53 protein-coding genes and 1 tRNA gene (2 of these 54 cut by a window edge) are annotated in these 56,540 nt (G+C 66.6%); 20 read left to right on the forward strand and 34 right to left on the reverse strand.

All coding sequences use genetic code 11. The features are described 5' to 3' along the window. Both QE379_RS13420 and QE379_RS13425 read right to left on the reverse strand, forming a co-directional pair. On the reverse strand, window positions 1–1,113 hold the 5' portion of the coding sequence (locus QE379_RS13420) for a hypothetical protein (RefSeq protein ID WP_307001173.1). 6 nt of this gene lie to the left of the window's left edge; 1,113 of the gene's 1,119 nt are visible here — the first part of the coding sequence; its start codon is at window positions 1,111–1,113; its stop codon lies off the left edge, out of view. Further along, window positions 1,107–3,869, reverse strand: a complete 2,763-nt coding sequence (locus QE379_RS13425) for a TonB-dependent receptor (protein ID WP_307001175.1) — start codon at window positions 3,867–3,869, stop codon at window positions 1,107–1,109. The genes QE379_RS13420 and QE379_RS13425 overlap by 7 nt, the downstream gene beginning before the upstream one ends. Window positions 3,870–3,991: 122 nt before the next feature. Between QE379_RS13425 and QE379_RS13430 the strand changes: the two genes are divergently transcribed. After that, window positions 3,992–5,107: an ROK family transcriptional regulator gene (locus QE379_RS13430; protein WP_307001176.1), complete on the forward strand. Its 1,116-nt coding sequence runs from the start codon at window positions 3,992–3,994 to the stop codon at window positions 5,105–5,107. Here QE379_RS13430 and QE379_RS13435 read toward each other — a convergent pair. The 7 genes from QE379_RS13435 to QE379_RS13465 all read right to left on the reverse strand — a co-directional run bounded on the left by QE379_RS13435 (window position 5,034) and on the right by QE379_RS13465 (window position 10,922). Continuing rightward, a complete protein-coding gene (locus QE379_RS13435; RefSeq protein ID WP_307001178.1) occupies window positions 5,034–6,278 on the reverse strand; it encodes an MFS transporter in 1,245 nt (414 codons plus the stop codon). The two genes, QE379_RS13430 and QE379_RS13435, sit on opposite strands and share 74 nt — an antisense overlap. Window positions 6,279–6,687: 409 nt before the next feature. Beyond that, window positions 6,688–7,722, reverse strand: a complete 1,035-nt coding sequence (locus QE379_RS13440) for a PIN domain-containing protein (protein ID WP_307001180.1) — start codon at window positions 7,720–7,722, stop codon at window positions 6,688–6,690. 194 nt (window positions 7,723–7,916) lie between these two features. Further along, window positions 7,917–8,318 carry a thiol-disulfide oxidoreductase DCC family protein gene (locus tag QE379_RS13445; protein WP_307001182.1) on the reverse strand — a complete coding sequence of 134 codons (402 nt, stop codon included), beginning with the start codon at window positions 8,316–8,318 and terminating at the stop codon, window positions 7,917–7,919. Continuing rightward, a complete protein-coding gene (locus tag QE379_RS13450) occupies window positions 8,311–8,847 on the reverse strand; it encodes a DUF4166 domain-containing protein (RefSeq protein WP_307001185.1) in 537 nt (178 codons plus the stop codon). Before QE379_RS13450 ends, QE379_RS13445 begins: the two co-directional genes overlap by 8 nt. Further along, window positions 8,841–9,314, reverse strand: a complete 474-nt coding sequence (locus QE379_RS13455; RefSeq protein WP_307001186.1) for a DUF2269 domain-containing protein — start codon at window positions 9,312–9,314, stop codon at window positions 8,841–8,843. The genes QE379_RS13450 and QE379_RS13455 overlap by 7 nt, the downstream gene beginning before the upstream one ends. Further along, a complete protein-coding gene (locus QE379_RS13460) occupies window positions 9,307–10,584 on the reverse strand; it encodes an SDR family oxidoreductase (RefSeq protein ID WP_307001188.1) in 1,278 nt (425 codons plus the stop codon). The genes QE379_RS13455 and QE379_RS13460 overlap by 8 nt, the downstream gene beginning before the upstream one ends. A 14-nt stretch (window positions 10,585–10,598) precedes the next feature. Further along, window positions 10,599–10,922 carry a hypothetical protein gene (locus QE379_RS13465; RefSeq protein WP_307001190.1) on the reverse strand — a complete coding sequence of 108 codons (324 nt, stop codon included), beginning with the start codon at window positions 10,920–10,922 and terminating at the stop codon, window positions 10,599–10,601. 163 nt (window positions 10,923–11,085) lie between these two features. Here QE379_RS13465 and QE379_RS13470 point away from each other — a divergent pair, with 163 nt between their 5' ends. The 3 genes from QE379_RS13470 to QE379_RS13480 are packed head-to-tail and all read left to right on the forward strand — an operon-like array spanning window position 11,086 to window position 14,169. After that, entirely contained in the window at window positions 11,086–11,982 is an 897-nt protein-coding gene (locus QE379_RS13470) for a histidine kinase N-terminal 7TM domain-containing protein (RefSeq protein ID WP_307001192.1), read from the forward strand. A gap of 7 nt (window positions 11,983–11,989) precedes the next feature. Continuing rightward, window positions 11,990–12,829: a sensor histidine kinase KdpD gene (locus QE379_RS13475; protein ID WP_307001194.1), complete on the forward strand. Its 840-nt coding sequence runs from the start codon at window positions 11,990–11,992 to the stop codon at window positions 12,827–12,829. Continuing rightward, window positions 12,826–14,169, forward strand: a complete 1,344-nt coding sequence (locus QE379_RS13480; protein ID WP_307001196.1) for a sigma-54 dependent transcriptional regulator — start codon at window positions 12,826–12,828, stop codon at window positions 14,167–14,169. Before QE379_RS13475 ends, QE379_RS13480 begins: the two co-directional genes overlap by 4 nt. A gap of 22 nt (window positions 14,170–14,191) precedes the next feature. Here QE379_RS13480 and QE379_RS13485 read toward each other — a convergent pair whose 3' ends face one another. From QE379_RS13485 to QE379_RS13495, 3 genes are all read right to left on the reverse strand, one after another. Then, entirely contained in the window at window positions 14,192–16,282 is a 2,091-nt protein-coding gene (locus QE379_RS13485; protein ID WP_307001198.1) for an integrase, read from the reverse strand. A 112-nt stretch (window positions 16,283–16,394) separates the two neighbouring features. Beyond that, window positions 16,395–16,469 (reverse strand) — tRNA-Gln (locus tag QE379_RS13490). A 63-nt stretch (window positions 16,470–16,532) separates the two neighbouring features. After that, window positions 16,533–17,630, reverse strand: a complete 1,098-nt coding sequence (locus tag QE379_RS13495; RefSeq protein ID WP_307001200.1) for a branched-chain amino acid aminotransferase — start codon at window positions 17,628–17,630, stop codon at window positions 16,533–16,535. Window positions 17,631–17,687: 57 nt separating this feature from the next. Between QE379_RS13495 and QE379_RS13500 the strand changes: the two genes are divergently transcribed. Continuing rightward, window positions 17,688–18,185 (forward strand): helix-turn-helix domain-containing protein, encoded by a 498-nt coding sequence (locus tag QE379_RS13500; RefSeq protein WP_267435189.1) that lies wholly within the window; start codon window positions 17,688–17,690, stop codon window positions 18,183–18,185. A gap of 124 nt (window positions 18,186–18,309) precedes the next feature. Here QE379_RS13500 and QE379_RS13505 read toward each other — a convergent pair whose 3' ends face one another. The 5 genes from QE379_RS13505 to QE379_RS13525 form a co-directional block, all read right to left on the reverse strand. Beyond that, the gene (locus QE379_RS13505) at window positions 18,310–19,110 is read right to left on the reverse strand and encodes a pyrroline-5-carboxylate reductase family protein (RefSeq protein ID WP_373461787.1); all 801 of its coding nucleotides are present in this window, start codon (window positions 19,108–19,110) and stop codon (window positions 18,310–18,312) included. A gap of 10 nt (window positions 19,111–19,120) precedes the next feature. Further along, entirely contained in the window at window positions 19,121–19,624 is a 504-nt protein-coding gene (locus QE379_RS13510) for a YbjN domain-containing protein (RefSeq protein ID WP_267435190.1), read from the reverse strand. 138 nt (window positions 19,625–19,762) lie between these two features. Next, window positions 19,763–20,041 carry an accessory factor UbiK family protein gene (locus QE379_RS13515; RefSeq protein WP_307001204.1) on the reverse strand — a complete coding sequence of 93 codons (279 nt, stop codon included), beginning with the start codon at window positions 20,039–20,041 and terminating at the stop codon, window positions 19,763–19,765. Window positions 20,042–20,063: 22 nt separating this feature from the next. After that, on the reverse strand, window positions 20,064–20,633 hold the full coding sequence (locus QE379_RS13520) for a TspO/MBR family protein (protein WP_307001206.1): 570 nt from the start codon (window positions 20,631–20,633) through the stop codon (window positions 20,064–20,066). Between the two features lie 72 nt (window positions 20,634–20,705). Next, entirely contained in the window at window positions 20,706–21,440 is a 735-nt protein-coding gene (locus QE379_RS13525; protein ID WP_307001209.1) for a TlyA family RNA methyltransferase, read from the reverse strand. Window positions 21,441–21,579: 139 nt separating this feature from the next. Between QE379_RS13525 and QE379_RS13530 the strand changes: the two genes are divergently transcribed. Beyond that, window positions 21,580–22,260, forward strand: a complete 681-nt coding sequence (locus QE379_RS13530) for an alpha/beta hydrolase (RefSeq protein ID WP_307001211.1) — start codon at window positions 21,580–21,582, stop codon at window positions 22,258–22,260. A 203-nt stretch (window positions 22,261–22,463) separates the two neighbouring features. Here QE379_RS13530 and QE379_RS13535 read toward each other — a convergent pair whose 3' ends face one another. The 6 genes from QE379_RS13535 to QE379_RS13560 all read right to left on the reverse strand — a co-directional run bounded on the left by QE379_RS13535 (window position 22,464) and on the right by QE379_RS13560 (window position 28,455). Next, window positions 22,464–22,640, reverse strand: coding sequence for a hypothetical protein (locus QE379_RS13535; protein WP_307001216.1), 177 nt, complete (start codon window positions 22,638–22,640; stop codon window positions 22,464–22,466). Further along, window positions 22,637–24,562, reverse strand: a complete 1,926-nt coding sequence (gene dxs, locus QE379_RS13540) for a 1-deoxy-D-xylulose-5-phosphate synthase (protein WP_307001217.1) — start codon at window positions 24,560–24,562, stop codon at window positions 22,637–22,639. The genes QE379_RS13535 and dxs overlap by 4 nt, the downstream gene beginning before the upstream one ends. A 157-nt stretch (window positions 24,563–24,719) precedes the next feature. After that, entirely contained in the window at window positions 24,720–25,418 is a 699-nt protein-coding gene (locus QE379_RS13545) for a hypothetical protein (protein WP_307003220.1), read from the reverse strand. Between the two features lie 111 nt (window positions 25,419–25,529). Continuing rightward, window positions 25,530–25,841 (reverse strand): hypothetical protein, encoded by a 312-nt coding sequence (locus tag QE379_RS13550; RefSeq protein WP_267435198.1) that lies wholly within the window; start codon window positions 25,839–25,841, stop codon window positions 25,530–25,532. A gap of 164 nt (window positions 25,842–26,005) precedes the next feature. Then, the gene (locus QE379_RS13555; protein WP_307001218.1) at window positions 26,006–26,596 is read right to left on the reverse strand and encodes a hypothetical protein; all 591 of its coding nucleotides are present in this window, start codon (window positions 26,594–26,596) and stop codon (window positions 26,006–26,008) included. Between the two features lie 53 nt (window positions 26,597–26,649). Then, window positions 26,650–28,455 (reverse strand): DUF885 family protein, encoded by a 1,806-nt coding sequence (locus QE379_RS13560; RefSeq protein WP_307001219.1) that lies wholly within the window; start codon window positions 28,453–28,455, stop codon window positions 26,650–26,652. A 205-nt stretch (window positions 28,456–28,660) separates the two neighbouring features. Here QE379_RS13560 and QE379_RS13565 point away from each other — a divergent pair, with 205 nt between their 5' ends. The 3 genes from QE379_RS13565 to QE379_RS13575 are packed head-to-tail and all read left to right on the forward strand — an operon-like array spanning window position 28,661 to window position 32,474. Further along, the gene (locus QE379_RS13565; RefSeq protein ID WP_307001220.1) at window positions 28,661–30,178 is read left to right on the forward strand and encodes a DUF4173 domain-containing protein; all 1,518 of its coding nucleotides are present in this window, start codon (window positions 28,661–28,663) and stop codon (window positions 30,176–30,178) included. An 11-nt stretch (window positions 30,179–30,189) separates the two neighbouring features. After that, the gene (locus tag QE379_RS13570) at window positions 30,190–30,897 is read left to right on the forward strand and encodes a response regulator transcription factor (RefSeq protein WP_307001221.1); all 708 of its coding nucleotides are present in this window, start codon (window positions 30,190–30,192) and stop codon (window positions 30,895–30,897) included. Continuing rightward, window positions 30,894–32,474 carry a HAMP domain-containing sensor histidine kinase gene (locus QE379_RS13575; protein ID WP_307001222.1) on the forward strand — a complete coding sequence of 527 codons (1,581 nt, stop codon included), beginning with the start codon at window positions 30,894–30,896 and terminating at the stop codon, window positions 32,472–32,474. Before QE379_RS13570 ends, QE379_RS13575 begins: the two co-directional genes overlap by 4 nt. 36 nt (window positions 32,475–32,510) lie before the next feature. On the opposite strand, the gene QE379_RS13580 is transcribed toward QE379_RS13575, so the two are convergent. The 4 genes from QE379_RS13580 to QE379_RS13595 form a co-directional block, all read right to left on the reverse strand. Continuing rightward, entirely contained in the window at window positions 32,511–34,127 is a 1,617-nt protein-coding gene (locus QE379_RS13580; RefSeq protein WP_373461788.1) for a DUF5597 domain-containing protein, read from the reverse strand. A gap of 133 nt (window positions 34,128–34,260) precedes the next feature. Further along, window positions 34,261–34,455 carry a hypothetical protein gene (locus QE379_RS13585; protein WP_307001225.1) on the reverse strand — a complete coding sequence of 65 codons (195 nt, stop codon included), beginning with the start codon at window positions 34,453–34,455 and terminating at the stop codon, window positions 34,261–34,263. 84 nt (window positions 34,456–34,539) lie between these two features. Next, window positions 34,540–34,752 carry a cold-shock protein gene (locus tag QE379_RS13590; RefSeq protein ID WP_267435206.1) on the reverse strand — a complete coding sequence of 71 codons (213 nt, stop codon included), beginning with the start codon at window positions 34,750–34,752 and terminating at the stop codon, window positions 34,540–34,542. A 132-nt stretch (window positions 34,753–34,884) separates the two neighbouring features. Then, window positions 34,885–35,259, reverse strand: a complete 375-nt coding sequence (locus QE379_RS13595) for a hypothetical protein (protein ID WP_307001227.1) — start codon at window positions 35,257–35,259, stop codon at window positions 34,885–34,887. Between the two features lie 466 nt (window positions 35,260–35,725). On the opposite strand from QE379_RS13595, the gene paoA reads away from it, so the two are divergent. Genes paoA through paoC form a run of 3 tightly spaced genes read left to right on the forward strand, consistent with a single transcriptional unit; the run spans window position 35,726 to window position 39,503 of the window. Continuing rightward, entirely contained in the window at window positions 35,726–36,340 is a 615-nt protein-coding gene (gene paoA / locus QE379_RS13600; RefSeq protein WP_307001229.1) for an aldehyde dehydrogenase iron-sulfur subunit PaoA, read from the forward strand. Continuing rightward, window positions 36,337–37,287 carry a xanthine dehydrogenase family protein subunit M gene (locus QE379_RS13605; RefSeq protein ID WP_307001231.1) on the forward strand — a complete coding sequence of 317 codons (951 nt, stop codon included), beginning with the start codon at window positions 36,337–36,339 and terminating at the stop codon, window positions 37,285–37,287. Before paoA ends, QE379_RS13605 begins: the two co-directional genes overlap by 4 nt. Further along, window positions 37,284–39,503 carry an aldehyde oxidoreductase molybdenum-binding subunit PaoC gene (paoC, locus tag QE379_RS13610; protein ID WP_307001233.1) on the forward strand — a complete coding sequence of 740 codons (2,220 nt, stop codon included), beginning with the start codon at window positions 37,284–37,286 and terminating at the stop codon, window positions 39,501–39,503. The genes QE379_RS13605 and paoC overlap by 4 nt, the downstream gene beginning before the upstream one ends. Before the next feature lie 63 nt (window positions 39,504–39,566). Here the strand turns inward: paoC and QE379_RS13615 are convergent, their stop codons facing one another. Genes QE379_RS13615 through QE379_RS13625 form a run of 3 tightly spaced genes read right to left on the reverse strand, consistent with a single transcriptional unit; the run spans window position 39,567 to window position 41,826 of the window. Then, complete coding sequence (locus QE379_RS13615) at window positions 39,567–41,102, reverse strand: tryptophan halogenase family protein (protein WP_307003222.1); 1,536 nt, start codon at window positions 41,100–41,102, stop codon at window positions 39,567–39,569. A 5-nt stretch (window positions 41,103–41,107) separates the two neighbouring features. Then, a complete protein-coding gene (locus QE379_RS13620) occupies window positions 41,108–41,590 on the reverse strand; it encodes a VapC toxin family PIN domain ribonuclease (RefSeq protein ID WP_307001235.1) in 483 nt (160 codons plus the stop codon). Then, window positions 41,590–41,826, reverse strand: a complete 237-nt coding sequence (locus QE379_RS13625) for a type II toxin-antitoxin system Phd/YefM family antitoxin (RefSeq protein ID WP_307001237.1) — start codon at window positions 41,824–41,826, stop codon at window positions 41,590–41,592. Before QE379_RS13625 ends, QE379_RS13620 begins: the two co-directional genes overlap by 1 nt. A 199-nt stretch (window positions 41,827–42,025) precedes the next feature. Between QE379_RS13625 and QE379_RS13630 the strand changes: the two genes are divergently transcribed. After that, window positions 42,026–43,387 (forward strand): cation:proton antiporter, encoded by a 1,362-nt coding sequence (locus tag QE379_RS13630; protein ID WP_307001240.1) that lies wholly within the window; start codon window positions 42,026–42,028, stop codon window positions 43,385–43,387. A gap of 316 nt (window positions 43,388–43,703) precedes the next feature. On the opposite strand, the gene QE379_RS19615 is transcribed toward QE379_RS13630, so the two are convergent. From QE379_RS19615 to QE379_RS13640, 3 genes are all read right to left on the reverse strand, one after another. After that, window positions 43,704–43,775 (reverse strand): hypothetical protein, encoded by a 72-nt coding sequence (locus QE379_RS19615; protein WP_373461861.1) that lies wholly within the window; start codon window positions 43,773–43,775, stop codon window positions 43,704–43,706. Further along, a complete protein-coding gene (locus tag QE379_RS13635) occupies window positions 43,772–44,236 on the reverse strand; it encodes a hypothetical protein (RefSeq protein ID WP_307001242.1) in 465 nt (154 codons plus the stop codon). Before QE379_RS13635 ends, QE379_RS19615 begins: the two co-directional genes overlap by 4 nt. Window positions 44,237–44,368: 132 nt before the next feature. Further along, complete coding sequence (locus tag QE379_RS13640; protein WP_307003224.1) at window positions 44,369–45,028, reverse strand: PEP-CTERM sorting domain-containing protein; 660 nt, start codon at window positions 45,026–45,028, stop codon at window positions 44,369–44,371. 255 nt (window positions 45,029–45,283) lie between these two features. On the opposite strand from QE379_RS13640, the gene QE379_RS13645 reads away from it, so the two are divergent. Both QE379_RS13645 and QE379_RS13650 read left to right on the forward strand, forming a co-directional pair. Further along, window positions 45,284–45,919 (forward strand): tetratricopeptide repeat protein, encoded by a 636-nt coding sequence (locus tag QE379_RS13645; RefSeq protein WP_307001244.1) that lies wholly within the window; start codon window positions 45,284–45,286, stop codon window positions 45,917–45,919. A gap of 320 nt (window positions 45,920–46,239) precedes the next feature. Then, window positions 46,240–48,729, forward strand: coding sequence for a glycoside hydrolase family 9 protein (locus QE379_RS13650; RefSeq protein WP_307001246.1), 2,490 nt, complete (start codon window positions 46,240–46,242; stop codon window positions 48,727–48,729). A 53-nt stretch (window positions 48,730–48,782) separates the two neighbouring features. Here QE379_RS13650 and QE379_RS13655 read toward each other — a convergent pair whose 3' ends face one another. Continuing rightward, a complete protein-coding gene (locus QE379_RS13655) occupies window positions 48,783–50,921 on the reverse strand; it encodes a TonB-dependent siderophore receptor (protein WP_307001249.1) in 2,139 nt (712 codons plus the stop codon). 171 nt (window positions 50,922–51,092) lie between these two features. On the opposite strand from QE379_RS13655, the gene QE379_RS13660 reads away from it, so the two are divergent. From QE379_RS13660 to QE379_RS13680, 5 genes are all read left to right on the forward strand, one after another. Beyond that, the gene (locus tag QE379_RS13660; RefSeq protein ID WP_307001252.1) at window positions 51,093–51,545 is read left to right on the forward strand and encodes a MarR family winged helix-turn-helix transcriptional regulator; all 453 of its coding nucleotides are present in this window, start codon (window positions 51,093–51,095) and stop codon (window positions 51,543–51,545) included. Continuing rightward, complete coding sequence (locus tag QE379_RS13665; protein ID WP_307001254.1) at window positions 51,542–52,945, forward strand: efflux transporter outer membrane subunit; 1,404 nt, start codon at window positions 51,542–51,544, stop codon at window positions 52,943–52,945. The genes QE379_RS13660 and QE379_RS13665 overlap by 4 nt, the downstream gene beginning before the upstream one ends. Then, on the forward strand, window positions 52,942–54,135 hold the full coding sequence (locus tag QE379_RS13670; RefSeq protein ID WP_307001257.1) for an efflux RND transporter periplasmic adaptor subunit: 1,194 nt from the start codon (window positions 52,942–52,944) through the stop codon (window positions 54,133–54,135). The genes QE379_RS13665 and QE379_RS13670 overlap by 4 nt, the downstream gene beginning before the upstream one ends. Then, a complete protein-coding gene (locus QE379_RS13675; protein WP_307001260.1) occupies window positions 54,135–55,694 on the forward strand; it encodes a DHA2 family efflux MFS transporter permease subunit in 1,560 nt (519 codons plus the stop codon). The genes QE379_RS13670 and QE379_RS13675 overlap by 1 nt, the downstream gene beginning before the upstream one ends. Window positions 55,695–55,780: 86 nt before the next feature. Beyond that, a protein-coding gene (locus QE379_RS13680; RefSeq protein ID WP_307001262.1) for a ThuA domain-containing protein crosses the window boundary here: on the forward strand, window positions 55,781–56,540 show its 5' portion. The gene runs 35 nt beyond the window's last position; the window shows 760 of its 795 coding nt (coding positions 1–760); it begins with the start codon at window positions 55,781–55,783; its stop codon lies off the right edge, out of view.

A 56,540-nucleotide genomic window follows, 5' to 3' on the forward strand; every position in this document is an offset into this window, starting at 1 on the left:
CGGTGACACGGACACAGAGGGTGCGCTGGCCGGTACGGCGGCCGGCGATAACAGCAAACCGCTGTCGGTCGCGTAGCGGAAGGTTTCGACGATATCGCCCGTCGTCACCGTCAGCACGCCTTCGGTCAGGTCGTCGGCGACGCTGATGCGCTGTTCCCCCATATCCGGGCACTGGATGATCGCGCCATCGGCAAAGCCTCCCGCCGCCGCAGGGCGCATCAGGCAGGTGCGGCCCCGCCCGTCGGCGATCTCCAGCCATCCGCGTTCGGTAATACGGTGCGTATAGGCGGTCGCGCCGTCCGGGGCGATGGTCGTGAAGGTCTCACCGCGACCGAACCGCCGATCGGGCGCGTTCAGCCCCTTCACCCCGACCATGTTGTGCGACAGCAACCCGTCGGCGCCGATATAGTAATGGCCGATCTGGGTGCCGGTATTGCCCGGCCAGCGCAGGTGCATGTGAACATGGGGCGGGGCATCGACATGGCCGTGCGGGGCATTGATGTCGAAGCCCATGATCTGGATGGTCCCCCATCCCCGCTTTACCGCCTCCTCGCCCAGGCCAAGCGTCCGCACGACCTGTCGCTGCGCGAACTCCAGCACGTTCGCCGCGCGCCGCTGAAGGTCGGGAAAGGCGCCGGTGGCATAGGCACCGGCACGCCGCGCAGGATCGGCATGTTCGAAACGCAGCACCAAGCCCGGCTCGACGATATGGGTTGCGACCTCCGCGGCGGTGATCGCATCCTGCGCGAGCGGGGGGAGCGCCACGACGATGCGGTCGCCGGTCGTCCGAAAGGGCAGTTCCCCGGATTCGAGCAAGACCCGCCGAACGGTGGCGGGACGCGCGTCGAACGCGAGTTCGATGGTGCGCTGCCGCGGCACCCGCAACGCGATGGCCGTTTCGCGCGCATTGTCGGCGTTGAACAGAGGTTCGTCGACGACGCGGCACGCCCTGCACGATGCGGGATCGAAGCGGACGGGCGCGCTCACCGCCCCGTCACTCTTGACGAATTTCAGGACGATACGGACATCGTCGCGATTGCCGGTCCCCGCCGCCGAAGCGACGGCGGGGACCATTGCGAGCGTGGCGCTGGCCAAGGCCAGTCGCTTCACCATTGCGGCTTCCACGACAGACCGAGCCAGAAGGTGCGGCCTACGGGGAAGAAGTAGTTCACATAGGCCTGATCGACGCCCTGCCGAACGATGAAGGGCGACTTGGTGAGGTTCTGCACCTGCCCGACCAGCTCCACGCCCTCGCGAACGGTCCAGCGCGCCTGCACGTCGATCTGCTGGCGCGGTTCCTGATAGAGGTCGCGGGTCGGGGTATCGCCATCCGCCGATTGCAGCGCACGACCGATGCGGTTGTAGGAGCCGCGCAGTTCTACCGGCCCGATCGCGTAAAAGGCGGTCAGGTTGGCGATGTAGGCGGGTTGCTGGATCAGACCGCTCGTCTTGCGCGTCGCGGGCAGGCCCGATGCAATGCCCGCGGCACTGACGGGCTGGCGATAGGAGCCGTCAAGCAGCGTGAAGTTCGCGTTGAAGCCCAGCCCCGGCAGCGCGGTGATGCGATCCATCGTGTAGCCGACCTCCAGCCCCTTCACGTTCGCCCCCACCGCGTTGCGCGGCGTGCTGACGACGACGTTCTGATAGGTCACGCCCTGAAAGGTCGTGGCCGGTCCCATCTGACTGCTGGTGAAGATCTCGTTGCGGATGTCCTTCACGAACCCGGCGACCGAGATCATGCCCGCGGGCATGTACCATTCGTACGACAGGTCGTAATTCCACGCCTCGCGCGGCTTCAGGTCGGGGTTGCCGGTGTTGACAGTCAGCGTGCCGTCCGTGCCGATCCCGAACGAGGTGCGCGCGGCATATTGGCTGTAGTCGGGCCGTCCGATCGTCTTCGACACGCCCGCGCGAACGCGCATTCCATCGCCGAGCTGATAGGTTGCCAGTGCTGAGGGCAGCCAATAGCCATAATCGGTCGTGCGCCGCACCGGCTCATAGGCGGTCGCACCGCGAACGGTCGGCGCCTGGTTGGTGTCCACGACAAGATGCGTGCTGTCGTAGCGGACGCCGATCTGCGCGTCGAAGCGGTCGGCGCGGAACAGGCCCTGCGCATAGACCGCCTTGGTCGTCTCCACATCGCGGAAGTCGTCGGCGGCGTTGTTCGCGATCTGGTTGGTAGTGGTGAACGAGGCGCGGTTGGCGTCGAACCGCTGCCATGCGGCCGGGCGGTTGATGAGCAGATAGGCCACCGCCGGAGTCAGATACGCCGCCGGCCGCTTGTCGTAGAGAATGCCCGACAGCGTGCCAACCGTGGTTTGGTCGGTGGTCGTGGCGGGGACGTATTCGAGATAGCGCTGGTCGTAGGACAGATCGGTCCGCGTGACCGCCGCCCCGATGTTCGCACCCAAGCCGCGATCATCAGCCGTGGCGTTGAACCCCAGATTGAGCTTGCCGAAGTCGACGGTGGAATCGAGGTCGCGGTTGATGTTACGGAAATAAAGCGCACGGTAGCTGTCGGGATTGGTCGCAGCGGCCGTGTCGTTGATCGTCAGCCGTGGCCGTCCATCGATGATGGTGTAGCCATAGCCATAGGCAGGCAGGAACCCGGCCGACGACGTTCCGGCGCGCGGGTTGGTATCGTATTTGATCATCTCGCGCAGTTCGCGATACTGCGCCTTCGACCGCGCAAGCGTGGTGTCGAGAACGATACCGCCGCCGAAATCATGCCGGCCCTTGGCATCGATCAGCCAGGTGTCGCGCGTTACCGGCTGATAGGTCAGTCCCTGCTGGAGGTCGCCCTGCGCGAACGCGCCGCTGGTTGCGGTGACTGCGGTCGGCGCGCCGGTCGGCAGCGTCAGGATCTCGTAACGGGTCTCGACATCCTTGTCGTGGTAATAGCCGCCGAACAGCGACACTTCGGTCGCGTCGTCGGGCCGCCATTCCAGCTTCAGGTTCCCGCTGAGACGGGTGCGCATATTCTCGAAGAAATAATCCTGGTTGCGAACCGGCACCAGCAAGCCGGTCGACAGGTTCGGAAATGGCGTGCGCGCACCGGCTGCGGTGAAATAGGACCAGCCCGCACCGTTGCTGTCGCCAGGCAGCTCGGCGCGCGCGGTCGAGGGAAGGCGCTGATACTCGACCGAGGCGACGATGCCGAAGCTCTGACCGGGACCAAAGCGTAGCGCGCCGGTCGCGTCGGTGCGGATCGAAGGACCGCCCTGCTGGATGAGCTTGCCCGCCGTGTCGTTATAGCCGCCATTGGCGTTCACGACGAGGAAGCGTTCGCCACGGACGTCGAACGCACTCTTCGACACGATATTGATCTGCCCGCCGAGCGCGTGCGGATCATATTGCGCGGTGACGCTCTTGATCGCCTCGATCCGCGACACCAGCGAGGAGGGCAGCATGTCGAGCCGCGCGCCGCGATACACCCAATCGGGCGATGCGAGCGGAATGCCGTCGATCGTGACCAGATTGTAGCGCGGATCAAGGCCACGGATCGTCGCACGCTGATAGATGTCGCGGTTCTTGGTCGGATCGGCACCCCCTACGACCGAGACCCCGGTGATGCGCCGGCTCGCCTCGACGATGTTGAGATCGGGCAGGCGTCCCACATCGTCCTGCGAAATGGCATCGAGGATCACGGCCGACTGGCGCTTGGTCTTGGTCGCCGACTGCTGCGACGCGCGGAAACCGGTGACGACAATCTCTTCACCCGGTGCCGGTTCGGCGACTGGCCCCGCCTGGGCCGTGTTGGCCACAACCGGTTCGGCGGGTGCGGTCTGTGCGGCGACTGGCAACGCACAGCCCAGCGACGTGCCAACCAGAAGAACGCTAACCAGGCGTATATGACGTGCAGATTTCATCTATATCCCCCTTCGGAACCCGCTTTATATATATCATTCATTGTGATATTTATTTGACAACAGAGGGGGTGCCGCATTTTCGCTGCGGCGTCTGACTATCATGTTGAATCGAAGGGAGTTTGATGTCGGCAGTCAAATTGTCTGCCCGAAGCAGGGCGGTGCTGGCGGCAGTTCGGCGGCGGAATAGCGCGTCGCGAGCGGAACTGATTCGGGACCTGGGCCTCTCGGGCACCGCCGTCTTCCGTGCGACCGAGGAGCTGGAGGCCGCCGGGTTGGTGCGTAGCGGCGAGACGGTCGCGGCCGGGCGCGGTCAGCCAAGCGCGATGATCCATATCCAGCCCGATGCCACGTTCAGCATCGGCGTGTCGGTGATGACCGATCGCGCCGATGTCGTGCTGGTCGATCTGGCGGGCGACATCCGTGCCCGCCGCGAGATCACGCTGCCCGGCATGCCGCGCGCGCCGATGATCGATGCCGCGGTCGGCTTCGCACTCGATCACATGGCGAAGGCGGGCATCGATCGCCGTCGGCTGCTGGGGCTTGGCGTTGCGGTCGCGGGCTATTTCGTCGGCACGTCGATGGTCAATCCAGGCCTTGAGCTGGAAGAATGGGCACTTCTCGATTTGCATGAGGCGATCGAGCGCCAGACCGGTCTGCCTGTCATTGTCGAGAATATCGCCAGTGCCGCGGCGCTGGGCGAGCGTATCCTGGGCGTGGGCACGCGCTATGACAGCTTCTGTTACGTCAATGTCGCGGCCGGGTTCGGCGCGGGTATCGTCATGAACGGCGCGCTGCTGCGCGGCCGTCACGGCAATGCGGGCGAAATCGCCGGACTATTCCGCAGCGCCGGGCGCGTCACCCCGAACTTGATGACGTTACGTGATCGGCTGGCTGACCATGGCATTGCGTGTTCGGGGGTGTCCGACCTGATCGCGCGCTTCGACCCCGCATGGCCGGGGGTGGAGGAGTGGCTGGCCGAACATCAGCCGTCCTTTTCCTATCTGTTCGGTGCGTTGCGCATGACGCTCGACTGCGAAGCGCTGATCCTGGGCGGACGCCTGCCCCGAATGTTGGCGCAGCGGATCGTCGATGCGATCGACTTACCCGAAAATCACTGGCCGGTCCGCCGTGAGCGCCGCGCCCCGCCCACCCTGATGGATGTCGCTAGTCTGGAGCCCGAACTGTCGGGGCCGCTGGGCGCGGCGTCGTTGATGTTCCACCAGACGATGTTCGATTGAACGCCAGGACGCACGCCAGCACGACGCACACCAGGGCGATCGCGGCCAGCGCGCCGGCCATCATCAGCGATGGCGGCGACCACGGATCGCGCATCGTCAGGCGGTAGGGGGACGCGGCCAGCACGTGCCCCACCGTCACGATCGCGGTGGCCTGCGCGGTTTTGGAGACGCAGGTGAAGATCCCGACATGACGCGTAGCGCTTCCCTGTGCCGCGAGCGCCGTCATCGCGGTCCAAAGCATCAGCCATAATCCGCCCGACCCTATGCCGAACGTCATGCCCGCCAGAACGATGCCCACCGGTGCGGATCGCAACGGGCTTGATAACAGACCCGCCGCCCCCGCCAGCATGACGGCCGCCCCGATCAGACTTGAAAAGGCCGACCAGCGGCGACGGCAGCATGCCCAGACCGGCTGACTGATCGTCCCGCCGACCGCCGCCCATAGCAACAGCCCCGAACCGCCCCGGACGAACGCCGAATAGTAAGGCTCGATCAGGCGAAACGCCGAACTGGCGGCGATCATCATCGCCAGCGCGCACAGGATCGTCGCGAAACCCAGATCGTCTCGGGGACGCACGGGCGCATCGGGTCGGGGCGTTTCGCCTGCCAGGGGCGTGCGCGCCAGCCACCATGCGGAACCGCAGACGAACAGCGACAGCAACAGTGCCCAAGCCATCCAGCGGTAGAGATCGCCCCCCCGGATCAGAATCGGAGCGGCGATCACGCTGATCGCGATCGCCGCGACGCCCGACGCGACATTGCGATGTGCAAGGAGCGAGCAGCGCGCGTTGTCGTCGAGTGAAAGCAGCGCCGGAATGGTGTTCTGCGGCACGTCGATCAGCGGATAGGTGACACGAAAGCCAAGCAGCATCACCAAAGCCCAGGCCGATCGGGCGTCCGTCGCGATGAACGGCGTCCCGCAGAACAGCAGAAAGAACACGCACGTCAGCGGCCCACCGCGCGCCTGGACGCGTCGGGCGTGCGCCTCGTCGGATATCCGGCCGTGTCCCCACGTCCCCATAAGAAGATCGGCCAGCCCATTCAGCAGCAGCGACGCCGCCATGATCCAGCCCATCGATCTGGCACCAATCCCGCAGATTTCGGTCAGGAAGAAACCAAACAGCAGCGTGCTGGCATGCCAAAGCTGACTCTTGGCATAATGAGCGATCAAATAGGCGGGGAACCACGTCGCCAGTCGTCGTCGCGATCGTTCGACCAGATTCCGGATGGAGCCTTCCGTAAGCCGCCGATCAGATGCACGGCATCGAATTGCACGGCTCCCTCTTCGTCCCCGCCGGGGGCAGCTACGCCGACGCGAAACCGACGGAGGTGGTGCGGGCGGCAGCGTGAGACGTCGTCAGCCTCGTTGGCGCGTAAAGTGTGCGTACCATCAAAGTTGACAGGGCTGTCATATCGCTGGCGGTCGATTGGACGACAGCGTTCAATCGACCGCCAGCCAGCCCACTTTCGACCAGCTCGAGCCGTACTCCATTCCGCGTTAGGACCGCCGCTTTTGTAACTGTTGTTGCCATTGCTGCTTCGCTGGGAATTTGGCGACACTCCGCAAAAACAGCCGTCGTTTACGTGTCCAGCATGTCCCACTCGTCACCAAGTACCCATCGAATCGCAGATAACTTGCCGCTGAGCATCCCCCATTCGAAATCGCTCCACGGGCCAAGTTCGTCGGGGTACTGTTCTTCCGCACGCTTCATGGCCGCGATCATGCCGTCCCAGATTTCGTCCACGATCATGCCGCGCTGCTCTTCGCGCGAGGCAGCCTCCCAAACCTCTCGCGGAACCTTCTTCTCCTTGCCGCTCTCAACGGCATCGATGATGCCCCACTTCCTACCATACCAAATCTGCGTCGTGAGCTTATCCTCTGCCTCTAGTAGCTCCGAAAGGGCGCGCGATTCCTGGCTATACTCGCGATCGAAGGTAATCTCTTCGATCAGATCGCTGGCGAATTCGCTCATGAGCGCACCAAGGTTGGTCGAATAACGCGAGTGCACCCCGTCGAAGAGGAGCGCGAGGTCAGGATGTGGCAGGCGGGTATCTGCTCCCTTTTGGCTGAAGTCGTGGATGTTGTGGGTGACGAAGGCGAGCACATCGTCATCTTGGCGCTCAGACAAGGCATCTGCATATGTCTCGATGATGATCGCGTCGCCAATACCATTGATCTGACGGTGGAACGGCGCGACCTTAGCGATGGCACGGTCTGCCGCGCGCGCTTTGATACTGTCGCTAACCGGCACGGGTTCGGTCGTCACGAACAGCTTTTCGATCAGGCCCACCGCCTCGTTCACCGCCTCACCGCCGCTAGCGATCCGATAGTCAACCTCATTCAATTGCCTGATTATATCTTCGCGTCCGTCCTCTGGCACGAACTGCACAACGGCGTCCTTCACTCGCTTGAAGTGGCTCGACAAACTCGCGCGGCTCGAAGCCATAACCCGATCGCGATTACGTGCAAATTCGTCGAGGATGATTTGGGGCACAATGAGTTGGACCTCATCCGCCTCAGTCATGGCGAATAGCGCGTCGAGCACAGGCAGGTGGCGAGGATCCTTGGTCAGGTCGAGCCAGACGCAGGTGTCGATGAGCAGGCGTAGTTTCATGTGACTAGCGTAGCCGTCACGCCTTGCGGTCACCAGTGCGCAACCAATGACAGCAGCGGGATCTCGGCTCTCGAGGAAAGGTGCCGTTCGATTCTTCGCTCTTGGACGGTAGTTTCGTCCCAAAACGCATCGTCTTCGCTCCGAGACAGAGCAATATCGGCTAACGATTGCTTCTGGTACCGCCAGGCGTGCGACTAAGGTAAAACCCGACCGACCTCCTCTGGTGCTGGAAGCCAGCACGTCGATCGCCTGCCGAAAATTCGATAGCGGTTACGGGCGATCCATCGATAGGCCCGGTCGCGCAACCAGCGCGGCACCAGGCGGGCCACGCCCGCGACGCGCCACGGCCAGCCCAAGCCGGTGTAGATCGCGATCACCGCATCGCTGTCCCGCAGGACGTGATCGCCGTCGACGACGAGGATCGTGTCGGGATCGGTCGGGTCGATCCCGTGCCGACGGAACAGCGCCGCACCGGCTGCACCCTGCATCGCCGCCAGTCGGAAGCGGCGCCGACGGTCGTGGCGGAGGATGAACTGGGCATTGGCCGAGCACAAAATGCACTGCGCGTCGAACAGGATGATCGGACCGTCAGTCATCGACCCGCTCCATGCGGCCGGTGTAGCGGATGATGCGGCCGAACGGCCAGAGGTCCACGGGCACATCGAAGACATAGCGTCCGTCGTCCTCATGTTCGCGGGCGTGACAATGCGGGCGGAGGGCGGAAGGCAGCGAAACGCCCAGGAACCGGAAGCCGACAAGGTCTAGCCGGAGCCCGCCGTCCTCAACCGAGACGCGGAAGATGTTGGTCGCCATACCCATCCGTTCGATCATCAGCGCGCCGCGCTCAACAAGCGTGCTGCGATAGCGGCGTCCGGCGAAATCGCGGTGCCAGCGCTCCGCGTCGGCGCGTCGTTCGAACCGCACCGTCACCGGAATGGCGCTCCCCGGCGCAGGGAGTCGCATCATCCGGCAGAGCAGCCGAGCCAGCGGGTTCGGGTTCGCCTGAACCTGCGCCAGACCGCTCCAGCGCTGGTCAATCCGACTGTCGTGCGCCTCGCGCAGGACGGGCGACAGATCATCGATCGTGGAACCGAGCAGACGGCGGAACAGGGGCTGGGTCACCATGCGATCTCCGGCTTGGTCACCATCAGCCAGAAGATGACGATCACCCCGATAAACGCGGGCCAGCCGAGCAGGAACCACGTCCGCGACAGCTGGAAATAGCGCGCCGGGAGCGGCCTGTCCGCCGGTGTGGCGTCGGCGATGCGGCGCATCCGGATCTGGATGCCGACCACCGGCAGCCAGCAGGCTCCGACCATCAGATACAGCGCGATCGAGGCCGCCAGCCAGCCGGTCGTCAGCGGAAAGCCCGCGATATGCGCCAGCCATACGCCCGTCACCGGCTGGACGATGACGGCAGGCGTCGTGAACAGCCAGTCGGCGAGGACGACATTGCGGTTGACCACCCGCCGCGCCCCCGCGTCGCCCGAACGGTTCGCCATCCAGCCGTGGAAGGCGGTGCCCAGCCCGGTGCCGAACAACAAGGTCGAGCTGAGGATATGAACGGTCTTCAGCAGCAGATAATCAGCCATGACGGGTCTCCAGCGCATGGACGGCCAGCGACAGGGCGAGGACGGCGATGTTCTTGGCGAGCGGGCCGAAGGGGGCGGCCCAGAGTTCGGGCGCGATATGGGTCAGGATCTGCGTGTAGGTCGCCATCAGGGCGATCCCCGCAAGCGCCGCGCCGCGTATCCGCAGAAGCAGCGCAGCACCGACCGCGATGTCGGCCAGCGCGCCTGCCCATAAGGCGGTCGTCGCCGCGCCGCCCGACAGGCCGACCCGCGCCAGCCAGGCCATGTTGGTCGCCGCCGGGGTGACGAACAACGGTATCGCTCCACCGGCGAACCAGACTAGCGCGAGTGCGACGCGCAGGACCGGCGCGACGGGGGCAAGGCGTGCCATTCGCAGATCGGCTTCGTTCGCGTGGCGGCGGGCCAGGGCTTGGGCGATCGGTACCGGTCGGAAGCCGGTCATGGCGACGAGCGGCTCGACCGACCCCGTGTTGCCCGCCGCCAGCATCGCCAGCATCGCCAGCCTCTCGCGCGTCACCGGCCCGATGCCGACGCAAGCGACTGCCGCGATCAGCCATCGCGGCACCGCCACCCGCATCGTATCCGGCAGACCGAGCCAGCGGCGCAGGACCGCCACCAGCGCCGCGGTGGTCATCGGCTCCGGCCCGACCGCATCGATCCGCGCGGCCAGCGGCCGCGGGGCATGCAGCAGGCGCACCAGCAGCTCGACCAGATCATCGACATGGATCGGCTGGACCAGCCCATCGGCGCGCCCGAGATCGGGCATAACCGGTAGAGCGCTGAGCGCGGTGAATAGCGCGCTGCTCTGCCCGCCATGACCGATGACCAGCGACGGTCGGACGATCGCAAAGCCGATCCCGGCGCCCATCGCGGCCAGATGGTCGTCGGCGGCGGCCTTGCTGCGGTGATAGGCGCTGGTGGCATCGGCCGCCGCTCCTAGCGCGGAAATCTGGAGCACGCGGCCGACGCCGGCGGCGCGGCAGGCGTCGAACAACGCGATCGGCCCGCCGCTATGGACGTCCGCATAGCCCCGATCGTCACCGAACAGCCCGGCACAGTTCACCACCGCGTCGACGCCCGCCAGCCGCTCGCACCAGTCCTCCGCACCATCGGCGGCGAGGTCACAGCGGATCGCCTTGGCGCCCGGCAGCCGCCGCCGCAGGCGATCCGGCGACCGTCCGGCGGCGATGACGCGGACGCCCTCCGCCACCAGCCGGGCGGCGAGGTGGCGCCCGATGAAGCCATTCGCACCGACGATCAGGACATGCATGGCCTCCGCTCCCGTCAGGCGGCAGCGCGGGGGCTGCGGCTCCACACCGCGAAGCCCATGCCGACCAGGGCCAGCAGAACGCCGATCAGCGCGCTGGTCATCGTTCCCTGCACCAGTTCGGTCGGATCGGTGGCAATGCCGCGCCACGACACGAACAGCATCGGCGTCGCGACCATCATCACCGTCGACCACACCGTCCAGAAACGCGAGCGTTCCTCGGTGCCGCATAGTTCGGCGAGCAGGATGGACAGCGGACGCCACAGCGTCACGACCGCCAGCAATGCGATCAACGCGGTCAGCGCATAGGTGATGAGCAGGGCTGCAATGGGCAACAACATGGGCTGGTCTCCTTCGATGCCAGGCGACGATCGCCCGGTTCGAAGAACGCTTTGCGAATGGCATGCCAATTGCCACGGATGGCGGAAATGCGCGCCTTTTGGTCGTGAGGCGGGGGCGCAATTGTTAACACCGTGAACGGAACAAGCTGCTATGCTGTCAACGATGGATATAGCTGTCGGCCTCTTCGCCTATATCGGCGCGCTGTCGCTGACCGCGATCGCCAGCGTATCGCTGGCGCTGTTCGTCGCGCTGCGGGCGCGGGCGGTGCCGGGGTCGAGCCTGCTGGCCGCGTTTCTGCTCGGCGTCGGGTTGTGGAGCGTGGCGCAGACGCTGCCCGTGTTGCTGGGACCGGCGGCGACGCCGGTCACGGCGACGCTGATCGCGTTGTCACCGCTGCCCGCAGCAGGGTTTCTGCATCTCGCCTTCGCCTTCGCACTGTGCGGCGTGGTGCGGCAGGTGGCGATCGCGGGCTATGCGACCGCGGCGTTCGCCACGTTGGTCGGCTTGATCTTCGGCGTCGGCGCGGTCGTGCCGTGGCACGGCTTTCCGGGCATGTTCGTGCCGTCGGTCATCGGCTGGTGCGTGCTCGGGCTGGCGGCTCTGCTGTCGATCGCCGGGCATCTGCGGCTGGCGCAGACGTGGCGCGAGCAGGACGGCGCCCATCGGCGGCAGGCGGGCGCGGTGTTCGTGTCCAGCCTGATCGGGCTGGTCGCGCTGACCGGGTTCGCCTTTCCGGCGCTGGGGATCGATGCCTATCCGTGGCCGGTCCTGCTGCTACCCTTCTACTCGGTCGCACTCGTCTATGGAATCGTCCGGCACCGTTTCATGGCCGCCGATATCTGGGCACGGCGCGGGCTGGTGTGGTTGATGCTGGTCGCCGGCGCGGGCGCGGCAAGCGCGTTGATCGCCTCGCTCCCGCTGGCACTGGCGGGACGCCCGGCGGGGCTGTTCGCGACGTGGGGCGCGCTGGCGGCGACATTGGCGTTGGGCGTCGCTATTCTCGCCCCCGCTCAAGCGGCTGGCAGACCGAATCGTCTTTCCCGGCGGCCGGATCAGTGAGGCGGACGTGGCAGAATGGCGCGACCGGCTGGCGGAAGCACCCAACGAAGCCGCGCTTGGCGAGGTAGCGCGCGGGTTGCTACGCCAACGGCTCAACCTGCCGGTCGATGGCCCGACGCTGGCCATTACCGGCGAGGCGGTATCCCTGGACGGATGGAACGACGCCCCGGCCGCCACTCGTCATGTTGCCGAACGCTTTGCGGGGCTGGTGGCGGAAAGCGCCCGCCGCCTGACCGCCGCCCGTCGTATGGTCGATGCCGAACGCGAGGCGCGGCTGGCCGAGCTGGGCGCGCTGGCGGCGACGATCGCGCACGACCTGCGCAACCCGCTCGGCATCGTCCAGATGGCCGCGACCGGCGCCCCACCCGAGGTCCGCAGCGAAATCGGCGAGCAGGTGGCGCGGATGAACCATCTCGTCACCGACATCCTCGATTATGCCCGCGCATGGACGGTCGTGCCGCAGCCGCTCCGCGTCGCCGACTTCGTCGCGTCGATCGGCGTCGAGGCGGACGTACCCGAAGGGCTGATGGTGGCGGCCGATCGCCACGCGCTGCTGCGCGCGCTGACAAACCTCGTCGACAATGCCCGTGCGCTCGGCACCCGTGTTGCGATTATCGCCGAGGCCGGGCCGCCGACCACGATCGACATATGCGACGACGGCCCCGGCATCGCGCCCGAGATCCGCGCCAGCCTGTTCCGCCCCTTCGTCTCGCGCCGCCCCGGCGGCACCGGCCTTGGCCTCGCCATCGTCCGCCGGATCATGGAGGCGCATGGCGGCACCGTCACGCTCGTCCAGCGACCCGGCTGGTCGACCTGTTTCCGCCTCACCTTCGGAGCGTCCCGATGATCCTGCTCGCCGATGACGAACCCGCCTTCCAGCGGCTGACCGGTGCGTGGCTACGGGGGCTGGGCCATGAGGTCGAGATCGCGGGGGATGGCGACGAGGCGGTGGCGGCGTTCAAGGCCCAACCCGCCGACCTCGTCCTGCTCGACCTCGCCATGCCGCCGCATCACGACCCGGCGGCGGGGCTGGCGCTGATCCCGGCCTTCGCGCCCGCAGCGGTGGTGGTGATGACCGGCCACGCCGACCACGCGCTGGCGCTGAAGGCGGTCGAGGCAGGCGCGTGGGATTTCCTCGCCAAACCAGTCGATCCCGACATGCTGCGCGTCGTCGTCGGCCGCGCTCTGGAGCGGGCGCGGCTCGCGCGCGAGGTCGCGACCCTGCGAGCGCAGGCGGGGGCAGAGGAGGATATGGGACTGGTCGGCACCTCGCCGACGATGGCTGGGTTGCGCGACCTGATCCGCCGCGTCGCGCCGACCCGGCTCCCCGCCCTCGTGCTGGGGCCGAGCGGCACCGGCAAGGAACTGGTCGCCCGCGCGATCCACGCCGCCTCGCCGCGCGCCACCCGGCCGCTGGTTCCGATCCACTGCGGCGCGGTACCGGCCGAATTGCTGGAAAGCGAGTTGTTCGGGCATCTGAAGGGTAGCTTCACCGGCGCCACCGTCGATCGGCCCGGCCTGATCGAGACCGCGCATGGCGGCACACTGTTCCTCGACGAGATCGGCGAGATGCCCGCCGCCATGCAGGTCAAGCTGCTGCGCTTCCTCAACGACGGCAGCTATCAGCCGGTCGGCGCCCGTGCCCCGCGCGAGGCAGATGTGCGGATCGTCGCGGCCACCCACCGCGACCTTGCCGCCGCCGTGGCGGAGGGTAGTTTCCGGGAGGATCTGTTCTACCGGCTCAAGGGCGTGGTGCTGCGGACGCCGTCACTGGCCGAGCGGGCGACGGATGTGCCGCTGCTCGCCAGACTGTTCCTGCGAAGGGCGAGCGAAGGCCGGGCCAGCCTCTCGCCGGACGCGCTGGACTGGGTGACCGGCCGATCCTGGCCCGGCAACGTCCGCGAATTGCGCGCGGCCGTCGAATGCGCCGCAGCACTGGCGATGCCGGGCGCGGCGGGCACCATCGTCACCGCCGCCGACCTCGCCTTCGCGGTCGGCGACACCCCGTCAGAAAGCGTCGTCCCCGCCGCCCCTCAAAGTCTCGAAGAAGAAGTCGCCGCGCTGGAACGCCGTCGCATTGTCGAGGCACTGGCGCGCACTGGCCACAACCACACTCATACCGCCCGCGAACTGGGCCTGTCGCGAGTCGGCCTGCTCAAGAAGATGGATCGGATGGGGCTGCGCTGATTCCGTCCTGTAACCACGCCGGTCAGCCTCTCGTCCTCCGGCCCGCCGACTCACGCGTCGGGCGCGCACAGCGCAGATGCTTCGGAAGGAGGTTGATGGTTTCGGGCGAGGGCAGATGCCCAGTGACGATGGGCAGGCGGTCCACGACATCCGCCAGGATCTCCAGCCGCGTCGCTCCCGCATAGCGAACGGCATTTTCGCCGCCGATCTGCTGCCCGAGGAGGTCGGCCCGCGTCTCTTCGAAGGTCTGCAACGCCTTCAGCTCGGTGCTGACCATGTGTCGACCGCTATGTACGGCCTGGCCCGGCTTGATGAGCGTCAACAGCGGCTTGATCTTCAGCCAGATGGTGTTGAAGAACACATCGCCCAACGGTCGGCCGCCCTTGCCGGGCACGATTTCCGGAAAGAGATATTCTTCGCCTGCCGCCCGCATCGCGGCGACGTAGTCCAGCAGGCCGAGCCGACGAAGTTCCGCGCAGATGGGAACCTTCCGAGTGCTCTTGGCGGTCTTGACCCGCCCGGCACGGGTATTGCGGATGTCGAAATAGGGGACGCCATCTTCCTCGCCGATGTCCTCGACGAGCAGCTTGCACGCTTCCTCACGCCGCATACCCGAGTACCAGACGATCGGCATGATCCAATAGGCCGCATCATGCCAGATCCGGCCGCCACTGCCCTTCGCGAACCGGTCGTCCAGCGTCATGCTGCCGGTCCAGATCCTGAGCGCGAACAGTTCCTGAACCTGCTGGATGGTGTAGGGATCTCGCTCCGTCCGTTCGTCGCGCTCCTCTTCCACCAGAATGTAGTCGGAGAAATCGAGCGCCCGCATCGTCGTCTTGCTGGCAAGCCATGTGCACAGCTTTTTCAGGTTGGCGAAATGCCTGTTAATCGTACCGACATCCAAACCAATCGTGAAAGTGATGCGTTCTTTGTGCTTCTCCGCTTCCTCCACCCGGTCGGCGGCCTCGACGCAGATGTCCTCGATCGTCATAGGCTCGTGCCGCGATGACTTGTGGTGCGTGGAAGGCATGCGGTTGAGTTGGTCGTAGAACCGGTTGAGATCCTCCTGCCTCGTTCGCGCCAGCGGCTTGCCGCCATTCGACTTACCGAACAGGAAGGCGGCCGCCTTGAACTGACGCCGTTGACTGTCGCCCCAGGTCTTAGCCTGTGACTTCGACCTGTTAACGCCCGCTTTGGTCGTTGCGACGCGTCCTCGGGCCTTTGGCTTGAGGCTCATATACGCCTCGACGACCTCCAACGGGGTCATGCGCGCATAGCGCTGCCGTTCGGCTTTCTCGTCCTCCCCATCCTCCTCATCCCATTGCTCGGGGTCTGCCGCTACATTCGCTGCGGTGGGCACGGACGTGACACCGGCTGTCGGGGCCACGGTCTGTGAATGGGAAGGAGCCACCATGCCCAGGGGCCGTATAATGGCCGCCGCAACGGCCATCCGGTTAGCCATATCCTGCAACACTGGATCGGCGTACGACGACGCGGCCGCCGCTCGTGCCTGGCACATGATCTGACGGGCCGCCTCACTCCGACCGTCGGAGTCGTCGATCCCCACGCGACGCAACAGGTCACGCGCCTCGTTCAGCAAATGCTCTGGCAGGTCTGGGGCTCGACCAAGCATCGCATAGAGGTGCTCACGCGCTTGGTCGTCGAGGTCGGCGAAACGACGCTCGAAGCCGCCAACGTACTCCAGTCCAAGAAAATCGCTGAAGCCATTGTCCGCGAAATCGCGGTTCACCGCGCCATAGATGGCCCGCATCTGGGCGAAGCGTTCCGCGACATGGCCTTCGCCGTCCTGCTGGATCGACTGGTGTTGATAGGCGAGCATGTTCCGGTATCGGATCATCTCCTCCTGGAACACGGCACTGGCCTGGTCGGCGGTCAGGCCGTCACGCTCAATCTTCTCGTACAGGCTCATCCGTACCGTCTCGCTCCGCCCGGTCATCGCGACCGCGCGTTGGCGCGCGACCGGCTGCTCCTTCGTCAGAAGACTGACCATCGTCACAACGGTTATAGGATTTGCGCTCGCGGGCGCCAAACGCAGCCTTCGACGCCACCAATAGACCGCGCTGCGGCGGGTGACGTTCTCGATCGCTGGCATCAGGGACTGGCTCCATCGACTGGCGTCAGTTGACGCCACTGCGATGGTCGAAGTCCCGCTAAGTTACCGAAAACCGCAGTTTTAGGTCCCCTTAGCTGGGGCAATCAGTGACTGGCTGGGGCGGCAGGATTCGAACCTGCGTATGACGGTACCAAAAACCGTTGCCTTACCGCTTGGCGACGCCCCAGTGGAGAGGCGCGCCTTATACCGGGCGCGCCGCTCTTGAAAAGCCCCTAAACAGGGGAAATCTTCAGCCCAGGCGGCGCATCCAGCCATGGGGATCGGGGGCCTGGCCGCGCTGGATCGAGACCAGCTGCTCGCGAAGACGGGTGGTCAGCTGGCCGGGGCCGCCGCTGCCAATGGTAAAGCGGCCCGCAGGCTCCGCAACGCTGCCGATCGGGGTGACGACCGCCGCCGTGCCGCAGGCAAAGGCTTCGACCAGGCGACCGCTGGCGGCGTCGGCGCGCCATTGATCGATGGCATAGGGCTCCTCGCGCACCGTCAGGCCTTGGGCACGGGCGATGGTCAGGATCGAATCGCGGGTAATGCCGGGCAGGATCGTGCCGGTCAGCGGCGGCGTCACCAGCGAGCCGTCGTCGAACACGAAGAAGACATTCATGCCGCCCAGTTCCTCGACCCAGCGGCGCTCGACCGCATCGAGGAAGACCACCTGGTCACAGCCGTTCGCGATCGCTTCCTTCTGGGCGAGCAGGCTGGCGGCGTAATTCCCACCGCACTTGGCCGCACCCGTGCCGCCCGGCGCCGCGCGGGTATAGCCCTGGCTGACCCAGATCGACACGGCGGGCGCCCCGCCCTTGAAATAGGCGCCCACCGATGAGGCGATGACCATGTAGAGATATTCCGCGGACGGCTTCACGCCCAGGAACACCTCGCTCGCGAACATGAAGGGGCGCAGATAGAGCGCGCCGCCATCCTGTTCGGGAATCCAGTTCCGCTCGATCTCGACCAGCCGCTCGACCGATTCGAGGAACAGATTCTCGGGCAGTTCGGGCATCGCCATGCGACGCGCCGAATCCTGAAAACGCCGCGCATTCGCCTCGGGCCGGAACAGCGCGGTGCCGCCATCGGCAAGGCGATAGGCCTTCATCCCCTCGAAGATTTCCTGCGCATAATGCAGGACCGAAGCCGCCGGATCGACGCTGAGCGGTGCGCGCGCGGTGATCTGTGCATCGTGCCAGCCCTTGTCGTCGCTATAGCGGATCAGTGCCATGTGATCGGTGAAGACGCGACCGAAGCCCGGATCGACCAGACGCGCCGCCCGCTCGCTCGCCGCAACCGGAGTCGCGCAAGGATCGAACCGAAACGTAAGGGATTGTGCCGCGTCCATGATCATCTCTCTGTTTTGGGTTGCCGTGGCCTAGGCCCTGTGTCTAGACGGGTCAACATGGCTGCCTCTAACCAGTCCGCGTCGGCACAATTTCTCCGCGAGCCCGAACTCCGCAGGGGCATGGAATTGCTGTATTTCGGCAATAGCCACCTCGTGCGATCCATCGACCGCGGTCTCGCCGCGCAAGGGTTGGGCCGTGCCCATCACCGCGCCCTGTACTTCATGGCTCGCAAGCCCGACATGACGGTCAGCGAGTTGCTGTCGCTGCTCGCGATCACCAAACAGTCGCTGGGTCGTGTGCTCAACGAACTGGCGAGCCGCGACCTGATCGAGACGCGGCCGGGCGATCGCGACCGGCGGCAGAGGCTGCTGCGTCTGACGCCCGCCGGCGCGAAGATGGAAGCGGAGTTGTTCGACGCGCTGCGCGAAAAGCTTTCCAAGGCCTATGCGCGGGCCGGGCAGCAGGCGGTGACGGGGTTCTGGACCGTACTGGAGGGGTTCATCCCCGAGCAGGAACGCGCCCGGATCGAGGATTTGCGGACCAACGACGGCTGATTTCGCGCGGCGGCGTGGCGAGGGAACAAAGCCGCTTTAATCTTAGAATCGCTAGAAGGCGACAGGGGGTGAGGCAACGCTCCCCCAAGCTGCACAGCTCTTCGCCTCTGCGGGAAACACGTCCTCAGCCCCGAGCGGCGGCGGCCATCTCACGATTGCGCCGTTCCGAAGCGGCCAGCGTGTCGGCCATCAGCCGCAACAATGCGTCATCGGCGTCCAGCACATTCAACCCGGCGCGGGTCGAGCCGCCGGAGCTCGCCACCCGGTCGGCCAGCGTGGCGGCCGATGCGTCGGCGGCCATGGCCATCGCCCCTGCCCCGTCGACCGTCGCGAGCGCCAATCGCTGCGCCAGTTCGGGTGCGAGGCCCAGGGCCGCTCCGGCCTGCGCCAGTGCGTCGATAAAGCGAAAGACAAAGGCCGGACCACAGCCCGCCAGCGCGGTGACGGCATCGAACCGCGCCTCGTCCTCGACCCAGGGCGCGATTCCCAGCGGCGTCGCCAGCGCTTCCGCCGCCGCACGGACGGCCGGATCGGTCGAACTCGTGTAAAGCGCCGTCACCCCCTGCCCGATCGCGACCGGCAGGTTTGGCATCATCCGCACCACCGAATCGGCGGGAATACGCGACGCCAAGGCCTGTTCCTCCACCCCCGCCAGGATCGAGAGAAGCAAGGCGGGACGCAGATGCGCCAGGGTCGGGGCGATATCGTCCAGTTGCTGCGGCTTGAACCCGAGCATCAGGATCGCGGGCGTCTCATCGGTGGGCAGCGCGGTCAGCGAGCGAACGCCCTCCGGCGCGGCGCGCCCGCTGCGGGTGATGACGGTGACCTGTCGGGGGTCCAGCCCGGAGGACAACCAGCGCCGCAGCATCGCCCCGGCCATGTTGCCGCAGCCGATCAGCCAGATGGGACCGTCAGGAAAGCTCACGTCCAGCCCCTCAGGCCTCGCCCTGCGTTTCGATCAGTGCGGCGGCCAGCGCCTCGCGCGGGGTCTTGCCGCCCCACAGGACGAACTGGAACACGGGGTAGAAGCGCTCGCACTCCTCGATCGCCGATTCGACCAGCAATTCGGTCGCCGAGAGCGAGATGGTACCGTCCTCCCCGCCATCGACCATCGCGGCGTGGCGATAGAGCAGGATGCCGCTGTTCGACCAAAGCTCGAAATGGCCGATCCACAGCTGTTCGTTGACCATCGCCAGCGCCTCATAGATGCTGGCGCGGCGATCCTCGGTCACCTTGATGTCGGGAAAAGCCAGGAATTGCAGGACGCTATCGTCATCCCGCCACAGCGCGCGGAGTTCGTAGCTGGCCCAGCTGCCCTTGACCGTCGCGACGATTTCCTCGTCATGACGCTCATGCTCCCACCCATGGGCGGCGAAATACGCCTCCAGCATATCGATGGGGGCCGAATCATCGGCTTCATGATCGGTCGATTCAAGCATCACAGGCCCTTGCGAACAAACCCAGACCACCGCAGGTTGCACCGCGCGCGGTCAAGCTGCAAGCAGCCGGATGCCGAAATCTGTGGATAGCTGTCCGGCGACCCGCGCCGGACCAGCGATCGGAACGACTTAGGGAAGTCAGGATTCGACCCCGGTCGTCGCCGTCGCCGAACCACCCAGCCGCGCCTCCAGCACATCCAGGCGCGCCTTCAGCGCATCAGCCTCGTCACGTGCGGCGACCGCCATCGCCTTGGCGACCTCGAACTCCTCGCGGCTGACGAAATCCAGTCCGCCGATCCACTCGCGCGCACGCGAACGGGCGCTCGCCTCGGCCTCGCGGCCCATGCCGGCGACGGTACCGGCCAGGCCGTTCATCACCTTGGCGAAATCGTCGAACAGCTTGTTATCGGCCTGCATGATCAAATTCCCAAAATTCGTTTCACAGCATTTGGGAGGTCTGGGCGCTCGGCACAAGCCTTTCCGCATCGGGATTGAGCTGGCCGATCCGCCAGTTGAGCACCCCGGCGAAGGACAGCCACACCAGATAGGGCAGCATCAACCACGCCGCCCCGCGCCGAATCCGCGAAAAAGCGACGGTGGTGACGATCGACAGCAGCAGGATCGCGATCAACACGACCAGCGCCGTACCGACCTTGTGCGCGCCGAAAAACAGCGGGGTCCAGGCCAGGTTCAGCGCGAACTGGGCCACGAACAGGCCGATGGCGACGCCCCGCCCGCGAGCGCCCCGCGCATGGACGATCATCGCGAGCGCCAGACCGATCAGGACGTAGAGCGTCGTCCAGGCCACCGGGAACACCCAGCCGGGCGGAGTCAGCTCGGGCTTGGTGAGCGCCATATACCAGCCATTCTCGCTGCCTGCGGGCACCGAGCGCCCCGATGCGAAACCCAGCAGCAGAACAAGGGGCACGATGACGACCGCCCAGCGCAGGAAGGACATCCGCAACTGACCCTTCGACGCGATCGTACCCAATTGACCCTCTTTCGCCATGATGCCCGTGGGTGTGCCGCACCGGCCACAGACAGTAAACGGATAAGGTGAATTTTATATGGGCCGAGCCGTTCAATTTCGGGATGCGGCGATCAGAAACTCGATATTGCCCTCGGGTCCGGTGATGGGACTTCGGGTCACGCCCGCGACCTGCCATCCTGCCTCGGTCAGCCAGGCGACTACTTGATCGCAGACGCGTGCGTGGACGGCGGGATCGCGGACCACCCCGCCCTTGCCGACCTCCTCACGCCCCGCCTCGAACTGCGGCTTGATGAGCGCGAGCAGCCGCGCGTCCGGGGCAGCGAAGCTCAGCGGGCGCTCCAGCACCTTGGCCAGCCCGATGAAACTGGCATCGCAGACGATCATGTTCACGGGTTCGGGGATATGCGCATCGGTCAGGATGCGGGCGCTGGTCTGTTCATGGACGATGACGCGCGGGTCCTGCCGCAGCGACCAGGCGAGCTGGTTGGTGCCGCTATCGACCGCATAGACCCGCGCCGCCCCCTTTTGCAGCAGCACGTCGGTAAAGCCCCCGGTCGAACTGCCGACATCGATCGCCACCGCATCGGTCACGTCCCAACCGAAATGCTCCAGCCCGTGCGCCAGCTTGATGCCGCCGCGCGACACCCAGGGATGGTCACGCCCGCGCACGTCGAGCGCGGCATCCTCCGACAATTGCTGGCCGGGCTTGGCGATCTTCGTCTCGCCCGAAAAGACCAGGCCCGCCATCACGAGCGCCTGCGCGCGCGAACGGGATTCCACGAGTCCGCGGTCCACGAGCATCTGGTCGACACGCAGCTTGGCCATGCCCCGCCCCTACCCCCCGGCTCGGCCCGTCGCAAGCCACGATCCACTGGGCTCGAAAGCTATTGCCTATCTTTTTAGTAGGAATAGATTGACTACCTGGATCGGGAGTCGACCCGACCCGGAATCGAGGAGACGCCATATGGGTTCGTTCGCATCCTATGAGGCCCGCAAACCGACGGTCCTCACCGTACCCGGGCTGGGCGGCTCGGGCCGCTCGCATTGGCAGAGCCTGTGGGAAGAGGCGCGACCCGACACGATCCGGGTCGAACTGGGCATGTGGTCGACGCCGCACCGCAATGCGTGGGTCACGCGGCTCGATCAGGCGATCCGCCAGGCGCAGGCGCCGGTGATCCTGGCGGCGCATTCGCTGGGCTGTCTGGCCGTCGCCTGGTGGGCGGAATTGTCGCCGCAACCCTATGGCTGGCCGGTCGCGGGCGCATTGCTGGTCGCGCCCGCCGATGTCGACCGCGCGGATGCGCCGGATGCGTTGAAGGGCTTCGCGCCGTCGCCGCGCACGCCGCTGCCCTTCCCCTCGATCCTGGTGGCCAGCCAGGACGATCCCTGGATCTCGATCGAGCGCGCGCACAGCCTGGCGGTCGATTGGGGTAGCCATTTCGTCGATGCCGGGCACCAGGGGCATATCAATGCGGCCAGCGGTCTGGGCTGGTGGCAGGAAGGTCAGGAACTGCTTGACCGGGTGATCGCCGCGAGCGGCACGGATCGCCCGACGCCTTCGGGGCCGTTATCGCCGAGCGATGCGCGCGCCGTGCTGGCGGTCAACGCGACGGACGCGGCGCAGGCGCATTATCTGGGGCGGTGAGGATAGCCCGGCGCTCGGGGCCTATGGCCGGGCATGTGCTTCGACTTCGCTCAGCGCGAACGGAGGTGAGACGTCCCCTCCCCCTCCTCCGTCCAGCCTGAGCGAAGTCGAAGGCCAAAGGAAACGCCGTGCCTCTAATCCCACCCCCGACAAAGCCGAGGTGATGTACCTGGCGGATGGCGCGGCGTAGCCTTCGACTTCGCTCAGGCTGAACGGCGGCTGGAGTCCTGTTCGGATGAAGCGACGTCGGCCTCATGCCGCGCCGCCTTCGCCGCCGCCGTGACGGCCTTCATTCGCCGCCACATGCGGACATTCAACCCGATCATCATGACCACCGCCAGCGTCGTGAAGACGATGACGGCGGTCCAGCCGCGGATCACGCCCGCGCGCCTTCGGGGACGTTGGCGCTATTGTGGCGCAGCGCCTTCAGCACCGTCTCGACGATCGCATCGGCGTCCAGTCCGGCCTGGGCATATTGCACCTCGGGCTTGTCCTGATCCTGGAAGATATCCGGCAGGCGCATGGTGCGCAGCTTGAGGCCGCCGTCGATCAGCCCCTCGTCCGACGCCATGGTCAGCACATGCGCGCCGAGGCCGCCGATCGCATTCTCCTCGATCGTCACCGCCACCTCATGGGTTGTCAGCATCCGGCGGATCAGCGCCTCGTCGAGCGGCTTGGCGAAGCGCAGGTCGGCGACCGAGGTCGACAGCCCCTTCGCCTCCAGCGTGTCGGCGGCGCGCAGGGCCTCCGCCAGACGGGTGCCGAGCGAGAGGATGGCGACCTTCTTGCCCTCACGCACGACACGCCCCTTGCCGATCTCCAGCAATTCGGGCGTCTCGGGCAGCGCCACGCCGACGCCGTTGCCGCGCGGATAGCGAACCGCGATCGGCCCGCTGTCATGGTTGACGCAGGTATGGACCATATGGACCAGTTCCGCCTCGTCGGCGGCGGCCATCACCACCATGTTGGGCAGGCTGGCCAGATAGGTGACGTCGAACGACCCCGCATGGGTCGCCCCGTCCGCCCCGACCAGCCCGGCGCGGTCGATCGCGAAGCGGACCGGCAGATTCTGGATCGCCACGTCATGGACGACCTGGTCATAGGCGCGCTGGAGGAAGGTCGAATAGATCGCGCAGAAGGGCCGCATCCCTTGCGCCGCCAGACCGGCCGCGAAGGTCACGGCATGCTGCTCGGCAATGCCCACGTCGAAGAAGCGGTCGGGATAGGTCACGGCGAACTTGTCCAGCCCGGTGCCCGAGGGCATTGCGGCGGTGATGGCGCAAATACGCGGATCGCTCTCCGCCTCGCGGGCCAGCGCCTCGCCGAACACATTCTGATAGGCGGGCGGTCCCGGAGGGGCCTTGGCCTGTGCGCCGGTGATGACGTCGAACTTCTGGACGCCGTGATATTTGTCCGCCGCCGCCTCGGCCGGGGCATAGCCCTTGCCCTTCTTTGTGACGACATGGATCAGGATCGGGCCTTCCTCGGCGTCGCGGACATTCTCCAGCACCGGGATCAGATGGTCCAGATTATGGCCGTCGATCGGGCCGACATAATAAAAGCCCAGTTCCTCGAACAGCGTGCCGCCCATGGTCATGCCGCGCGCGAACTCGTCGGTCTTGCGCGCCGCCTTCTGGATCGGACGCGGGAAGCGCTTGGCCAGCTTCTTGAGCACGTCGCGCACGCCCAGGAATTCGCGGCTCGACACCATGCGCGACAGATAGGCCGACAGGCCGCCCACCGGCGGCGCGATCGACATGTCGTTGTCGTTCAGGATGACGATCAGGCGATTGCCCGCCTGCTCGGCATTGTTCATCGCCTCATAGGCCATGCCCGCCGACATCGCGCCGTCGCCGATCACCGCGATGCCCTTGCCCGGCGTGCCCGCCAGCTTGTTGGCGATCGCAAAGCCCAGCGCCGCCGAGATCGAGGTCGAGCTATGCGCCGCGCCGAAGGGGTCGTATTCGCTCTCGGTCCGCTTGGTGAAGCCCGACAGGCCGCCGCCCTGGCGGATGGTGCGGATACGATCGCGCCGCCCGGTCAGGATCTTGTGCGGATAGCATTGGTGCCCGACGTCCCACACCAGCCGGTCGTCGGGGGTGTTGAAGACATAATGGATCGCGACCGTCAGCTCGACCACGCCCAGCCCGGAACCGAGATGACCGCCGGTGGTGCCGACCGCCGAGATCGTCTCGGTCCGCAATTCGTCGGCGAGTTGCCGCAACTGTTCGGGAGCCAGCCGACGCAGATCGTCGGGGGTATGGACCGTGTCGAGCAGCGGGGTCTGAGGAATGTCTGCCATCTGACCGGCTTATCCCAGCTAATCACGGGTGTCGATTATAACTGTTCACCGGGCCGTCATTGATGCGAAGCAATTTTCAATTGGCGGAGGTGCTGCTGGACGACGGCGGCCGGATCGCGACCATCAATCGAATCGGCCGCGCCCCGGCAACAAAAGGTCAAAGCGGCGGCAATGCCCGCAGGCGGGGGAACACATCTTCCAGCGACTTGGTGTCGGGCAGGATATAGACATAGCCGCCCTTTTTCCGGAACGTCGGGCGCAACTGCCGGGCATAGAAGGCCTGGGGCACGTTGATGCAGCCGAAGGTGATGCGGTTGTCGTCGGGCGTGGGGGACAGCATCCGTTCACGCCGCTTCTCCTTCGCTCCGGCATCCTTGGGGATCGGATGCAGCGCCACCGAGGTCGCATAATCGACCCACAGCACCCGCTCGCCTGCGACAGGCAGGCCGAACTTGGCGAGATAGCGCCCGGCGGGCGTGGTCTTTTCCGCGGGGCCGAGCGCGGCCAGTGTCTTGGTCCCGACGCCGGGGCTCGCCTCGTCACCCGGCGCGATCCCGATCAGCACCGGCACGGCGGCCAGCGGCTTGCCATCGGGGGCGAAGAGGAACAGCGCGGCATGGGCCTTGTCGACGACCGCCCAGGGCAGGCCGCGATTGTCGCCCGAGCCGCTGACCCAGGACATCACCCGCTGGACATCCGGCGAAGGGAGGATCGGAGGCGCGGCATCCGCCTTGGTCGGCGGGGCCTTTCGCGCCGTCCTGGCGGGCGCGGCGCGGACCGTCTTGGGGCGGTGGACATCGGTCACGGCCGGGGTGGCCAGGGCAAGACCGATCAGCGGCGCCAATATGGGGATCATCGGCAACAGGCGACTCGACAAAAATGGCCGGTCCTCCGCGATGGGAAGACCGGCACAGCTAAGGGGCTTCAATTTATCGGATCGATGCGCAGTCGATCAATGGCGTCGGGATCAATGACGGGGGCGCCGTGCGGGCTTCTGTTCCTGCACGGTCAGGCGCTGTTCGACACCGTCGACGCGACCGCCGAGTTGATCCAGCCGCTGGCCATTGGCCTGGGCCTGACCCGAGGCGGCCTGCGCTTCCGCCAGCGCCGCCTTGGCGGTGCCGTCGGTCTGCTGGAGCCGCTGCTCCAGCGAATCCACGCGTTGGCTGACCGGAGCGATCTGTTCGCGGACAAAGGACTTGGTGGCGCAACCGCTAAGGCCGACAGCGCCAGCCAGGGTCACCACCGCGAGAAGGGATTTGGAGGCAAAAGCAGACATAACAGTTCTTTCAGTCGTTAACCAACCGCAACAACGAAGCTGAGCGGAAAAGGTTCGACAATCCAATTCTGTTCGACCGTGCCGGTTTTTCGACTAAGCGTTTACTGCAAAATAATCGCCAAGACTTGCCAAACAACTCGACCTGTTAAGTCTTGGTTCAGAATTCAGCGCCTGCGATCCGACTGCTTGGCGAAGGGGTCGCGCGGGATGCCGTCATTACCCCGGTCTTCCCTGGGAGCCTTTCTCTGTGCGCTCTTTCGGGCGGCAACGCAATCGCGCAGAGCCGCGATCGCCGTGCCGCTGCCGTCCATCGCCAGCCGTTCGACGGGCACATCGCCCCGCGCGATATCCAGTCGCTGCGACCGGGCGAGATAGGCCAGGAAGGCCCTTTCGAAGCTGGTGACGAAACCCGGCTTTCCGTCCGAGTTGAGGCCGACCGCGAAATGCTTCGGATAACCGCCAATGGTCAGCCGAAAGTCGAGCGCCAGCCGCTCCCTGGGCTTGATCGACCAATTGTCGTTCAGCACCGTCAGATGATTGGACCCATCCCGGTCCAACCCCAGCAGCAGCGTCGTATCGCCCGGCCTTTTGTAGACGCGGGTCAGGAAACACCCCTGCCCATCCTCGCTCGGCGCCAGCGTCCAGTCGCCCAGGTCGCGCGATGGCCCGTCCGCCGCGCTCGCCGCACCACCACCGAAAGACAGGGCGGCGAACAACAACGTCAGGGCGGCAAGATACGGGCGTGGCTTGGTCATCATCATTATCCTCCGCCACGACCCTATCCGCGACCAGGGCGATTGGCCAAGCGTTACGCCATCCGCTCCCGCACCACCCGCTCCAGCACGTCGAGCGGCATCGCCCCCAGCGTCAGCACCTCGTGGAACCGCTTGGGGTCCCATCCCGCCCCCGCCTTGGCCTTGGCGGCGTCGCGCAGGCGGGTCCAGACCGTGTGCCCGATCTTGTAGCTGCACGCCTGTCCTGGCCAGACGGTATAGCGGTCTATCTCTCCCTGGCTGCGCCCGCGTGCGATGCCGGTGGTCGCGATCAGATAGTCGGTCGCCTTCTCCCGGCTCCAGCGCTTGGCATGCATCCCCGAATCGACGACCAGCCGGGTCGCGCGGAACAGCAGCGATTGCAGATAGCCGATCTGCCCCAGCGGATTGCCCTCATACATCCCCATCTCGTCGGCAAGCTGTTCGGAATAGAGCGCCCATCCTTCGGAATAGCCGGAATAAAAGCCCCGGCGACGGATGAGCGGGATATCCTGGCTCTCCAGCGCCGACATGACCTGAAGATGATGGCCGGGCACCGCCTCATGATAGGTCAGCGTCGCCAGACCGAATTTGGGCCGGTCGAACGTGTCGCGCAGGTTGATGAAGTAGATGGCGGGCCGCGATCCGTCGAGCGAGGCGGACTGGTAATAGCCGCCCGGCGCGCCCGCCTGGATCGCCTCCGGCACCCGGCGGATTTCGACCGGGGCCTTGGGCAGCGTCGCGAACTGCTCGGGCAGGCGACGGGTCATCGCCGCGACCTGCGCACGAAGCTGCTCCAGCAGGGCTTCGCGGCCCGGATCGGTGTTGGGATAGAGCTGATCGGGCCGCTTGTTGAGCGCGACCAGCCGCTCGCCCACGCTGCCCTGGGTCAGCCCCTGCGCCTTCAAGAGCCCGTCGAGCCGCGCGCTTATCTCGGCAACCTGCGCCAGCCCCAGCCGGTGGATTTCATCGCCCGCCATATTGGTGGTCGTCGCGGCGGCGGCAGCGGCGGTGTAATAGGCCGCACCGTCCGGCAAGCGCCAGACGCCCGCGTCGTGCACCGCCTTGGCGCGGAGTTCGGTGACCAGCGCCCGCTGGCGGTCGAGCGCGGGGAAGACCCGCTCGCCCATCAGCCGCGCGACGGTGGCGGCACGCTCGGGCGGCAGTTGCGCGGCCTTCAGCTTGGCCGCCAGGTCCATGGCGGGGCCGGTCGCCTCGGGCGCCTTGTCGCGCACCGCCGCCAACTGTTTCAGCGTCGTATCGAGGATATAGTCGGGGGCGAAGACGCCCCGCCCCGCATCCTCGCGCTGCCGCGCCGTCTCGGCATCGATTGCATTGGCGAAGGCCTCGACCCGCGCGACATAGGCGTCGGCATCGGCGGCATGGGTGACCCGGTGCTGGCTGGACAGAAAGTCGGGCACGTCGCGATAGGCGCCCGACAACTGGCTGAGCACATAAGGGGCATAGCGGCCCGCGCTCGATCCATAGGCGAAGCGCTCGCCCGCGATCACCCGGTCCAGGCCATAGGCGACGATGTCATAGTCCAGCCGCGCCGCCGGCCCCAGCGAGGTGCGAGGGATGGTACGCAACGCCGCCAGTTCCTGTTTGGCGCGGGCGAATTGCCGCGCCTCGCCCGCGCGGGAGGCGTCGCCGAGCCTGCTCTTCAACGCCGCGCGCGGGCCGGTATCGAGCCCCAGCGAGGTCGCCTGTTCCGGGCTGTCCTCCAGCCGGACGTAGAAGAAGCGGTCCAGCATCGCGCGCAATTCCCCGTCGCGCGATCCCTCCGCTCCGCGCGCCATTCCCGGCAAGGCGGCGGCGACCGTGGCAAGGCTGGCGGAGGCGAGGAACTGGCGACGCTGCATGGATACTCCCGTGTCGGATGGCATGAGGCACGAACGCTAAGATGTTGAAGCAACTGTGCAAAGCGAATTATCGGCGCATCCGCCGCAATGGTCCCCGCCGCGCCCCTGCACCGTTTCTGCACGGGATCCGGACAGGATGATCGCCGGACCGACCGCCCCGCCTCGATGGCCGACCGGCACAAGGCTCCCATCGAGGGAGATCGGCATGACCGCATATATGTCCAGACACCATGGCTTTCACGTCAAGCTGATCGGCGCGGGCGCGCTGATCGGACTGGCGCATCTGTTCTTCTATAGTGAGGAGCCTGGCTGGACGTTGGGCGGCTTCGCGCTGGCGTGGAGCGTGATCCTGACGCTGACCCGCGTCGATGTCCGCGCCAGCCGGGCGGCACGCGTCGCGCTGGCGATGGCGACGCTGTTCGGGGTGATGCTAGTCGACGATCCGGGGCCCCTCAAGGCCCTGCTGTTCCTCGTCGCCATCGGCTCGGCGACCTTGTTGCCGCTGCGACGGTTCGACGATGCGATCCGATGGGCCGGGCGGCTGTTCGCCCATGGCGTGCTGGGCATCGTCGCACCGCTTCGCGACGCCCGGCGACTGGCGCGGGCGGAGGGACGGCGCGATCACCGCCGGATCGTCAAGGTGGCGGTCGTGCTGGTCGTGCCGGTGATCGGCAGCGCGGTGTTCCTGACCCTGTTCGCACAGGCCAATCCGGTGATCGCCAACGCCTTTGCCGCGATCCGCTTTCCCGATCTGTCGACCCTGCTGCTCCGGCTCATCTTCTCGGGTTGCTTCCTCATTCTGGTCTGGTCCAGCCTGCGGCCGCGCCGCACGCTGCTAAAGACCGGAGTTTTGCAGTGGGACGCCGCCGCGATGCCACACCTCGCGCACGGCACGCTGATCCTGTCACTGGCGGCGTTCAATCTGATCTTCGCGATCCAGAACGCGCTAGACATCGCCTTTCTGTGGAGCGGCGCCCCGCTGCCAAAGGGCGTGACGCTGGCCGATTATGCGCATCAGGGGGCCTATCCGCTGATCGTGACCGCCCTGTTGGCGGGCGGGTTCGTGTTGCTCGCCGCGCGCCCCGATGGCGCGGCGCGTGAGAGCCGGACGCTGCGCCGTCTGATCCTGTTGTGGGTCGCTCAGAATGTCTTGCTGGTCGCATCCAGCATCCTGCGGACGCTCGACTATATCGCCGCCTATTCGCTGACCGGATGGCGGATCGCGGCGCTCGCCTGGATGGCGCTGGTCGCGGTCGGGCTGATCCTGATCGGCTGGCGGATGCTGTGCGGATATTCGGCACGGTGGCTGGTCAACGCCAATGCGCTGGCGGCGGGCGTGGTGCTGACCGCCGGATGCGCCAGCGATCTGGGCGGCATCGCGGCGCAGTGGAACGTCGTTCATGCCCGTAGCGCCGCCGATCTCGACCTCTGCTATCTGGAGTATCTGGGGCCGTCCGCGCTGCTGCCGCTGATCGCGCTGGAACGCCGCGCGGCGGGGCCGGTGCTTCGCCAGCGTACCGCCAATCTCATCGGCCTGACCATGTCGGAAACCGCACACCGGCAGGCCGACTGGCATAGCTGGACCTGGCGCGATGCACGACGGCTGTCGGCGGCCCATGCGCTGGTCGGGAAACGCCCTGCCCCGCATATCCTGACCTCCTGCGGTGAGCCGCTGAAAACCGAAGCGGCGGCGACCCCGTTGACGAAGGCGGCCCGGTCATGATCCTGTGCCCCATGCCGCGCACGATCCTGGTCGCCGACGACGATCCCAATATCCGCCAATTGCTGGTCTTCGCGCTGGGCAAGGCGGGACTCGACACGGTCGAAGCGGCCGATGGCGAGGCGGCGCTGGTCGAGGCCGCCGCGCGACGGCCCGATCTGGTCGTGCTGGACATCAACATGCCGCGCATGGACGGGCTGGAGGTCTGTCGGCGGCTGCGGGCCGAGGGGGACACGCCGATCCTGTTCCTGTCGTCGCGCGATGACGAGATCGACCGGGTGCTGGGGATCGAGCTGGGCGCGGACGATTATGTCGTGAAGCCCTTCTCCCCGCGCGAGGTGGTGGCGCGGGTCATGGCGATCCTGCGCCGGACCCATGCCCATCCGCCCAGCGTCGATCATGCCGGGTCGGTCATCCGACACGGATGCCTAACCCTGGATATCGAGGGGTGGCAGGCGCGCTGGGCCGGGGCGGACGTGCCGCTGACCGTCACCGAATTCTCGATCCTGCGCACGCTGGCGGTGATGCCGGGCAAGGTGTTCGGGCGCGACGCGATCATCGACCGGCTGCACGGGCCCGGCTTCGCGGTAACCGACCGCACCGTCGACAGCCATATCCGCAACCTGCGCGCCAAATTCGCCGAGCGGGGCGGCAGCGACCTGATCGAGACGCGCGCGGGCATCGGCTATCGCCTGGGGGCTTGCACCGGCGCGGGCGCGTGATCGCGCGGCTGAAGGCCTGGGGCAAGCGGCATTGGCCCCGCCTGGCGCTGCGGACCTATTTGTTCGCCAGCTTCTTCCTGGTCGCCGCGCTGCCGGGTGTGGGGGCGGTGGCGCTGCGCGTCTATGAGAACACGCTGGTTCGCCAGACCGAGGCGGAACTGGTGGCGCAAGGGGCGGCGCTGGCGGCCAGTGCCGGGGCGCTCTGGCCCGCCGCCGTTCCGGAACGCGCCGTCCGGCGCGGGGGGTCGGTCTCGCCAAGCCCCTATGGCGCCAACGCCACCTCGGTCGATCTCAGCGCGACGCCGATCCTGCCCGAACGCCCCGCCCCAGTCGCTGCGCCGCCGCCCGCCCCCGATGCCCGGCAGGCGGAGGTGCGGCTGACCCCGATGCTGGCCGACACCCGCGCCGCGACGCTCGCCTCGATCATCCTGCTCGACCGGGATGGCCGGATCGTCACCGGCACCGCGCGGCGGGGGAGCTATGCCGATCTGCCGGAGGTCGAGGCGGCCCTGGGCGGCACGCCCCGCACCGTCCTGCGCCGTGACGGGCGGTACAAGGCGATCTACCGCTTCGACTGGCTGTCGCGCGCGGCGGCGACGCGGGTGCACCATGCGCGACCGATATGGGTCGACGGCCGGGTCGTCGGCGTGCTGCTGCTCTCGCGCTCGGCACGGTCGCTGTTCATCGGGCTCTATCAGGATTGGGGGAAGATCGTCATCGGCGTGCTGGCGATCCTCGGCACGCTGATCCTCTTGTCGGGGGTGCTGTCCCGCGCCATCGCCCGCCCGATCGAGGAATTGCAGGACGCCAGCCGCGATGTGGCGGCAGGGCGCGGCACGGTGCCTGCGATACCCGCCACCGCCGCGATCGAGATCCAGGACCTCTATCGCGACTTCGCCGCCATGGCGCAGGCGATCGAGGCGCGGTCGCATTATCTGCGCAATTTCGCCCATGCGGTCAGCCATGAGTTCAAGACGCCGCTGACCGGCATTCGCGGCGCGATCGAACTGCTCCAGGATCACGGCGGCACCATGTCCGCGACCGAGCGCGCGCGTTTCCTCGCCAATGCGGATGCGGATGCGCAGCGGCTGACCCTGCTCGTCTCGCGCCTGCTCGATCTGGCGCGGGCGGATATGGGCGGGGCGGGCGCGAATGACGCCAGCGATGCGGTGGCGACGGTGCGAAAGCTGGCCGATGCGCATCGGCGGGAGGACCTTACCATCACGGTTACCGCGCCGTCCGCCGCCATCCCCATCGCCCTCGCCGCGCAGACGCTGGAGGCGGTGCTGACGATGCTGATCGAGAATGCGGCCCAGGCGGGGGCGGATAGGCTGACCATCCATGTCGAGCGGGGCGAGCCGGTCGTGATCACCATCGCCGACAATGGCGGCGGCATCCCGCCGGGGGACCGTGAACGGATCTTCGAGCCCTTCTTCACCTCCCGCCGGGCGAGCGGCGGCACCGGCCTGGGCCTGCCCATCGCGCGGGCGCTGCTGGTCGGGGCGGGCGGGACGCTGGAACTGGTCGAGGGCGGGACCGGCACCACCATGCGGCTGACCTTACCGGGCGTGACTTAGGGCCGATCGACATTCATGTGAGCAATCCCGTCCGCTTTAGCGATAGCGACCCATCGTCACCTTCATCACCACGGGGCGGTCGACGATGTTGATGCCATAATCGGTCTGATCGCCATTCCACACCCGGTCCATGACCCAACGGCCATCGGCATAATGGCCTTCCTCGACCCGGACGACCATCGCCTTGGGATCGGGCTGGGCGGGCTCCAGGCGGATGCGGACATGGTCGCCGGTCAGCAGGAATTCGTCGCGCGACAGATGGATGACCGCGACGCCGCCGACCGGCTCCGCCTTCCACGGCGCGGGTTCGGACTTCAGCCAAGTCCAGCTTTTCTCGCCGAACTGCCACTGGCCGAACTCGGCCCGGACGCGCCAGTCGCCCATCACCGTCTCGCGGTCGCCGCCATCGTCGGGCCTTGCCGCGCCCCATGTCGGATGCTCGAACGCCGCCTGCGCCCAGTCGCGCATTACCCCGGCCACCGCGCCGTAAGGCCCGGCAAAGGCATCGAGCGTCCCCGCATCCAGCGCCCGCGCGCCCAGCGGATAGTTGAAGAAGCCGGTATCATCCATGCCGAACGGCGCGAAGCCGATCGCCCCGCGCCCCAGCGCCTCATAGAAATAGCGGGCGAACTCGCGCGCATTGCCGATCTCGGGCACCAGCAGCGGATTGTCCGCCCGCGCATAGGCGTCGAGATACAGCCCGACATTCCCGCTCGCCCGGTCATAGATGTCGGGTGCCTCGGCATCGAGCGAGGGCGCGGCGACCTTCCATATGTCGAGCACATCCTGTTGCGGCCCGCCGCTCGCCACGCCATCGGGATCGGGCACGTTGGAGGGCCCCGCCAGCGCGGCGTTGACGTACATGGGCAGCGGCTTCACCGCCTTGCCCGCCGCCGCGATCTCATCGATGTAGCGCGCCGTGTACCAGGTATTGAAGGCACGGTCCGCCTGCGCTCCGAACACCGCCTGCCAATGGCCTGGGTTCCTGCCGAGCTTTCGGACCAGTTCGCCCGGCACCGGTTTGTCGAACAAGGCCTGCGCCGCGACCGAGAAATCGCGCGGGTTGCGATAACTGCCGACCTCATTCTCGGGCTGGACCATGATGACCGTGTTCTGCGGATCATGCTCCTTCAAATAGGTCATCAGCCGCACGAAGGCGCGCTTGTCCGCCTCCAGCGTGGTGCGCGCCATCGGGGTCAGCGCATAATGGTCCTGTCCGCCCCGCGTCTTCATCCGGGGGAAGCGGCGATTGTCCAGTTTGACCCAATCGGGCGTATAGCCGGGCGAGGTGTTCTTCCACGTCCCGAACCAGAGCAGCACGACCCGCTTGTCATGTACCCGCGCCTGTTCGAGCAGCGTCTGGACGAAGGAGAAATCGAACCGCCCCTCGACGGGCTCGATCTGTTGCCACGCGACCGGGATTTCGATGGTGTTGGCGTGGATGCGGTCGAGCATCGGCCAGACCTGCGGCAAGGCGGCGGCATAGTTGCTGGAATTGTTGACCTGTGCCGCCAGCATCAGGAACGGTCGTCCATCGACCATCAGGGCATGACGCCCCGCCCTGGTCACGATGCGTGGCACCGCATCGCTCTGCGCGGCGACCGGTGTCGCCAGCCCCAGCGCCATGACGGCCCATCCCATTGCACGGCGCATCGCAATCCCCCTCCCCCAATCGGCGCTATGGCCGCTCCTTGCCGCTTCTGTGCACGGGGATGCGCGCCGTATCAACCGGCGGAGAGGTGTCGAATAGTCTCAGCCCTTCCCGAAGGGCATATTCCGACGCGGATCAGACGGCGTGCGAGGCTGCTCCGACGACTGCCCGCGCATCGCGTGCCGCCTCGGTCCGCAGCGATCGTTGCGCCATCGCCGACCAGGCCGCTTCGGCGCGCAGGCAACGGTCGCGGACATTGGCCAGGTCCGACTCATCGGCCTGGTGACGGCAATCGGCGGCACGTTGCAGATACATTTCGGAGTCACGCATGACGGGGCCTTTCCGATGGAGAAATAGGGGCAGGCAAAACGATCGAGGGAGCGGGATCGATCGACCCCGCCCCCTCGTCATCAATCAATCGACCGGCTGGAGATTGACCGCCGCCATCTTGCCGCGACGATCCTCTTCGAGTTCATAGCCGATGCGCTGGTTCTGCTGCAGCGTGATCATCCCGGCCCGCTCCACCGCGGAGACATGGACGAAGGCGTCGGTGCCGCCATTGTCCGGGGTGATGAAGCCATAACCCTTGTCGGCGTTGAAGAATTTGACGGTTCCGTTCTGGCTCATGATATTTCCTTCGGTAACGGGTCTGCCGGAAACCGGCGGGCCCAAGGGGCCTCGACAGCAGGGAAAGAAGGAAAAAGGCCGCAAAGCGCCGAAAACCGTCGATATGCGACTAAAGCGCTCACCAGATGGGGATCAGGCGGCCAGTTCGCAAGCACCCGCCGCGTGCAATGGCGGCGCGATGCGGCGATATTCGGCGGCAAGGCGCAATATGTCCTTGGCGGTGAAGATCGTGGGATCGTCGCGATCCGCCTCGCGCCAGTCGCCGATCTCGGCCATCCGCACCGGGCGCATCGCGACCAGGCCGACCCAGTGGGCGAGCAGCACGTCGAGTTCGCGAAAGCCATTGGCGGTGACGCGCGCACGCACGATCCGCCGCCCCTCGGTCATGTCCGAGAAACGCGTGGTCCAGAGCGGGGCGATGCGCTCCTCCACCACGCGGATGCCGTTCATCAGGGCGCTGTGCGCGCGGTCCCGTTCCGCCTCGGACGGGATGGCAAGGCGGCTCAATGACGTCCCGCCCGGCGCCAGTACCAGCGTCGCAGCCAGCGGGTGACGAGGCGGGCGATCATGCGCTTCGGCCTTGCCGGAGGGCGCGGTCGTCGCGATCGGTGGGGCGGGGCAGGCTGGTCATCACGAGGCTCCGACGCGACAAGCGGGAGCACAAGGTCTCTCAGCCGCCAGCGCTTGCGAAATGTCAAACCGGCGATAGCCACGGGTACCACGTCGCGCCGTTCGCGTCGCGCCATTTTTGTCGGAGGTTAAGGGGGTTAGCGCACCGTTCCGCGCGACCCTTATCCCATGATATTTTTTCGCGACACCAAAATGGCTTACGCGCGTTGTCGATCAGGATTTCCACCCGTTTCGCCGCCGCCCGTCCCCGATATCGGGGTAGAAGATCGCAGCGCAATGTGATGGATCATCCGAAACGGGGTTGAGAGGAGCCGGGACATTGGCGGATAACGGACGGGTTTCCATGTCGCGGCGCGGCGTGATCGTGGGGAGCGCAGCGACCGCGATGGCCGCCTCCGCGCCTGTCGAGGCTCAGGAGAAGAAGACGACCATGCCGCCCGATCCCGCCGCCATGAACGTCACCATGAAGGTAAACGGCAAGCCGCGCATCCTGTCGCTCGATCCGCGCACCACGCTGCTCGACACGTTGCGCGAACATCTGCACCTGACCGGCACCAAGAAGGGTTGCGACCATGGCCAGTGCGGCGCGTGCACGGTCATCGTCAACGGGCAGCGGATCAACAGCTGCCTTTCCCTCGCGCTCCAGCATGAGGGCGACAGCATCACCACCATCGAGGGGCTGGGCACGCCCGAAAAGCTCCACCCGATGCAGGCCGCCTTCGTGCGGCACGATGGCTATCAATGCGGCTATTGCACGCCGGGGCAGATCTGCTCGGCGGTGGCGGTGCTGGACGAGATCAAGCGCGGCGTGCCGAGCCATGTCCAGGTCGACCTGACCGCCCGGCCCCAGGCCACCAACATGGAAATGCGCGAGCGGATGAGCGGCAATATCTGCCGCTGCGGCGCCTATTCCAACATCGCAGAGGCCATGGCCGAAGTCGCGGGAGGCAAGGCATGAAGGCGTTCACCTATGAGCGGGCCAAGGACCCCGTCGCCGCCGCCCGCGCCGCCGCCCGGCCCGGCGCCAAGTTCCTCGCGGGAGGGACCAACCTGCTCGACCTGATGAAGATCGAGGTGGAGACGCCGACCCATCTGATCGACGTTCAGGATCTGGGGCTCGACCGGATCGAGAAGACCAAGGAAGGCGGGCTGCGCATCGGGGCCTTCGCCACCAATACCGCGCTCGCCGCCGATGAGCGGGTGCGGCGCGATTACGGCGTCCTGTCGCGGGCCATCGTCGCGGGCGCGAGCGGCCAGTTGCGCAACAAGGCGACGACGGCGGGCAATCTGCTCCAGCGCACCCGCTGCCCCTATTTCTACGACACCAACATGGCGTGCAACAAGCGCAGGCCCGGTACCGGGTGCAGCGCGATCGGCGGCTATTCGCGCCAGTTGGCGGTCGTCGGGTCGAGCAACGACTGCATCGCCACCAACCCCAGCGACATGAACGTCGCGATGCGGGTGCTGGACGCGACCGTCGAGACGGTGAACCCGGAAGGTCGGACGCGCGCGATCCCGATCGCCGACTTCCACCGCTTGCCGGGGAATACCCCGCATATCGAGACCGCGCTGCAACCGGGCGAACTGATCACCGCCGTCACCCTGCCCCGCCCCATCCGCGGCACGCATATCTATGAGAAGGTGCGCGACCGCGCTTCCTATGCCTTCGCGCTCGTCTCGGTCGCGGCCGTCATCCAGAAGGACGGGACCGGTCGCGTCGCGCTGGGCGGCGTCGCGCACAAGCCCTGGCGGGTCGAGGCCGCCGAGGCCGCGATGCCGCAGGGGGCCAGGGCGGTGACGGCGACGCTGCTCGCCGATGCCCGTCCGACCCAGGACAATGCCTATAAGGTGCCGCTCGTCGAACGGACGCTGGCGGCCGTCATCAGCCAGGCGAGGACCGCATGAAGTTCACAGAGCCGGCAGGCACCAACCCCATCGACCGCATGACCGTGGTCGGGCGCGCGCAGGACCGGATCGACGGCCCGCGCAAGACCAGCGGCACCGCGCCCTATGCCTATGAACATCATGCCGAAGCGCCCAACGCCGCCTATGGCTGGATCATCGGCGCGGCGATCGCCAAGGGGCGTATCCGTTCGATGAACCTCGACGATGCGCGCGGCGCGCCGGGCGTGCTGGGCATCGTCACCGCCAATGAAGCGGGCAAGCTGGGCAAGGGCAATTTCAACACGGTCAAGCTGCTTGGCGGACCGGAGATCGACCATTATCACCAGGCGGTCGCCATCGTCGTCGCCGAGACCTTCGAGCAGGCGCGCGCCGCCGCCGGGCTGGTCCGCATCGATTATGAGCGTGCCAAAGGCCAGTACGACCTGGCCGAAGCGCTGAAGACCGCCCCCCTGACCGGCGGCGACAGCGACGAGGGCAGCAAGGCCCCCGCCGCCGACCGCACCGGCAAATTCGAGACCGCCTTCGCCGCCGCGCCGGTGACGCTCGATGCGACCTATACCACCCCCGATCACAGCCATGCGATGATGGAGCCCTTCGCCTCGATCGCGTCATGGGACGGCGACGCGGTCACCGTCTGGACGTCGAACCAGATGATCGCCTGGGGTCGCGGTGACCTGGCCAAGACGCTGGGGCTGCCCAAGGAGAAGGTGCGGCTGATCTCGCCCTATATCGGCGGCGGGTTCGGGGGTAAGCTGTTCCTGCGGGCCGATGCGGTCATGGCGGCGCTCGGCGCGCGGGCGGTCGGACGGCCGGTGAAGGTCGCGATGCAGCGCCCCTTGATGGCGAACAACTCCACCCACCGGCCCGCGACGACGCAGCGTATCCGCATCGGCGCCGCGAAGGACGGCACGATCCAGGCCATCGCGCACGAAAGCGGCTCGGGCGATCAGCCCGGCGGCGGGCCGGAAACGGCGGTCAACCAGACCAAGCTGCTCTATGCCGGGCCTAATCGGCTGACCTCTATGCGGCTGGCGGTGATGAACCTGCCCGAGGGCAATGCGATGCGCGCGCCCGGCGAGGCCCCGGGCATGATGGCGCTGGAAATCGCGATGGACGAAATGGCTGAGAAGCTGGGGCTCGACCCGGTCGCCTTCCGCGTGAAGAACGACACGCAGGTCGATCCCGAGAAGCCCGATCGTCGCTTTTCACAGCGTCAGCTCGTCCGTTGTCTGGAGGAAGGCGCGCAGCGCTTCGGCTGGTCGCGGCGCAATGCCAGGCCCGCGCAAGTGCGCGACGGACGCTGGCTGGTCGGCATGGGCGTCGCCTCCGCCTTTCGCAACCATATGAACATGAAGTCCGCCGCCCGCGTCACGCTGAGCAAGGACGGTCGGGTCGTGGTCGAAACCGACATGACCGATATCGGCACCGGCAGCTATACCATCGTCGCCCAGACCGCCGCCGAGATGATGGGCCTGCCGATGAGCGCGGTCGAGGTCCGGCTGGGCGACAGCGACTTTCCCGTCTCGGCGGGTTCGGGTGGCCAGTGGGGCGCGGCCAATGCGACGGCGGGCGTCTATGCAGCCTGCGTCAAGTTGCGTGAGGCGGTGGCGCAGCGGCTGGGCTTCAACTCCGCCGACCTGACCTTCGCGGATGGCAAGGTCACGGGGGGTAATCGCTCCGTGTCGCTCAGGGACGCGGCGGCGTCCGGCCCCCTGTCGGCGGAGGATGGAATCGAGTTCGGCGACCTCGACAAAAGCTGGCAGCTATCCACCTTCGGCGCGCATTTCGTCGAGGTCGGGGTGGACGCCTATACCGGCGTGACCCGCCTTCGCCGGATGCTGGCGGTTTGCGCGGCGGGGCGCATCCTGAACCCCAAGGCGGCGCGCAGCCAGGTGATCGGCGCGATGACCATGGGCGTCGGCTCGGCGCTGATGGAGGAACTGGCAGTCGACAAACGGTTCGGCTTCTTCGTCAACCACGACCTGGCGGGCTATGAAGTGCCGGTCCATGCCGACATTCCGCATCAGGAGGTGATCTTCCTGGAGGAAGCCGATGACAAGGCCAATCCGATGAAGGCCAAGGGTGTCGGCGAACTCGGCCTGTGCGGGGTCGGCGCGGCGGTGGCCAATGCGGTCTATAACGCGACGGGCGTGCGCATCCGCGACTATCCGCTGACGCTGGAAAAGCATCTGGAGCGTTTGCCTGCGGTGGCGTGACGCCGGTTGAACCGCCCTCACCTTTCCCGCTCACCACAGGTGGATGGGAAGGGTGAGGATGTCCTACGCCCGCATCGCCGCCACCAGATCCCCATGGCTCGGCAAATCCGCGACCGCCCGTTCCCCGAAGAGCTGGAGCTTGCGGAACAGCCGCTCCGCCTCGCCCGACACCGGCGACGACGGGCCGCCCTCATCGGCGAACCCCATGCCGTAGAGGATGTACTGATAGTTGAAATAGGCGAAGCTCTCGACATCCAGCGTGAAGTCGAACCGCCCCGGTGGCCGGTAGCGCCACTGTTCCAGCAGATCGCGCAGCCGATCGGAGATCGACGCCGCATCGCCATTGTCCCGCCAGAAGGGCTCGTCCCGGCGGCTGAGACAGTAATGGAGCTTCAGGAAATCGGTGATCGTCTGATAGCGTGCCGTCATCAGCGCGTTGAACCGCGCGGCGGGCGCGGCGACGGGACCGTGATGCGGGAAGAGCTCGGCCAGCATCGCCACCGCCGCTTCGATCAGGACGATGCCGGTCGACTCCAGCGGCTCCAGAAACCCGCCCGCCAGCCCGATCGCGACGCAATTGCCGATCCAGGGCCGCCGCCGATAACCGGGTTCGAAGGTCAGCAGACGGGGCTCGACCGCCTCCGGCTCGCTCCCCAGATGGGCGGCCAGCGTCCGCAGCGCGCGATCGTCGTCCATATGCGCGTCGGAATAGACCGTGCCGATCCCCCGCCCCTGCGCCAGCCCGATATCCCAGGTCCATCCCGCTGGATGCGCGGTGGCGACGGTCATGGTCGGCAGGCCGTCCGCCGCCCCCTCATCATAGGGCAGACGGCAGGCGAGCGCGCGGTTGGTGAACAGCTGATCCCGAACCGACACCAGTTCCTCGCCCAGCACACCACCGATCAACTCGGCCCGCTGACCGGTGCAATCGACATAGAGGTCCGCCGTCAACGCGCCGTGCCGGTCGGTCAGCACATGATCGATCGCACCGCCCTCGTCGCGCACCGCCCCGATCAACCGCCCATGCAGATGACGGACACCCAGGGCGACGCCATGCTCTGCCAGCAATTCGACCAGCCGGTGCGCGTCGAAATGATAGGCATAGCTGAGCGGCCCGTCGAACGCCCCCTCACCCACCTGCTTGGGCCCGCGCCCGGCGGCGGCGACGCGGTGCTGGATCGTCACCGCCTCGGCAAAGGGCGGGCGCGTGGCGGGGTCTTGCGCCAGCCAATGCGCGACCAGGTCGATGCCCTCCGCCTGGAAAGGCGGCTCGAACGGATGCCAATAGCGATGCCGCCCTCCGGGTGACGGGGCGTGGCGCCAGTCGTCGAACCGGATGCCCTGCTTGAAGGTCGCACCCGCCGCGCGGATGAAATGCGCTTCGTCGATCCCCAGGAAGCGCAAGGTTTGGCGCATCGTCGGGAACGCCCCCTCGCCGACGCCGATCGTGCCGATCTCCGGCGCTTCGAGCAAAGTGATGGTCACGCCGGGCCGTCCGCCCAGATAACGGGCAAGATAAGCGGCGGTCAGCCAGCCCGCCGTCCCGCCGCCCACGATCAGGATCGACCGGCCACCCTCTCCGCCCGCTTGCCCGTTCATCACGATCACATCCTCACGAACAGGTTGCGGAACCAGGGCGCCCCGCCCCGCGTCGCCTGCCGCCAGTCCTCGCCCGTGTCGTCGGCGACGAAGCCCCACGGACAGAATAGCTTGGGCCGTCCCGCCTTATAGGCCGAGACATGCCGCGTGACGAGGGTCAGGCCGTGGACGAGCGCCGTCGCCACCAGCAACGCGTCGCGCGTCGTCGCATAGCCGAGCCCGGCGGACCGCCGCACCACATCGGCATCGACCGGCAGGATCCGCCCCTCGAACGCCGGGAGGACGCGGTCGGCGATCCAGTCTCCCCCAGCCGCCGCCGCCCCTTTGCGCGAGGGCGGCACTTCGTCCTGTAGGTCGAGCAGGGAAATCGCCGACAGGAACAGTTCGTGACGGGGTACCCCGCCCGCCCACTCGACCAGCCCGGCATCCGCCGTGCCGCCGCGCGCGCCGCGCAACTCGGCGACCACCATGGCATCGAGCAGATACATCAGCGTGCCCGGCCCCAGTCGCGCGGCGACGCAGCCCCTTCGGCGAACGACGTCTCCCCGTCCGCGAGCAGATCGACGATCGACTCGCTCTGCCCGGCAAGCTGCCGGAACGCGCCGATCCCGAGCAGCACATGGGTCGGCTTGCCCCGGTCGGTGATGAACACCGGCTCGATTCGAGCGAGCCGCTTGGCGCGGCTGACATCCTGATTGAATTCGCGACTGGTGAGCGTCTTCATGGCATCTCCGGCCGGGTGAAAAGGCTGTAGATTATGTAGGTACGTACCTACCCTGTAGCATGCACAACACGATTTGCCACGAGTGCCGGGAAATCGCGCTGAAGCGCCGCCGAAATCCGGTTGCAAGATCGGCGCGATTGCCTCGCTATCCGATGGTCACGCTCGCCCATAAGAGCGTGGCGGGGGGGATCAGCACGACATGAACGACGCCATCGACAGTTTCTGGCATAGCGCAAGCGGCATCCTGTCGCCGCATGGGCCCGCCACCGCTGGAGCCGCGGCCAGCTATGCGCCGGGCGACTATAGCATCCATTTCTTCCTGCAATTGGCGGTGATCCTGTTCGCCTGCCGTATCGTCGGCTGGTTCGGCCAGCGTTTCCTGGCGCAGCCGCCGGTGGTGGGCGAGATGATCGCGGGCGTGATCCTGGGCCCGTCGCTGCTCGGGATGTTCTTCCCCGACCTTCAGGGCGCGATCTTCCCCAAGGAGACGCGAAACGTGCTTTATGCGGGCGCCCAACTGGGGGTCGCGCTTTACATGTTCCTGGTCGGCCTGACCCTGCGGCTCGACCATTTCGCATCGAAGGCGCGCTCCGCCTTGGCCGTGTCCGCGTCAGGGGTCATCGCGCCCTTTCTGATCGCGGTGGCGATCACCCCCATGCTGCTGACCGTGCCGGGACTGTTCGCGCCGGGGATCAGCCAGGCCAATGCGACATTGTTCCTGGGGGCGTGCATCGCGCTGACCGCCTTTCCGATGCTCGCGCGCATCATCAACGAGCGGGGGCTGGCCAATAGCCCGCTCGGCACCCTGTCGCTGGCGGCGGGCGCGTTCGACGATGCCGCCTCCTGGTGCGTGCTGGCGGTGGTGCTGGCGACCTTCGGCGGGGGCAGCGGGATCGCGATCCTGGCGATCGGCGGCGCGTTCCTCTATGTCGGCTCCCTCGTCCTGTTCGGTCGCCGCATCCTGGCGCCGCTGGGCCGCGCGGTCGAGGCGCGGGGCGAGATGAGCATGAACGTGCTCGCGATCACGCTGATGGCCTTCTGCACCTCCGCCTTCATCATGGACGCGATCGGCGTGCACGGCATTTTCGGTGGCTTCATCCTGGGCGTGTTCATGCCGCGCGGCCTGTTCGTCGCCGAGTTGAAGAAGAAGGTCGAGCCGCTGGCGGTCGTCCTGCTGCTGCCGATGTTCTTCACCTATTCGGGGCTGAACACGCGGATGGACATGGTCAACTCCGCCTCGCTGCTGGTGATCGCACTTGGCATCCTGGCCGCGTCGATCGCGGCGAAGTTCGGCGCCTGCTATCTGGCGGCGCGCGCGTGCGGCGAGGACAACAGGACAGCGATGGGCATCGGCGCGCTGATGAACTCGCGCGGCCTGATGGAGCTCATCATCATCAATATCGGGCTGCAAAAGGGCATTATCGGCCCGACGCTCTTCTCGATGCTGGTGCTGATGGCGATCGTCACGACGATGATGGCCAGCCCGTTGTTCGAATATGTCTATGGCCGCAAGGCGCGGCTGATGGACGAGATGGAGACGATGAAGACCGTCTCGGCGTAAGGGGTCGAGGGGGTTCGGCGTCTTCGCGCTTCCCGTTTGGCTGTTCTAGGAAAGGCACGTCTTTTTCGACCATGGTCCCCTCGCCCCTCTCTGAGGGGAGAGGGATTGAGGCGCCCTCGTGAATCTAGGCCCAGTTGACGGAGTCCGTCGCTTGCGTGTCGCGCCGAAACGATCGTCGGCAAAGACCTCCCCCCTCTGCCTGACGTGGCACAGGCCGAAAGCCCTCACACCCCGGGAACACCGCCCATGAAAAAGGGCGACCGAAGCCGCCCTTCCCCATCCGCCGGTCCGAAATGACCGGCGAGGGCCAGTTCGATCAGGCCGCCTTCTTGCGACGACGACGCAAGGCCGCGACCAGGCCGCCGATACCGGCGCCGAACAGGGTCAGCGTAGCGGGTTCGGGAACCGAGGTCGGGGCGGTGTCGAAGAACGATACATGTCCAGCTCGAACGCGGTATTGCCCGATGCGAACTTCAGGCCGCCGATCTTCTGACCCGTCAGGCTGTCCAGCGTGTAGGTGACATACTGGTTGTACTTGGGATCGTTGTAATAGCTGCCCGGCGCATTCGCGCCCGGCGAGGCGAAGTCGAGGCCGGTGATGGTCTTCAGGACATGGCCCGCCATGTCGGGCACCGACAGCGTGTTGCACGTATCGGCCGAACCGCAATAGAGGCTGACGCCATCGAAACCCTGGCCGCCGGTCTTCACCGCGGCTTCCTTGCCGCTATTGACCATCAGATACTGGGTCGTATCGCCCAGCGGCTGGCCCCAGCCATTGGCCGAGCCGGTGACCAGCGCACCGACCGCGACTCCCGCCACCGCGATCATCCTCGCGAACCCCGCCCTCATCAATCTCCCTGTTATGCCGTCAAAAACCGATCGGGTTCATGCCGGTGGAGGGTGAGAGACTGTCGTTTCGCCGCCCAATCACAGTTGCCACCGTTCCGATACGGATCATATCGACACGGGGTACTCGAAAACTCAGGCCGCCTGCCGCCGACGCCGGCGGGCCACCCCGAAAAGCCCCGCCAGACCCGCGCCGAACAAGGCGATCGAGGCCGGTTCCGGCACCGAGCTGGGCGTCGCCCCGAAGAACGAGATATCGTCCACCTCGAAGGCGAAACCTTGCGAATTGGGCGACGAGAAACGAAGGCCGCCGATCCGCTGGCCCGTGGAGGGATCGAGCGTGTAGGTGACGTACCGGTTAACGCTCGAAAATGGGCCGCCGGAGACGTCCGTCCCGCTCAGCGTGCGGATCACCTGGCCCATGGTATCCAGGATATCCAAACGGTTCTCGTTATCGATCGAACCCCAGTTCAGCGCGATGCCGCCATAGCCAAAATTCTTGTCGGCATTCAGCGTCGTCGTGGCGTTCGGCATCGTCACCAAGAACTTGGTATTGTCCCCGGCGGGCGACAGATAGGCCCAGTTCGTAACGCCCCAGGTCGAATCCGTTGCGATCTGGCCGCCCTGCAACGAAAAGCCATTGGGCAGCCCGTTATTAAAATCGACCACCGTCGATCCCGCGGGCGGCGTCGCCTGCTTGCTATAGTCATCATTGGCTACGGAAGTGACCGTTCCCGGCGCGGCCTGAGTCGACGTCGCACAAGCGAACGCTGCAACGGCCGTCAACAGGAACATCTTCACTTTCGGCATCGTCAACCCTTCGGCATTCAAAATGGAGCGTGTCATATGTTGCTCCGCTACCAACCTATATCGTTGCTGCGATCATAATCGCACCCGGTAAAAATTCCGACAATATCCCGTATATTCCTTACCTTACTTGATTTTACTCCAAGACAAGACAGGCATTCGGCGCACGGCGGGGGCCTTTACGCTATGTCAATGCGAATCGCGCGATAGGGATCGCGAACTGGAATCTGGCAGGAACGATACATGAAACGCCGCAAGCTCCTCGTCATAGCGGGCATTCTGCTCGTCTTGGTCATCCTGGCCTTCATCGCCTCGGCGCTGCTGCGGCGCCCTGCCGAAAAGCCCGCCGCCACGCCGGTCTTCGTCGAGCGCCCCACCCCCGCCGCCAATCCCACCGTGGCGCAGGCCGCCGCGAAGAAGGCGCCGACCGATGCCGCCGCGCAAAAGGGACTGGGCGACGCGCTGCTCGCCAAGCGCCGCTTCGACGAGGCCGCCACCGCCTATCGCGCATCGCTGGCGATCAATCCCAATCAGTCGACCGCCTGGTCGGCGCTGGGCGAAACGCTGATGCAGACCACCAAGTCCAATGGTGTCGGCCTGCCGACCGAAGCCGCCGAGGCGTTCCGCAAGGCGCTGGCGCTCGATCCGCGTGACGCGCGGGCGCGCTTCTATTTCGCGATGGAGAAGGATTTCAAAGGCCAGCATGACGAAGCCATGGGCGAATGGCTGCAACTGCTGCGCGAGGTTCCGGCGGGCTCGGATGCTGACGAGGCGATCCGCACCACCCTGGCGGCGTCGATCAAGCGCAACATCCAGTTGATCCGCCAGGCCGCCGACGAAGCAGGCCGGGTCCAGCCCCGGTATAAATCGGCCAACTGACGCGCTGCGTTTCCGATCCAAAGGGCGCGGACGGCCAAGGCGGTCCGCGCCCTTTTTCGTGCATCGGCCCCGTGCCCATCCCATCGACCATGTGAGCGTTACATTGTGATCGGGATCGGGAAGAACGCGCCGGTCACCACTGCATCCTAACCCAAAGCAAACACATCATTTTATCGTTGTCTAATCCGCGCCACTGGCACAGACTGCCAGCAAGCGGAGGCGGAAACCGTCCCGTTGGCGTGGCAGGACAGACCCAGCATCGACTCGATGTGACGGCCTTTCCTCCATAAGAAAATGATAGCGCTACTATAGGAGGGGTTATGCTGAAACGCTTTGGATTCGCCTTGTTGGCGTCGGCCAGTCTGATGGCGGGGGCCAGCGCCGCCCATGCCCAATCGCTGACCGTCACGCCCGCCGAAACGCTGGAAACGCAAGGGTTGACCGTGATGGTCGACCAGAACCAGTTCAGCCCGATCTTCTTCGACGAGAAGAATGCGGGCATCCAGATCGTCCTGCATGGTGAGCGGATCGCGACCGATGGCGCGGTCCGCCTGAACCCCACGCCCGAACAATGGGACCCCGTCCCCGCCTTTGTCAGCCGGACGCGCGGGAGCCAAGCCAATCAGGTGATCGTCCGCTCCACCTATAAGGACCAGGGTCTGGCCTACCGCGTCAAGGTGACCGCGGAGGGCGATGGCTTTCGCATCGCGGTCGACCTGGACCAGCCGCTGCCCGCCGCGCTGGCGGGCAAGGCGGGGTTCAACCTGGATTTCCTGCCGACCAGCTATTTCGGCAAGACCTATCTGATGGACACCGCCCCCGGCCTGTTCCCGCGCCATGCGACCGGGCCGATGGCGAAGAACGGATCGGGCGATCCCATGCCGCTGGCCTCGGGCGGCAAGTCGATCACCCTGTCGCCCGAAGACCCGCTGACCCGCGTTACCATCACCTCGGACGCGGGCGGGCTGGAACTCTACGACGCGCGCAGCCGGGCACAGAATGGCTGGTTCGTCGTCCGCTCGCTGATCGCGCCGGGCGCGAAGGAGAATGCGGTCGTCTGGCATGTCCGCCCCAATGTCGTGAAGGACTGGGTCCGCGCGCCGGTCGTCTCGTTCAACCAGGCGGGCTATACGCCGGGCCGGTCGAAGATCGCGCTGATCGAGACCGATCCTCACGGCACGCCCCCGGGCGAGGCGGAGTTGGTCAAGCTCGCCGCCGACGGTACCCGCCAGTCCGTCTTCCGCGCGGCAGTCACCCCGCGCGGCCGGTGGCTGCGCTATAACTATGCCGCCTTCGACTTCTCGCAGGTGCGCGATCCCGGTATCTACGCCATCGCCTATGGCGGCAAGGTGACGAACCCCTTCCGCATCGCCGCCGATGCCTATGACCGGATCTGGCAGACCTCGCTCGACACCTTCATCGCCGAGCAGATGGATCATGTCGGCATTCGCGAGCAGTATCGCGTCTGGTCCGCGCCCAGCCATCTCGACGATGCGCGCCAGGCCCCGCCCAACCATGTCCATTTCGACGGATACCGGATGGGGCCGAACCTCGACTCCCCCTTCAAGCCCGGCGAGCATATTCCCGGCCTGAACGTCGGCGGATTCCAGGATGCGGGCGATTACGACATCCAGACGCCGCAGAACGCCGCCGTGGTCCGCGACCTGGTCTGGGGTCGCGAACTCTACGGCCTGGACTGGGACGAGACGACGGTGGACGAGGCCGCGCGCGCGGTCGAAATCCGCAAGCCCGACGGCAAGCAGGATGCGGTCCAGCAGATCCGCCACGGCGTCCTGCAACTGCTTGCTCAATACAAGGTGTTCGGCCACGCGATCGTCGGCATCGTCGATCCGGTCCAGCGCCAATATGCCCATCTGGGTGATGCCGGGTCGCAGACCGATAATCTGACCTATGACGCCTCGCTGGGCGTGTCGGAGCGGAGCGGCGGGTCGTCCGGGGCGCAGGACGATCGCTGGGCCTTCACCACCGACCTGCCGGCCAACAACCTGGCGGTCGCGGGCGCGCTGGCGGCGGCCTCGCGCGCCCTGGCGGACAGCGACCCGACCATGGCGGCGGAGGCCTGGGACGCGGCGAAGGTGCTGTGGGGCCGGTTCCAAAAGGGGCCGATCAAGTCGGGCGACGGACGCGACGACTCCGGCACGCCCTGGTCGGCGGACGGCGCCAATGTCGGCGCGACGGTCGAAATGCTGATCACCGGCAAGGGCGACCGCGTCTATGCCGATCGCCTGCGCAAGCTGATGCCGGTGATCGCGAAGAACTTCGCCTGGGTCGGGGCCCCCGCCGTCCGCGCCATTCCCTTCATGGACGCCAGATATCGCGCCGCACTCGTGCCGCTGGTCCGCCAGGCCAAGGCGAAGATGGATGCGGAGGCCGCCAAGAACCCCTTCGGCGTGCCGATCGCCGAGGGTAGCTGGGCCGGATCGCATCAGGTCGTGGAGTTCGGCTCGACCGCCTTCCTGATGCACAAGGCCTTTCCAGAGATCGTCGGCACCGACTATACGCTGAACGCGATCGACTATGTGCTGGGGCGGCACCCGGCCAACAATCTGTCGCTGGTCTCGACGGTCGGCGCCGCGTCGAAGCTGATCGGCTATGGCCATAACCGCGCCGATTACGGCTTCATTCCGGGCGGCCTGGTTCCGGGCGTGCTGATCGTGAAGCCGGACTTTCCCGAGTTGAAGACCGACTGGCCGTTCTTGTGGTTCGAGAATGAATATACGGTCGCGACCACCTCGGCCTATATCCTCGCCGCCAATGCCGCGATCGAGGCGACGAAGGAAACGCTTTGAACGATCGATGAGCAAAACCCCTCCCCCAGCGGGGAGGGGCAGATTGTCCGGCCTCAATAATCGAAGCGCAGGGTCGCCAGGATACTGCGCGGCGCGGCATAGAAGGCCTGGCCGTATTTCAGCGTCCCCAGATACTTGGCATTGGTCACGTTGCGCAGGTTCACGCTGGCGCGGACATGGTCGATCAGGCGGATGCTGCCCAGCAGGTCCAGCGTGGCATAGGCGTCCTGCACCACCGGGATCGCCTGCCCCGCCGCCGTCACCGCGCCGCTGTCGTTGCTGATCCGGCTCTGATAGCGGAACTGGCCGCCCAGCTTCAGGTCGTTCAACGGCGCGATGCTATAGGTCGCGGCAAGCTTGAACGTGTCGCGCGGGATGAAGGGACGCGCGCGGGCGCCGTCGCCATCCTCGACCTGAAGATGGGTGAAGCCGCCCGACAGCAACCAGCGATCGGTCATCCGACCCGCCACCTCGACCTCGAACCCCTTCGAGACGCTGTCCTGCCCGATATAATAGTTGACGCCGACCGGCCCGTTGGTTCCGTCGAACGCACCCGCATAGAGGGCCAGCCCCTTCTGCTCCGCCCGGAACAGCGCCGCCGAGCCATAGAGCCGACCGCCAAGCCACTCGCCTTTCAACCCGGCCTCGATACTCGATCCGCGCGCGGGGTCCAGGCGGGTGTTGGTGATGTCGACTTGGCTCTGCGGATTGAAGATGCCGGTATAGCTGGCATAGGCGGTGACATGATCCGTCAGGTCGTACAGCGCGCCCAGATAGGGCGTGACGCGGCTGTTCCGCCGGGTCTGGTCGACGCCGTAAGACTCGCCCGAGCTGCGCAGCCAGATCGCCGTCGCGCCGACCACGCCCTTCAGCCGGTCGGTCAGGTTCAGGTGCATCGCACCGTAAGCGCGGGTCAGCCGGTCCTGCGTATCCGCCTGCTGGATCATCGGGTCATATCCCACCTGCGGCGCGCGGAAATTGGGCAGGTTGCGGATATCGCCATAGTCGACGAACGCCTGCCCGTTCCCGGCATATTGCTCGCCATCGGAACGGCCGGTCGACACGCCGAACGCCAATTGATGATCGCGCCCGAACAGCGAGACACCGCCCGAGGCGTAACCGTCGAACAGCAACTGGTCGTAGTTCGAATCGTAGCGCCCGGTCTGCCCCTGCATACCCAATCCGGTCGTCCGGTCGGGCAGACCGAAGGCATAGAGCAGCCGCGCACTTTCTTCCCAACGCCGATAGGTCACGACGCCGCGCACCGCCCAGTCGCCGAACGGCTTCCACGCCAGTTCGCCGAACGCGGTCTGGTCGAGGACATTCCAATAGGTCCAGTCCGCCGAGGTCGAGGCCGAGCGCGCATAATCGATCCGCGTCCCGTCTTTATAGGTCAGCGGCAACGCGCCCCACAGCACCCCGCGCGAGCGATTGTCCTGCCGCGAATAGCCGAGCGTCGCGGTCAGGGCGGGCGTCACGTCCCAGGCCAGCAGCCCGGCCACCACGTCGCGATTGACGTGATTATAGTCCAGATAGCTGTCCCGCTCCTCATGCGCCCCGACCGTGCGTATCCGGAGCGACCCGTCGCCGGTCAACGGACCGGAGACGTCGCCCTCCAGACGCCACATGCCGAACGAGCCGAGATAGGCCGAGCCATTGGCCTGGAAGCTCTTCGTTGGGCGCTTGCGCAGGAAGTTGATCGTCGCCGACGGATTGCCGACACCGGTCATGATCGCATTCGCGCCGCGCACCGCCTCGACCCGATCGAACAGGATCGTATCGAGATCGCCCGTCTGGATGTTGTAGAACATCGGCAGGCCGATGCCGTCGACCTGGAAATTGGTGACGTCGAACCCGCGCGAGTTGAACTCGGTCCGGTCGGTCTCGGTCCGCTCGACATTGATGCCGACCGTCTGGGTCAGCAGGTCCTGGACGTTGGTCAGTGCGAAGTCGTCGATCCGCTGGCGGTCGATCACCGTCACCGACTGCGGCGTCTCGCGCAGCGACAGCGCCAGCCCGGTCGGCGACGCGCTTTCCTGATCCCCCGCCAGTGCCGCGCGGGCACCCGTGACGATCACGTCGTCGGCGCGCTGCGGATCGGCGGCGGGTGTCGTCTCGGCGGCAAGGGCCGGTCCACCCCAGACCAGCGACGCGACGCCCACCGACAAGGCCGCCGTCAGCCTGCGCTTCATAATTCCTCCGAGGAAACAGGATACCCGTCCGGGCATATTCACCCTGCCCCTAGTAAGAAGAATAATGATAATCAATCGCATATTTTCTCAAGCATTTGTGAAGCGATGACATTTTCGTCATGACCAAGGGACGATATTGACTGCCTAGGCAATCATTGCCATGGCAGCGAAATGACTTCGAATACGCCCGATTCCTTCGACCCCGAACGCTCGGTCGGTTATCTGACCAAGCGGGTGTTCCAGCTTGCCCGTATCGGCATGGAACCGATCTTCGCCGATGAGGAGGTCACCCATGTCCAGTGGAGCGCAATGATGGCGCTGCATCACGGCCTGGGCGGCACCGCCGCCGAGCTGTCGCGCCATCTGTGCCACGACACCGGGGCGACGACCCGGATTCTCGACACGCTGGAGGAGCGCGGCCTGATCGAACGCTCGCGCAGCACGACGGATCGTCGCGTGGTTCGGCTGTCGCTGACGGATCGGGGGCGGGTCATCACCGATCGGTGCAAGGTCAAGGTGCTGGCCCATTGGGACGAATGGCTCGCCGACTGGTCGGGCGAGGATGTCGCGCGCTTCGTCGGATATCTGGTCCGCCTGCGCAACAAGCTGGAGACGGTGGCATGAAGCGGTTCGCATTTCTGACCGGGTTGCTGCTCGCGGGCTGTTCGGTGCCCCGAGCGCATCCCGCCGTGACGCAGACCCCGCCGGAGAAGCTGGGCCTGGGGACCGCGCAGGCGCCGCTGGTCGCCGCCGATTGGTGGCGGGGGCTGGGCGATCCGCAACTCGACCGGATCGTCGGCGATGCCCTGTCGGGCAATCCCTCGCTCGACGTCGCGCTCGCGCGGCTGCGGCAGGCGGAGACGGTTCTCGCCACCCGCCGCGCCGATAACGGCCCCTCGGTCTCGCTCGACGCGCAGGAGCAATATAGCCGGATTTCGGGCCGCTACACGATCCCGCCGCCCTTTGCGGGCACGACCCAGTGGCTGGGTCAGGCACAGGCCAATTTGAACTGGACGATCGACCTGTTCGGGCGACAGGCGGCGGCGATCGAAGCGGCGCGCGCCTCCACCCGCGCGGCGGCGCTGGACGTGACGGCGGCACGCCTCGCGCTGGCCGGCTCGGTCGCGCAGACCTATGTCGAACTGGCCCGGGCCGAGCGGCAGGCGGCGATCGCCCGCCAGACGATCGACACCCGCACCCGCTCGCTCGCGCTGATCCAGTCGCGCATCCGCCACCAGCTCGCCAGCCAGCTCGATGCGTCGAGCGGCCAGACATTGCTCGCCCAGGCGCGGGTCGCCCTGGCGCGGGCGGAGGCGCAGGCGGCGCTCTCACGCAACGCGCTGGCGGCGCTGGCCGGGCGCGGGCTGGACTATCCGGCGACGATCGCACCGACGCGGATCACCTTCGATACCGCGCTGCCCATGCCCGCGACGGTGCCCGCCGACCTGTTGTCGCGGCGGCCCGATATCGCCGCGTCGCTTGCCCGGATCGACGCGGCCAGCGCCGGACAGGAGGTCGCCCGCAAGGCGTTCCTGCCCAATATCAACCTGATGGCGCTGGCGGGCTTCCAGGCGGTGGGTCTGGGTAATCTGTTCACCGCCGATGCGGGAACGGCGGGGGCTGGCCCCGCCATCCATCTGCCGATCTTCGACAGCGGGCGGCTCCGGGCCGGACTGGCCGGGGCGACCGCCGCGCTCGACCTGGCGACCGCCGACTATAACGACCGCATCGTCGGCGCGGTACGCGAGGCCGCCGATGCGGTGACGCGCAGCACGACCCTGGCGACCGAGCGTGCCCGCCAGCGCGAGGTCGTGCGCGGCCTGTCCGAGACCCGCCGCCTCAACGCGATTCGGGTATCGAGCGGGCTGCAATCGCAACTTGGCCTGATCGATCCCGACATCCGCCAGCTGGAGGCGGACCAGGCCGACGCCAATCTCGCCGCCGATGCGGTCCAGGCGCGCATCGCGCTGGCCGTCGCCCTGGGCGGTGGTTTCTCCTCTTCCTCGCAAGGTATCACGCAATGAGCGACACCGAAGCCGCCGCCCCTACCCCCGCCCCCTCGGCCGCCCCTACGACCCAGTCGCCGACGGGTGGCAAGCCCAAGGCGCGCAGGATGGGCCTGACCATCCTCGTGATCGTCGTGGTCGTCGCCGCGATCGTCTGGGCCGTGTTCCACTTCCTGCTCGCCAAGCCGGAGGAGGAAACCGACGACGCCTATGTCGCCGGGGACGTGGTGGCGATCACCGCGCGCGATCCGGGCACGGTCCTGGCCATCCATGCCGACAATACCCAGACGGTGAAGGCGGGCGCGCCACTGCTCGACCTCGATCCCGCGACCGCCGATGTGGGGCTGGCCTCCGCCGCCGCCGAACTGGCGCGCGCCGTGCGCTCGACCCGCGCCGACTTCACCAAGGTCAATCAGAGCGGCGCGGCGATCGTCCAGGCGCAGGCCGAACTGGCCCGCGCACGCGACGACTATGCCCGCCGTCGCGGTGCCGCCGCCGAGGGCGCGGTGTCGGGCGAGGAACTGTCCCACGCCGCCGATGCGGTGAAGGTCGCCACCGCCAATCTGAACCTCGCCCGCGCCCAGGCGGCACAGACGCGCACCACCGTGCAGGGTACCGAGGTCGGCACCAACCCCGCCGTGATGGCCGCGATCGCCGCCTATCGCCGCGCCGCGATCGCCCGCAACCATATGCACGTCATCGCGCCGATCACCGGCGTGGTAGCCCAGCGCACCGTGCAGGTGGGACAGCAGGTCGCGGCGGGCACGCCCCTGATGGCGGTCGTCCCGCTCGACCGCCTGTGGGTCGACGCCAATTTCCGCGAGACCCAGCTCAAGGACCTTCGCATCGGCCAGCCCGCGACGATCGTCGCCGACATGTATGGCGGCAAGATCGTCTATCACGGCAAGGTCATCGGTCTGGGCGCGGGCAGCGGCAACGCCTTTGCCCTCCTGCCGCCGCAGAACGCCAGCGGCAACTGGATCAAGATCGTCCAGCGCGTGCCGGTACGTATCGGCCTGAACGCGAATGAGCTGCGCCAGAACCCCTTGCGCGTCGGCCTGTCGGCGACGGTGACCGTGGACACCGCCGATCAGCGCGGGCCCCGGATCGGCACCGCCGCCACCCAGGCCTATCGCACGCCCGCGACCGACGCCAACGACCCGGCGGTCGAGGTCCGGATCGCGCAGATCATCGCGGCCAATCGCTGATGGCCGGGGCCCCTTCTCACGCGGGTGCGGGGGATGGCCCCGCCCCGCTGAAAGGTCCGGCGCTGGCGCTCGTCGCCTTCGCGCTGGCCCTGGGCACCTTCATGCAGGTGCTCGATACGACCATCGCCAATGTGTCGCTGCCCACCATCGCGGGCAATCTGGGCGTCAGTTCGGACAATTCGACCTGGGTCGTCACCGCCTTCGCCGTGGCGAACGGCGTGGCGGTGCCGCTGACCGGCTGGCTGATGGGCAAGTTCGGGGTGGTGCGCACCTTCTGCGTGTCGGTGCTGCTGTTCACCATCGCCTCCTTCCTGTGCGGCATCGCGTGGAACCTGTCCTCGCTGATCGGCTTCCGCGTGCTTCAGGGTGCGGTGTCGGGGCCGATGATCCCGGGCAGCCAGGCGCTGCTCATCTCGATCTTCCCGCCGCAAAAGCGCTCCACCGCCCTCGGCATCTGGTCGATGACGACGCTGGTCGCGCCGATCATGGGGCCGATCCTGGGCGGCTACATCTCCGACAATTATCACTGGAGCTGGATATTCCTGATCAACGTGCCGGTCGGTCTGTTCTGTGCAGGGATATGCTGGCGCGGGCTGTCCGCCCGAGAGACGCCGACCCGCAACCTGCCGATCGACAAGGTAGGCCTGATCATGCTGGTCGTCTGGGTCGGCGCGCTTCAGATGATGCTCGACCTGGGCAAGAATGACGACTGGTTCCATTCGACCCGGATCGTCGTAATGACGGTAATCGCGATCGTCGGCTTCGTCGCCTGGCTGATCTGGGAGTTGACCGACGCCAATCCGGCGGTCGACCTGTCGCTGTTCAAGGGGCGCAATTTCAGCATCGGGACGCTGGCCTTCTGCTTGGGCTATGCGGTGTTCTTCGCCAACACGCTGCTGCTGCCGCTCTGGCTCCAGACGCAGCTTGGCTATACCGCGACCTGGGCGGGTCTGGTGGCGGCGCCCAGCGGGGCGGTCGCCGTCGTGCTGACCCCGATCGTCGCGCGGCTGTCGGGCAAGGTCGATGCGCGGGTGATGGCGACGATCGCCTTCGCGGCGTTCGGCGTCTCCTATTGGATGCGCTCCGGGCTCAATACCCAGGCGAGCTTCGGTGACTTCGTCCTGCCCCTGATGGTGCAGGGGATCGCGATGAGCACCTTCTTCCTCGCGATGCTGACCATCGCACTGGACGGGGTGCCGCCCGCACGCATCCCCTCGGCCACCGGCATCTCAAACTTCGCGCGCATCACGGCGGGCAGCTTCGCCGCCTCGCTGACCACGACCATGTGGGACCGGCGCGAGGCGATGCACCAGGCGCATCTGTCCGAGGCGATCGGACAGGGCCCGGTGTGGCAGATGGCGAAGAACGGCCTCGGCCATCTCGGCATGACCGACGTCCAGGCCGCCGCCGCCGTCACGCGGCAGATGGTCGGACAGGCCTATCTGCTGGCCTCGACCGACATTTTCTATGTCTCGGCCTGGCTCTGCATCGTGCTGGCGGCGCTGACCTGGTTCACCAGACGGCCCAAGCCGCATGACGGCCCCATTGCGGCGGATTGATCACTCATTCCTCCCCTGCAAAGGCAGGGGAGGAATGCATTGCCCTTCACCGACATCTTGCTACCCTCTGGAAAAACGGGAGAGGGATGATGTTGAAAACGCTGGCAATGATGGCGATGATCGCGGTGGCGCAGGCCCCGTCCGACCCGCATCTTCCGGGCAAGACCGTGGACAGCGTCGCCCCCACCCTGCCCGCCGGGATCACGCGCGGGGTGCTGATCGTCTCCAAGACCAATGGCTGGCGGCATATCGAGCATATCCCGCATTCCAATATCGTCCTGGCCGACATCGCCAAGCGGCTCGGCCGCCCCAGCTTCACGACCGAGAATGCCGCCGTCTTCAACGACGAGCAACTGTCGCGTTTCTCCGTCATCGTCCTGAACAGCGCCAGCGGCGACTTCCTGACGCCGGACCAGCAGGCGGCCTTCGCCCGGTTCGTGGCGAAAGGCGGCGGTGTGGTCGCGCTCCATGCGGCGGGCGACGACAGCCATAAGGAGCCGTGGTATGCCGACACGATCATCGGCACGACCTTTATCGGCCACCCGAACGGCGAGGATCACATCCAGTCCGCCCGCGTCATCGCCACCGCACCGCGCCATCCGATCCTGGCGGGGGTCCGCATGCCCTGGGTCGCGCGCGACGAATGGTACAGCTTCAGCGGCAATCCCGCCACGCGCGGCATGACCGTGCTCGCAGAAGTCGATGAGGCGAGCTATCGCCCCGGCGACACGCTGCGCATGGGCACCCATCCCGTCATGTGGATCAATCCGCGCGCCAAGGGCCGGGTCTTCTACTCCGCGCTGGGGCATGAGCCGCAACTCTATGGCGACCCCGCCTATCGCCGCA

It is taken from the genome of Sphingomonas sp. SORGH_AS_0879, assembly GCF_030819175.1.
GTDB lineage: Bacteria > Pseudomonadota > Alphaproteobacteria > Sphingomonadales > Sphingomonadaceae > Sphingomonas.

Coding starts and splice junctions, on each gene's coding strand:
- QE379_RS13425 (WP_307001175.1), bottom strand. CDS start 3,869: ATGAAATCTGCACGTCATATACGCCTGGTTAGCGTTCTTCTGGTTGGC.
- QE379_RS13430 (WP_307001176.1), top strand. CDS start 3,992: ATGTCGGCAGTCAAATTGTCTGCCCGAAGCAGGGCGGTGCTGGCGGCA.
- QE379_RS13440 (WP_307001180.1), bottom strand. CDS start 7,722: ATGAAACTACGCCTGCTCATCGACACCTGCGTCTGGCTCGACCTGACC.
- QE379_RS13445 (WP_307001182.1), bottom strand. CDS start 8,318: ATGACTGACGGTCCGATCATCCTGTTCGACGCGCAGTGCATTTTGTGC.
- QE379_RS13450 (WP_307001185.1), bottom strand. CDS start 8,847: ATGGTGACCCAGCCCCTGTTCCGCCGTCTGCTCGGTTCCACGATCGAT.
- QE379_RS13455 (WP_307001186.1), bottom strand. CDS start 9,314: ATGGCTGATTATCTGCTGCTGAAGACCGTTCATATCCTCAGCTCGACC.
- QE379_RS13460 (WP_307001188.1), bottom strand. CDS start 10,584: ATGCATGTCCTGATCGTCGGTGCGAATGGCTTCATCGGGCGCCACCTC.
- QE379_RS13465 (WP_307001190.1), bottom strand. CDS start 10,922: ATGTTGTTGCCCATTGCAGCCCTGCTCATCACCTATGCGCTGACCGCG.
- QE379_RS13470 (WP_307001192.1), top strand. CDS start 11,086: ATGGATATAGCTGTCGGCCTCTTCGCCTATATCGGCGCGCTGTCGCTG.
- QE379_RS13480 (WP_307001196.1), top strand. CDS start 12,826: ATGATCCTGCTCGCCGATGACGAACCCGCCTTCCAGCGGCTGACCGGT.
- QE379_RS13485 (WP_307001198.1), bottom strand. CDS start 16,282: ATGCCAGCGATCGAGAACGTCACCCGCCGCAGCGCGGTCTATTGGTGG.
- QE379_RS13495 (WP_307001200.1), bottom strand. CDS start 17,630: ATGGACGCGGCACAATCCCTTACGTTTCGGTTCGATCCTTGCGCGACT.
- QE379_RS13500 (WP_267435189.1), top strand. CDS start 17,688: ATGGCTGCCTCTAACCAGTCCGCGTCGGCACAATTTCTCCGCGAGCCC.
- QE379_RS13510 (WP_267435190.1), bottom strand. CDS start 19,624: ATGCTTGAATCGACCGATCATGAAGCCGATGATTCGGCCCCCATCGAT.
- QE379_RS13515 (WP_307001204.1), bottom strand. CDS start 20,041: ATGCAGGCCGATAACAAGCTGTTCGACGATTTCGCCAAGGTGATGAAC.
- QE379_RS13520 (WP_307001206.1), bottom strand. CDS start 20,633: ATGGCGAAAGAGGGTCAATTGGGTACGATCGCGTCGAAGGGTCAGTTG.
- QE379_RS13525 (WP_307001209.1), bottom strand. CDS start 21,440: ATGGCCAAGCTGCGTGTCGACCAGATGCTCGTGGACCGCGGACTCGTG.
- QE379_RS13530 (WP_307001211.1), top strand. CDS start 21,580: ATGGGTTCGTTCGCATCCTATGAGGCCCGCAAACCGACGGTCCTCACC.
- dxs (WP_307001217.1), bottom strand. CDS start 24,562: ATGGCAGACATTCCTCAGACCCCGCTGCTCGACACGGTCCATACCCCC.
- QE379_RS13545 (WP_307003220.1), bottom strand. CDS start 25,418: ATGATCCCCATATTGGCGCCGCTGATCGGTCTTGCCCTGGCCACCCCG.
- QE379_RS13550 (WP_267435198.1), bottom strand. CDS start 25,841: ATGTCTGCTTTTGCCTCCAAATCCCTTCTCGCGGTGGTGACCCTGGCT.
- QE379_RS13555 (WP_307001218.1), bottom strand. CDS start 26,596: ATGACCAAGCCACGCCCGTATCTTGCCGCCCTGACGTTGTTGTTCGCC.
- QE379_RS13560 (WP_307001219.1), bottom strand. CDS start 28,455: ATGCAGCGTCGCCAGTTCCTCGCCTCCGCCAGCCTTGCCACGGTCGCC.
- QE379_RS13565 (WP_307001220.1), top strand. CDS start 28,661: ATGACCGCATATATGTCCAGACACCATGGCTTTCACGTCAAGCTGATC.
- QE379_RS13570 (WP_307001221.1), top strand. CDS start 30,190: ATGCCGCGCACGATCCTGGTCGCCGACGACGATCCCAATATCCGCCAA.
- QE379_RS13580 (WP_373461788.1), bottom strand. CDS start 34,127: ATGCGCCGTGCAATGGGATGGGCCGTCATGGCGCTGGGGCTGGCGACA.
- QE379_RS13585 (WP_307001225.1), bottom strand. CDS start 34,455: ATGCGTGACTCCGAAATGTATCTGCAACGTGCCGCCGATTGCCGTCAC.
- QE379_RS13590 (WP_267435206.1), bottom strand. CDS start 34,752: ATGAGCCAGAACGGAACCGTCAAATTCTTCAACGCCGACAAGGGTTAT.
- paoA (WP_307001229.1), top strand. CDS start 35,726: ATGTCGCGGCGCGGCGTGATCGTGGGGAGCGCAGCGACCGCGATGGCC.
- QE379_RS13605 (WP_307001231.1), top strand. CDS start 36,337: ATGAAGGCGTTCACCTATGAGCGGGCCAAGGACCCCGTCGCCGCCGCC.
- paoC (WP_307001233.1), top strand. CDS start 37,284: ATGAAGTTCACAGAGCCGGCAGGCACCAACCCCATCGACCGCATGACC.
- QE379_RS13615 (WP_307003222.1), bottom strand. CDS start 41,102: ATGAACGGGCAAGCGGGCGGAGAGGGTGGCCGGTCGATCCTGATCGTG.
- QE379_RS13620 (WP_307001235.1), bottom strand. CDS start 41,590: ATGTATCTGCTCGATGCCATGGTGGTCGCCGAGTTGCGCGGCGCGCGC.
- QE379_RS13625 (WP_307001237.1), bottom strand. CDS start 41,826: ATGAAGACGCTCACCAGTCGCGAATTCAATCAGGATGTCAGCCGCGCC.
- QE379_RS13630 (WP_307001240.1), top strand. CDS start 42,026: ATGAACGACGCCATCGACAGTTTCTGGCATAGCGCAAGCGGCATCCTG.
- QE379_RS13635 (WP_307001242.1), bottom strand. CDS start 44,236: ATGAGGGCGGGGTTCGCGAGGATGATCGCGGTGGCGGGAGTCGCGGTC.
- QE379_RS13640 (WP_307003224.1), bottom strand. CDS start 45,028: ATGTTCCTGTTGACGGCCGTTGCAGCGTTCGCTTGTGCGACGTCGACT.
- QE379_RS13645 (WP_307001244.1), top strand. CDS start 45,284: ATGAAACGCCGCAAGCTCCTCGTCATAGCGGGCATTCTGCTCGTCTTG.
- QE379_RS13650 (WP_307001246.1), top strand. CDS start 46,240: ATGCTGAAACGCTTTGGATTCGCCTTGTTGGCGTCGGCCAGTCTGATG.
- QE379_RS13655 (WP_307001249.1), bottom strand. CDS start 50,921: ATGAAGCGCAGGCTGACGGCGGCCTTGTCGGTGGGCGTCGCGTCGCTG.
- QE379_RS13660 (WP_307001252.1), top strand. CDS start 51,093: ATGACTTCGAATACGCCCGATTCCTTCGACCCCGAACGCTCGGTCGGT.
- QE379_RS13665 (WP_307001254.1), top strand. CDS start 51,542: ATGAAGCGGTTCGCATTTCTGACCGGGTTGCTGCTCGCGGGCTGTTCG.
- QE379_RS13670 (WP_307001257.1), top strand. CDS start 52,942: ATGAGCGACACCGAAGCCGCCGCCCCTACCCCCGCCCCCTCGGCCGCC.
- QE379_RS13675 (WP_307001260.1), top strand. CDS start 54,135: ATGGCCGGGGCCCCTTCTCACGCGGGTGCGGGGGATGGCCCCGCCCCG.